The following is a 44,856-nucleotide window of genomic DNA, read 5'->3' on the forward strand; positions in this document are numbered from 1 at the left end:
GACCAGGTCGTAGTAGGCCTGGTCAGGTTCTGGGCCATCCCATGTGATTGCGAGGTTGGGTTTGCCGATTGAGCAACTGACCGACAGGGAAATGTTCGGTCCGTCACGGTACTCGGTGGTTTGCTTGCCTTCGGTCTGTTTGACTTGGGTCAGGTGACGTTCTTGCTGGAGCGCGGTCAGGATTTTGTCGCAGGAATCGGCAAGAGCTGCGGTAGATAGCACCAACATTGCCAGGCTACAGCCGATCTTCACCAAGTACTCAGTTTTCATACAGTTTTTCTCTCAATCGTTCCTTGATGCACGGGCATCCCGTGGATGTAGCTGAAGTACATAGGCTATTGGCGGATCTTCCTTTCAGCAAGGCTTGTGGCGTGATTCAAACCGAAATGGACAGGCCCCTCTGTACACATTAGCCTCAGCCTGAGCCCCAAAAGCATATGGCTTTCAGGCTGGCTGTAGCTACCCGCCGTAACGGACCATTTATCAAGGACTATGAAATGACAGATATAATCTCTACAGTTTCAACTGCTGTAACCCTCGCACTTCGCTTGAAGGACATCAGCAAAAACATAGAAAACGCAGAATTCAAAAACATTCTTGCTGACTTAAGCCTTGAACTTTCCGAAGTAAAATTAAAGTTAGCCGACCTGCTGTCGGAGAATGCGGAGCTTAAAGAAAAAATCCACACCATAACCAGTGCCACTGGCACGCTCTGCCCTAGCTGCAACAATAGAACTTACAAGCTCATATCATCCGAGCCTGATCCAGTATTCGGTGACCTGGGCGCAAACTCGCGACTCTACAAGTGCAGTTCCTGCAACTTTTCAGAAACAGTGATGAGTCAGTGATTTAAAGTAAAAGCCCGGTTTCTAGCCGGGCTTCCCTTCTACTGGACGGTTAGAAGTGCACTGAGAAATCTAAGAATATCCCTTTTTCTTTCTTCATTTAGCTGCCTGAACATTTTTACGAAACTCAGCTCAGTGTCTGTCAGCCTCTCCATTTCACAGTTACCGATTTTATTGGTTTCTGTATCGCTGTTCACCGACATGTGCCACTCCATCTACAACACGTAACGGGTGCCCGGCACCTTCATTGGTACCGTCCAAAACACCCGGCGAACAGACGATTTTCAGCATGTTCAGGCGTGCCACCAGCACAAAAAAGTCACAATTTGCATTTATGCCTGATCAGAGCAAAAAAAGGAAAATGCGGCTCCTTCCCTCTCCGCTTCGACTTTGAAGACCTACATTGACGACATTGCTGCCAGGGCACCCGTCAGCCGAACGACTGAGGCCTGGTCACCTTCGGACAGTGACCGGTAGCTTTCAAGGATCTTAGACTCGACAGCGCTCAACCCCTCTTCAGACACGCACGCCTTGACTCCTGAAAGCACGTACTGAACGTCCACTCCAGCCTTTTCAAGTGCAGCCAGGTACCTCAGATCAGGTGAATTGCTCTCCTGTTCGTACGCCTTTTGGGTACCTCTACTGACACTCCCTATCGCCCCGAAGTCGGTCTGATTCAGGCCCAAACGGTCGCGCTCTTCCTTGAGGCGCTCGCCAACCCCATCAGATATGTACATTTTTTTGCTCACCATTGTTGACTTGAGCATTTTTCTGCTCAAGAATGACCACACACCAACACGAATCAACACCAATGAACACTATGCCCGCCCCTCTTACACCCGAGCAAGCCCGCGCGGCCCTTGACCGCAAGGGCGTCAGCATTGCCGATTTCTGCCGTCAGTATGAGCTGAACAGAAATCTGGTCAGCGACTTATTGAACGGTCGCAAGAAAGGTCGTCGCGGTGAAGCACACCGGGCTGCAGTCCTGCTCGGTATCAAAGACGGCGAGATCACAAACTAGGGCCTCTGGCGCCAAGGAGAAACCAGAAAATGAAACGCCCAGTTCTAGGCACCAGAAAAGACGTGGTCAGCGCCGTGATATGCAGTTTCCCGGGCGGTCGTGCTTACGCCGCCGCGAGCATCGGTATGCCGATCAAGAAATTCGACAATCAAGCCTACGAAAACGCCGGCAGCCGCCCGCTGACTGATGAACATCTTTTCAGACTGGAGCAGCAAGCTGGTACCACCTTCCTGCCCGATTACATCGCTGGGCTGTATGGCGGTCTGTTCGTCCCCCTGACGGCACCAGAAACGCTGGACAACGTCGACCTGTACAACCGCTCGGTCAAGGCAGCGGCAAAGCGTGGCCGGGTCGATCAGGCCATTTCCGAGGCCCTGGATGACGGCATTATCGAGAAGCATGAAGCCGACGCCATCGTGAGTGCCTTGCTCAAGTACATGTCCGCCCGCTATGCCGAAGTGCTCGCGACCATCCAGCTCTACAGCAACAAGGAGGCCGTACGGTGAGCACTTACAAGCTGGTCTGCCCCCACTGCCTGGGTCCCATGCGTATTCGCACAAGCGAAGGAACTCATATTTTTTTGCGGGTGGCGTACCTGCAATGCCGGAACGAGGCCTGCGGCTGGTCAGTTCGGGCGGAATTCGAAATGACCCACGAAATGTCCCCGAGTGGCATGGCAAACCCTGCTGTGCGACTCCCTGTCGCTGACGTGGCGTTGCGCCGTGCAGCGATGAAGTCCGCCGATGATCAACCCGACCTGCTGGACCAAATGGAAATGGAGCGTGCGCTATGAACCACGAAGACCTGTCCCACGATTACCGCAGCAGTATGCAGCGAGCCGCGTTCAGCTACCTGCAACGCCATGAAGCCGAGCATTTGGTGGATACCGACCTGTTGTTTGATCGTTGCGTGTGCCATCTGACCAGAGCCCTGGAAGTACCGGTGTTCATGGCACAACAACTCGTTCACAACGCCTGGACTGAACTTCAGGTCATCAATCAGCGCAAGTGGGTGGGTGTGGATTGGGGCACCGGGCCAGGTGCCACGGTCGTGCATTTGGTCGACCTGCGAGCAGATCTGCGCTACCCAGTACCGGCGCGGCTTTTGCCTCAGAAGCTGCTCGACCAGCGTAGCGCCCTGCCTCAGCAACACCCTCAATAAGCCCTTTTTAAACAACCCGCCCTGCCCCGATTCCCGTGGGTTTGGGTGAGCTTTGCCCGAAATCCGAGGTGGACCATGGAAATCGACGTCGCCATCACCGCAAAACTGAGCCGCACGCAGGCCGAAGCGCTGCTTGAAACGCTGCGCAACCAGTACGCGATGCAGTTCAACGAGCACTGGTATGACGACCGGTTTCGCATGATCCCCGAGGGCCTACGGCACGGCTCGTTGCTGGTGGCCTTCCCTGTGATGGCCGCGCAAAAACGCCTGATTGGCGCCCTTAAACACAGTCTCGACGAAGCGAAGTAAGCCACGATGGAAATGGAACAAAGGCTGCGAGCCGACGTCATCCAACGCATTGAGCGTGATTACCAGCTCAAGCACATGGCCAACACCAACTACATGCGCAAGGGTGTTTGCCCTGCCTGCGGCCAGAAGACCCTGTACACCTTCTACGATTCGCCCTGGACGCTGATCTGCGGACGGCCGGAAAAGTGCGACCACCGTGTCCACGTGAAGGACGTCTACGACGATTTGTTCAACGACTGGAGCAAGACCGCTCCGTCGACGCCGGACAACCCCCTTGCCACGGCACGCGCCTATCTTGAGTTTGCGCGGGGCTTCAAATTTGAGCTGATCGCCGGCTGGTTCACCCAGGAAAACTACTGGGATGGCCGGCAGAACATCGGCAGCGCCACGGTGCGTTTCGCCCTGGAGAAAGGTGGGTACTGGGAACGCCTGATAGATCGGCCAGACCGATTCGGCAAGATGAAAGCGCGCTTCCGCCCAACCGGCGAAGGCTTGCCCGGTTACAAAGGCATCTGGTGGTGCCCGCCGAGCGTGGACCTGCTGGAGGTCGACGAACTCTGGATAACAGAGGGCATCTTCGACGCTATCGCGCTGCTGCATAACGAAGTGTCGGCCGTGTCGATGATGTCCAGCGCCCCCTGCCCAATCGACTCGCTCAAGGCTCTGGCCAAACTGCGCCACGACGCTGACAAACGCCTACCGCGCCTGGTGTGGGCACTCGATAACGAGCCCGTCGCCAAGGCCAACATGCGCCGCTGGGCGAAAGAGGCGCGCGACCTGGGTTTCACTTGCAAAGCAGCGGTGATCCCTCAACCCAATGGCAAAAAAGTCGACTGGAACGATCTGCACCACCGCTGGAAGTCAATCGAGGGCGATGACGAGCGCGCTGAGCGTGTTGAGCAGGACCTTGATGAAGCCAGACACCAGGGCGACCTGTTGCTGGCCGATTCGGCTGAAGAAAAGGGCTTCCTCATCTACTTGCACGACGAGCGAAAGGAGTTCCACTTCTCGTTCCGCAAACGCTTGTACTGGTTTCGGCTTGACCTTGAAAAATACGACCGGGCCATGAGCGATCTGGAGAGTTCAGAACGTCATGACGACCAGTTGCTCAGCGATGAGCAGCGCCGCTACAAAGCATTGCGCCAGGCCGGCGCGGTATCCCGCATAGCCAACTGCCATTTCCAGGCGCTGTACTACATGCGCAACGAACTGACCGACGAGGCCTGGTACTACTTCCGCGTCGAGCGCCCGGAAGGTCCGGCTATAAAAAGCACCTTCACCGCCGCACAGCTCACCTCAGCACCTGAATTCTCGAAGCGCCTGCTCAACGTCTCCAACGGCGCGATGTTCGAGGGCAGCGCCAACCAACTGAGACGGATTCTGGCGCCCCAGCTTGACTGCCTGAAAACCGTGAACACCATCGAATGGATCGGCTACAGCCGCGAGCACGGTGCCTATGTCTTCAACGACCTCGCCGTCGCCGGCGGGTCGGTACACAAGCTCAACAAGGAGGATTTTTTCGACCTCGGCAAACTGAGCGTCAAGTCGCAGAGCCAGTCTCCAGTGCTGCATATCAACACCGACCTCAACGCCTACAACGAGGGTTGGCTCGACATCTACTGGCGCTGCTTTGGCGTACAGGGCCTGGTGGTATTGGCCTGGTGGCTGGGCGCCTTGCATGCCGAGCAGATCCGCCAGATCCACAAGTCACTAATGTTCCTGGAACTCGTTGGCGAAGCCGGGTCAGGCAAAACCACCCTGGTGGAATTGCTGTGGAAACTGGTCGGCCGTACTGACTACGAAGGCTTCGACCCGTCCAAAGCGACACCGGCAAGCCGTGCGCGCAACTTCTCGCAGGTGGGCAACCTGCCGGTGGTGCTGATCGAATCGGAACGCGAGCAGAAGGAAGGCCAGCCCGTTAAGCACTTCGACTGGGATGAACTGAAAACCGCATACAACGGCCGCAGCGTCCGCTCCACAGGTGTGAAAAACAACGGCAACGACACCCGCGAACCGCCGTTCAGAGGCGCCCTGCTGATCGCGCAGAACAACCCGGTGAATGCTTCTGAACCCATCTTGCAGCGCCTTTGCCACGTTCACCTGACTCGGGAGCACCACACTCCGGAAACCAAGCAGTTCGCCGAGCAACTGGAACGTATGCCGATGGAAGCCATCAGCGGCTTCCTGGTCAAAGCGCTGCAACGCGAGGCCAATACCATGCGCCTGATGGAGGAAAACACCTCCCGCTACGAACAGGAGCTGCTGGCTCAACCCGGCATCCGCACCGTGCGTATCGCCAAGAACCACGCACAGCTGCGCAGCCTTGTGGATGCCTTGGCGGACATCGTGCCCCTCGGCGAACAGCGCAAAGCCAAGGTGCACGCCGAGGTCAATCGCATGGCCGCAGAACGGCAGCAGGCAATCAACGCTGATCACCCGACCGTGCGCGAGTTTTGGGATCTATACGAGTTCCTCAATGGCATGGACGAGAAAGGGACGCTCAACCATGCGCGTCGGGATGGGTTGATAGCCGTGAACCTCAACGAATTCGTCGAGATGGCGGCCAACAAACGCCAACAGGTACCAGCGCTCAGCGACCTGAAGCGCCTGCTCAAGACCAGCAAGTCCCCAAAATTTTTGGAGTCGAACAAACCGGTCAATTCTGCCCAGCAGACAGATGCGTTCAACGCCAGCAAGACCGTCCGGTGCTGGGTATTCCAGGCCTGACCAATCACCAGGGCGCGGCAACGCCCAGGTATCAACCCCAAGGAGAAGCACCATGCCCGAAGACCAATTGAAAAACACCCTGGACGAGCTGTTCCAGTACCAGACGGAGCGCCCTGCCATTCGCAAAGCGGGTATCGACGCATTGGTACGACTGGTGCCTGTCGCCCTGCGCGATACAGGCCAGAGCGGCGTCGTCGCCCGCTTCCTGCTGGGCTTGTACAACGGCCCAGCACATCCGTTCGACCTGACTGAGCTGCGCCGTCTGGACGTGGGCCTGTTCGACGACTTCATTGCTGTCCTGCGGCTGGACAACACCCCCGAACAAGAGGTGCACACCTACCTCCCCAACGGTGATGCCATCTGGCAGGAGCTGCGCGGGAACTGGGCATGAAATGGGCCGCGAAACGCAATCGTGACGGTGAGATCGTCCATCGCTGCTGGGTGACCGACAGCGGCTATACCGTTGCCGAGTGCCGGCTGCCAGAAGCGCGCTACCCCATCACCAGACCGGGCGGTGACCTGCCTTTCGCGTATGCGAAGAACCGGGACGAAGTGATCGGAATTATCGAGCAAGACCAGGCACGTCAGGCCTGAAAACACGATGGTCGGGAGCGGCAACTCCCGGACATCCACCCCAAGGAGAAGCACCATGCAGACACAACAACCAAGCGATGATCAAACAGAGAATTGCACGACCGACTTCAAAGAAGGCGTCACCCAAAGGGGATTCCCGCGAGTCGAATTCAGCGATTTTTACAACGAGCGTTGCAGCGTTCAGGTCAGCAGCTTGGCGGACACGCCTGCAATCTGGCTCGGGATGGATCATCCCAAAGCCCAGATTCTGAAGGACGGCAATTGGAAGCCAGTCACTCTGCCAGAAGGAGCGCAATTGAGCGGGCGCATGCATCTGTCGCACCAACAGGTGAAGAAACTGCTCCCGTACCTGATGGCCTTTGTTGAAACCGGTGATCTGCTGCGTAAGGCCACTGCCACCCGGCCAAAGCCGCAGCTCGTGGCCGAGATCAAAAAAACCAGCAAGTACGCGCATCAAGCCAACTTCATGCGCAATAGCTGCACATACACCTACCCCTTTGCATGCGCTATCGACAGCGACGGTGGCGGTGAATACGTCGTGAAAGGAGGTATCGGCGGCCAGTATCGCCTGGCCGATGTGAATCTTTATGTCATCGCTGAGGGACGAAAAATCCGCCTGAAATGAACCGGGTCTCCCGGAAATGAAAGCGGTGTCGGGGAGCGGCAACTCCCCGACACCTACCACCCCAAGGAGAAGCACCATGCAAGCACAACACCCAAGCGGCAGCAGTACAGAGGCTACCACGAACACCTTCAAAATCGGCGATGACGTGTCCTACGTCATTGGCCGCAGCACCGAGCGCAGTGTCAGTTTCAGCGTGCGCGAAGGCAAAATCGTCAAGATCGACGGCAATATTGCCGTCGTGAAATCCCGCAACGGTCGCTGCATCACGCAGCCGCTGGGCAAGCTCACCCGCAAGGGCGAACGCAATGCCCTGACCCGTGCTCTGCTGGGAGATGTGCAATGAGCCACTTCTTCTACAAGTCAGAAGCGCCGACGGTGGTTGAAACCGTGCAGGTCTGGTACCAAACCCGGGACGCGTTCGGGGCTCAACGGGCAAAGCTCAGCGATGCCTTTGGTGCCCAAGCATCCACGATGTGTTCTGGAACTCATAGCTTTGTTGGTGGACTCAGTCTTGGCGGAAGCCGGGAACTTGATCCGCACTGGTGCCGCCCGGACGAGCACGGTTACCGGAGACTTCGCTGCAACGCCATCCCCCCCAAGGGCAGCAGCAAAGAAACTCGCGACGCCATGCGCGATGAACACAAACGGCTTCAAGCTCTGTGGAATGAACACTGCCCCGACCGCATCGACGCCATCAGCACCTGGTCACAGCTGAACATCAACACCAGCAACATCTGGATGATGGGCGGGATCATGTTCGAAATCGATGGCGTTGCCTTTTTTTGCCTGGGCTTTGAAATCAACCAGACCGAACACCACGCGGCAGTTGCTGACGGCAAGCCAACCTCTGGCTGGATCGAAGGCGCCAGCGAGATTCTGCCCAGTGAGTACGAGCGGGCTCGCCAGCTGAAAGTCGATGGTCAGCAGGAGGTTGTATGACCGTCTTCCTGTTGCTGTACCTCTGCACTGATGCAACTCGAACCGACTGCCAGGTGGTGCCGACTCAACGCTGGAAGGGACCCGAAGCGTATGAACAATGCATCGACGCGTTACCAGGCCTGACCGAGTCACTGACTGCACCCAACCGGGAACGGCATCGATTCGTGTGCGAGATCCAGGGCGAAGGTGCGAAACACGCAGAACATAAGGCCCAGCCCGCGTTCATTCATCAATCGTTTCGGATGTGAGGGAAGCGCCATGAACACCGCCTTCATCCTGATGGCCCAATACGATGGCCAAGCGATTATCTCGCTGGAGCTGGTTTGCCGGGATTACTTCACGCACCTGACTCCGGACATGTTCCAGCGCAAGGTGATGAGTGGTCAGATCAAGCTGCCCATCACCCGCCTGGAACCGAGCCAGAAGTCAGCTAAGGGCATCCACCTCACCGACCTGGCCGCCTACCTCGATGTACAGCGCGCCGCCGCTGTTAAAGAGCACAGCCAGATCAACGGGTTAAAACACGCCTATTGAGCCACTTCATTGATGCGGCGCCCAGTTGGACGGGCGCCCTCAATATCTTTTCGTGCCACTCCCACCCCACGTAACGGTCCCCCTTGCCGCGCAAGTGGGTGTAGCGCCTCAACGAATTCCAATCCCTGTGCCCCGAAACACTCGCCACACGCGGGATATCCCAGTCCATTTCAAACAGGCGACTGACTCCATCGTGGCGAAGGTCATGGAAGTGCAGATCCGCGATATTCAAAAACTTGCAGGCTTTGGCCCAGGACGTGGAGATAGATTCGGGGCTGTAAGGGAATATATCGTCGCCGGCCTTTGGCATTGTCTGGAGGATCTGCCACGCCTCGTCTGGCAGGTAACACCAAACATCGTTGCCGATCTTCTGCCCGGGGTTCTTCATGTCGCGCACCAGCACTCGCTGACCGGGCTCGTCGACGTCCGACCAGCGAATACGGGTTATTTCATCCAGACGACGCGTAGAAAACAGAGCGAAGCCCACGACCTTCATCATGTTAATGACGCTTGGACGCCGAGCCTGCATATCCTGATAGTGGTTGAGAACCTTCCCCAGCTCGTCCAGCGTCGGACGACGATCACGCTCACGACTTTTCAGGTTGTAACCGAGCTTGCGTAATACCCGCCGTGCGCCGCCCATGGCCAGGGGATCAACCTCATAGCCCCAGGCATCCTTGGCAATGGAAAGCACGGCACCGAGGTGGGCCAGGTCGTTACCGGCTGTCTGCGGCTGGACGCCTCCCCCCTCGGGGCTCATCCGCCACAGAGCGAAGTCGACCAGACACTGAGTATTGATGTCCGTATCGGTCAACTGGCCCAGGTATGTCTCGCCGATGGCAGTCAGCGTCGCGCGTTTGGTCTTGCCCAGTGGCCGTGCTTTCTCTACCTCGACCAGGTAACGAGCAATCATCTCTTTGAGCGTGGCGCCCTTTCGGCTCGCCCGCTCGATCGCACCAGGCTCATCCAGCTCTGATTCACGCTTGCGGGCCCAAGCCTGGGCAGCCTGTTTTCGGGCGAAGGTCTGGCTCTCTTGGTAGACTTGCACTCCGTCGCGCTTGATGCGGATCTGAGCCGTGTAGCTCACAGTCCCATCCGCCAGTTTTCTTGCCCTGATAGTCGCCATATCGAAAGTGGTACGCGTCAGTTTTGAAGTGGTACATCGTACCACCGAGACCTAAAAAACGCCTGAAAACGCCCCAAAACACGCCGAAAACACGTTGAGTAAAATGGTTCAAAAACAGAGCTTTAGCCCAGCAGAATCAAGCCCCGCACTGTCTCGGCGCTTTAGCGTTGCACCCATGATGGATTGGACTGACCGCCACTGCAGGTTCTTCCTACGCTTGCTCTCCAAGCACACCCTGCTCTACACCGAAATGGTCACCACCGGCGCCCTGCTCCACGGTGATCACGAGCGTTTCCTGCGTCACGACGAAGCCGAGCACCCGCTGGCCCTGCAACTGGGCGGCAGCGTGCCCGCGGACCTTGCCGCCTGCGCCCGCCTGGCCCAGGAGGCCGGTTACGACGAGGTGAACCTCAACGTCGGCTGCCCCAGCGACCGGGTGCAGAACAATATGATCGGCGCCTGCCTCATGGGGCACCCCGAGCTGGTGGCCGATTGCGTGAAAGCCATGCGCGACGCCGTGTCGATTCCGGTCACGGTCAAACACCGCATCGGCATCAACGGACGGGACAGTTACGCCGAACTCTGCGATTTCGTCGGCAAGGTGCACGGGGCCGGTTGCGGCAGTTTCACCGTGCATGCGCGGATTGCGATCCTGGAAGGCCTGTCGCCCAAGGAAAACCGCGATATTCCACCGCTGCGCTATGACGTGGCCGCCCAGCTGAAGCGGGACTTCCCGACCCTGGAAATCATCCTCAACGGCGGGATCAAGACCCTGGAGCAGTGCCACGAGCATTTGCAGACCTTCGACGGGGTGATGCTGGGCCGCGAGGCGTATCACAACCCGTATCTGCTGGCGGAGGTGGATCGGCAGTTGTTCGGCAGTGACACACCAGCGATTTCACGGGCCGAGGCGCTGGCGCAGTTGCGGCCTTATGTGGCCGCGCATATCGCCGAGGGGGGCGCCATGCACCATATCACCCGGCATGTGCTGGGGCTGGGCACCGGGTTTCCGGGGGCGCGGCGGTTTCGGCAGTTATTGTCGGTGGATATTCACAAAACCAAGGATCCGCTGGCGCTGCTGGATCAGGCGGGGGAGTTGTTGGAGGGGCGGTAACGCGACCGGCGAGGGACCGCGTTATCGTTCATCGCTGGCAAGCCAGCTCCCACAAAGGGCGGAGTTCATCGCGGGTAAGCTCCGCTCCCACAAAGGGCGGCGTTCATCGCCAGCAAACCGGCTCCCACAATAGAGAACGGCGGTGTTTTCGAGAGCAGCGCAAAAAGGGCGACACCCGCCAAGGTGTCGCCCTTTTTCATGTGCTCGCGGCGTCAGGCGGTCAGGTGCGCTCCAGCGCATTCACCAGGTCGTGAAACGCTTCGCGGTTCGAATCGTTCAAGCCCATGAGGATCTTGTGCGCTTCCAGCACCTTGACCCGCACCACCTCTTCCGACTGGTCCTGCGACGGCAGGTCGGTCAGGCATTCCGGGCACGGGATCGGCCGGTTGACGATGTTGAAGACCTGGTCGAAGCCCATGGACTCCAGCAGCCGGGTGATGTCGTCGTGGGTGGTGACCACGGTCGGCAACAGCCCGACCTTCTGCCGCGACAGGATCGACAGCTTGGCCAGCAGGCCCAGCGTGGTGCTGTCAATGCTGCGGGTTTCGGTCAGATCGATCACGATGGCCGAGAAATTCAGCGCCGTGAAGATCTTTTCAATTGTTGCATCCAACGCTGAACAGAGGGTCAGGCGAACTTCACCGACAAACTTCAGAACGAAGGTGCCATCCTGCTCGGCGAACTGGATTCTACCGGTACTCATCAAATGTTCCTGCTCAACACTAACAGGGCGATATCATCCGGCATCTCCCCTAGCGTGGCCAATCCAAAGACCTGGCGCAAGCCATCCAGGCTGCCCCCGGCTGTTTTCACCAATTCAGGTAAAGCAGCCTCTTTCTCTTTGAGTGTATCTTGCTTCAAAAGGTCCAGAATGCCATCTGACACCAGCGTCAGGCTGAACGTCGGCGGCAACTCCAGAATGTGATCTTCATAGGTGGCTTCGTTGAACAAGCCCACCGGCAAACCACGGCCTTCCAGATAACTGACGCTGTCCGGGGTATAGAGCACCGGCAAGGGCAAATGCCCGCCAATGCTGTAGGTCAGCAACCCGGTCTCTTCATCGATCACGCCGCCGACCATGGTCACGTGCTTGCCCATCTTGAGGTTGATCAGGCCGCGGTTGATATGGCCCAGCACCTGCGAAGGCGTGAACTCCGGCAGGGTGCCGTTGCGCTTGGATTCGAACAGCAGGCGCGTGGTCATGAACTTCAGCAGCACGGTGACGAACGCCGAGGACGCACCATGGCCGGACACATCCGCCAGGTAGAACGCCACGCGGCGCTCATCGACCCGGAAGTAGTCGACGAAATCGCCCGACAGGTACAACGACGGAATGATCTGGTGCGCGAACTGGAAGTTGTCGATGCTCCACGGGCTGGTCGGCAGCATGTTCATCTGCACCTGGCGACCGGCGTTCTGGTCTTCCTGGAGCAGGTGCAGGCTGGCTTCGAGCTCGCGGTTGGCGGCTTCCAGCTTCTCGCGGTAGCGCTGGTTCTCCAGCAGCAGGCGCGCACGATCCAGCGCCCGGCGCACGGAGTGCTCCAGGACGGCGAGGTCCTCAAGGGGCTTGATCAGGTAGTCAGCAGCGCCCAGGCGCAACGCTTCGACGGCGTCATTCATGACGCCCGCGCCGGACACCACGATCACCGGCGTCTGCGGCGAAAGGTCGGTCACCTGACGAATCAGCTCAAGGCCGCCCATCTGGGGCATGCGCAGGTCGCAGATCACCAGGTCGGGCTTGGACTGTTCGAATACCTCAAGCCCCTGCAAGCCATTGCCGGCCTGCAGGACGCTGAATCCGCTGTCTTCCAAGTAGGCCGCAAGGCTTGCACGCACTACTTCGTCGTCATCAATTATCAGCAGCGTGGCACTGGTTTTCTGCATGTGGGCAAACGGCGCCAGAATTAGGTTGGCGTAGACAGCAAGGCGACATGCCCGACTCGTACTACTGGATTCGCTTTCTAGCCTCTCTGTCTCGAACGGTCGGACGATCACGTCCGGTGCATCGGTATCAGAGGTGCCCTTCTAAGGCGCAGACGGTACTCCCATCCGACGGGCGTTTCAAGCTCATGCCGATGGTCGCTTGACGTCTTTACACCTCAAATCACCGGGAGTTATAAGAACAGTGCAAACCACAACGGAATTGAAGGACTGCGCCCATGAGCCGAACCGATCAAGACTACAGTGAAAAGCGTGACTACATCCGTATGCGCGTCGACGCCGATGTCACGCTGATCCACGCGGGGCTGGAGATCAGCGCGACCTGCCTGGACCTGTCGGGCAGCGGCATGCAGGTCGCCGCACCCCGTGCCTTCAAGGCCGGAGACCAGTTGCTGGTGCGCATCGATTCCGACCACCCGGCCCTCAGGGGGCTGGAGGCCGAGACCGAAGTGGTCTGGGCCCGCGACGACAACGGTGGACAGCGGCTGGGGTTGCAGATACTCAAGATGACCTGAGGTCACCGCCACCTGTAGGAGCCGGCTTGCTGGCGATGCAGGCGCTGCGGTATGGCAGGCAGACCGCGTTATCGTTCATCGTCGGAACGCCGCCCGCAGCAAGCTGGCTCCTACAGGTTTGTAGGTGTTCAGGCATAAAAAAGGCGACCTCTTGAGGTCGCCTTTTTCATTAGCCCGGAAAAAACTAAAAATCGTCTTCGACCTTGCCGCCCTTGATCTTGAACTCACGGTTCTGCAGGTAGGCGTTGCGGATGAAGATGTATTTGTCGCCGGTGATCAGCTTCTCGCTCGACAGCAGGCTGGTGCGGGTATCGATGATGTCCGCGCCGAACGCAATGTTGCGCGCCGGAATGTCGTTCATGTAGCGATACGGTTGGGTGTAGGTGTCGATGTACTTGGACGGCGCGTCACGCAAGGTGCTCGGGCCGAAGAACGGGATAACCACGTACGGACCGCTGCCCACGCCCCAGTGTGCCAGGGTCTGGCCGAAGTCTTCGTCGTTGCGCTGCAGCCCCATTTTGGTGCCGACATCGAAGAAACCGGCGACACCGAAGATGGTGTTGAAGAATATCCGCGAGGTGTCCACACCGGCCGCCTGGGGCTTGAGCTGAAGCACGTCGTTGGCCAGGTTTTTCACATCACCGATGTTGAGGAACATGTTGTGGATGCCGTCCACCAGGAACTGCGGCGTCACTGTCTGGTAGCCCTGGGCCAGGGGTTTCAGCGCGTAGGTATCCAGCACGTCGTTGAACTTGAAGATGGGACGGTTGACGCTCTCCCACGGATCTTCGTCTGCCGCCTGTGCGGCAAATGGCACCAGCGCAACACTGGCACACAGAGACAGTTGAGCTAGACGTTCGATCCAGCACATAAAAAGAACTCCTTGGATAAGACGGGGTTGGGTACCGCGCCCTCGAAAAGCGGGCAGTATAAAGCGGATAACCTCGATTAGGCAGTACGCTCGGCACAAGTCCTGCGAAGAATTACCGATTAGGCGAGAGGGGCTCCCCGTCATCCAACTGTCATGGCAGTGTCTTAGCCTGCGGAGTCATTTCAGGGACGTTACCATGCCATTGACCGCTGCCGTACCGCTGCCCGCGCCCACCGCCCTGCTCTTCGGCCTGAGCGGTTGCCTGGTGGATTTCGGCGCCCGCGCCCGCCCTCACCTGGACCCGGACGAGCACAACCACGCGACACCGGGTGCGCTGGAAATACTGCAAGGATTGCAGCAACGTGGCGTGCCTTGCGCCTGGCTGGATGAATTACCCCACGCGGTCAGCCAACCGCTCGCCGCAACCCTGCCGAGCTGGGTCAAAGCCTCGCTCCCCCCCGCCAACGGCGCCCAATGGCCGGCCCCCAATGCCTGCTGGCACGCGCTGATGACGCTTGGCGTGCAGCAACTGGAGGGCTGCGTGCTGGTCAGCGGCGAACCGCGCCTGCTGCAATCGGGCCTGAATGCCGGGTTGTGGACCATCGGCCTGGCCTCCTGCGGCCCCTTGTGCGGCCTCTCGCCCGTGGAGTGGCAGGCGCTGCCGCAAAAGGAGCGGGAAAGGAAACGCGCCAAGGCCACCGTGGAGCTGTTCAGCCTAGGCGTGCACTCGGTGATCGATCACCTGGGCGAACTGGCGACCTGCCTGGACGACATCGCCCTGCGCCGGCTCAAGGGCGAGAAGCCCTGACGCGGCGATCTTGATCGAGGTCATGCAGGCCGCGCAGGAGTGGATTACTCTGACAGTCAGGCACAGACTTTTATCGCCGGATGGCGGTCTATGTGTCAGAGACTATCCAAAGAGGGAGTACCACAATGCCTGCCCGCGAACTGCAAGACCAACTCAATACCCTGCGCGAGCAACTGGAGCAGAGTCCACCCCTGTCACTGGAAGAGCGTGAACACCTGCAAGTGCTGATGCAGCAGATCGAGGCCCAGATCAAGCTGGAAACTTCGACCGCCAGCCTGGCGGACGGCGTCAACCTCGCCGTGGAGCGCTTCGAACTCGAACACCCCGCCATCGCCGTGACCTTGCGCAATATCGTGCAGACCCTGGGCAATATCGGAATCTGAACAGGCCTACGCACCGACCCGCCCCTATCCAACACAGCAGAGGCTGTTTTCAAGGGGCGGGCTTCACAGGTCTGAACTCCCGGGCACCTGCTGCGCACGGTCCAGCGCTTCCTGGGTAATCCGCACTTCCCCGGCTTTTCGTTCACGATCGATCACTTCGAGCGCCTGCTCATAGACCGTATCGTTCATTTCCCGGCCAACGGGAATGTCCGCCTCGGCGATCCCCAAGGCACTCGCCCCCTGCTGCACCGTCGTGGTCCAGCTAGCGATTTCCTGCGGCGAAGCTTGCGGCTGCCGTGCCAGCGCTTCCAGCGCCTCACGCAATTCTTCCAGGGTTTGCAACTGCTCCTGTGCAACGGCCGCATGGCGCTGCGTCTCGGGCAGGGTCTTCAGGTAATCCCTCCAGACCGGTCGCTCAAGCAGCAGCTCGACCTGTTTGCCGGGCACGGCCTCGGCCGCCAGGACTCGATCACCCGCTTCCCGGGTCATATCCCGGGTGACATTGCTGGCCCCCCGATACAGCATGGACAAAGGTTGCCAAGGGAGTGCCAGGCGCTCAGCAAGATCGACACGGTAGGCCAGGTAGATCTCGACTTCATCGACATGGGGCCAGCGTTCATCCGCGGCCTCGGCAGCCGCACGCCCTGCCGCCTCGATTTCGGTCTCGCCCAGGCCACGCTCACCCGCCGCCGCGATGGCCTGCGCCCTGGCGTCCCCAATGTGGGCGGCCCTGACAATCTCTTGCCTGGCGGCTTCGACTTTGGAGATATCGTTCAGTCGCGCCAGCCGCGAGCGCCCCCGGGCCAAGGCCAGGTACGCCGCCTCCCTGGCATTGCCCGCCAGTTGATCCGCCTCGTGGAGCAATACCTCGCCGCCCAACCGGGTGAACACCTCGGTAAAACCATCGGCACAGGTTTCCAGGTCGGTCGTCCAGTCGAACAGGGCCTGACGCAGCCCGGTGTCGGCAGCCGCCGCCTCGATCATTCGCCAGACGCGTCGGATCAACTGCCCGCGGTATTCGACGCGATAGTCCGCCGAGTAACGCAGCGCGGCAATCGACTCCAGGAAGGTTTCGCTCCCCGGCTCATCAGCCACCAGGCTCCACAGCGCCCTTTTGCTCTCCTGCTCCGTAATCGAAAAGCTGCTGTCCAGCCAGTTTTCCACGACAGGCGTCAGCGTCGGCACCCCCTGTTCCGGGACTTGCGTGTCCTCCGGCAGGGCGAAACGTATCGACGGGCGATCAATGAACTGGGAAATCATATAGCGCGTCGTACTATCGAACGGATTACCGTAAAGCAATACCGTTCTCATCCTGAGACTGCTCAGGCTATAAAAGCTCCAGGGGATGGTGGTCAATTGGTTGCATTGCAAATCCAGCACCATCAGATCGAGCAGTTCCAGTACCCCGGTCGGCCAGGCGGACAATCCGGTACGCTGCAGCTGGAGCCCTTGCAGTTGGGGCATGCCCCTGGCATCGAACAGCCCCAGAGGGTTGCCATCCAGGTTCAGTTGCCTCAGGTGCGCCATACTGCGCAATTGCTGCCCCAGTAACGGGGTCCAGGCGATCCGGTTGCCGTTGAGCTGCAACCTGCGCAGCTCAGCCATCGCGCCAATGCTTGAGGGCAACCGCGTAAGCCTGCCCCCCGTGATATGCAACTCACGCAACTTGGGAAAATGCTTGAGAAAGGCCTCGAAGTCTCGGCGCTCCCGACGTCCGACCAGGGTCAACTTCAATGAGATCACATGCTCGAAACTGCCCTCTTCCAGTTCAGGCAACTTCAGCAGGTGCTCCCTTGAAAGGTCCAGCTCATACCCCAGCGGTTGGCCATTGGCATCGAGCACGGGCTGCGACTCCCGGCGCCAGCACTTTCTGATCCGGTTCACGACACGTGACTTGGAAGCCCTGTTGACCAGCCAATTACCGACACCACCACTGCCATGCTCATACTCACTGTCGATGCGCCAGTATTCGAGCATCAGTTTCAGCTTCTGGTACTGGTCCTGCTGCTTCTTCAGGGCCTTCAGGAATGCCTTGTCATCCTGCCCTTCAAGCGACAGGAACTGTCGAACCGTCTCCAGGTCCTTACCGGGATAAAGCTTGTCCACCAGCAGCCGCAAATGGCTCGGCGACACGGCCTCCTTGCTCCCCCCGCCACCGAGCGGATAACCGAATCGGCCATCGCTCAAACGCATGGGCGACTTGAATCCGGGCTTGATCGCTTGCATGTTCAGCAACGCGCGAACGCGCGCACGCGACAGCATCAGGCGGTTCACCACCGCCTGCTTGAACAGCTCCGGGCGGGTTGTACGCGAGAAGCCGAGTGCCCGGAGCTGGTTATCCGGCAGAGCACGCAATAGCGTCACCTGGAGGTTGCCCGGCAGGTCCTGCCCTTCGATCTCATAGCCCCCCGACTTGCGCACCAACGCCAGGGGAGCTTCGGATGAGGTCGCCCCCACACTGTCGACCAGGCGTCGCCCGCCCGGTGCCAGTTCGGAAGGCTCATACAGCTCGATGCGCAGGTTTTTCGACCAGCCCGGCAGATTTTCCAGTGAATGCAGGAACAACCGGTCGGCATCCAGGCTGACCGACGATTCGAGGAAAAGCCCTTCATAGGCCCGCGCGATACGTACCTGTTGCAAATACCAGCGACGTTCTTCCGCCAGCCGCAACGGCACCCTCCCCGCTTTCAGCGACTCAACCTCATACCCGCTGGCCGCACTGGCCAACTCATCGGCAATCGCCGTCGGCAAGCTGGGAAAGTCTTGCTTGATCAAGGCAACAAAGGCATTTCGGGAACGGGTACGAAATTCGTAATAGGCCTCGAACAGCGCACTGCGCTGGTTCCGCGCCTCGGCGGCAAGCCGCTTGTTCAGCGCCGCCAGTTGTTCCGCGTGGGTCAACCGCGCCTCACCCGCCTGGCGCCCGAGCAATGCATCGACCTCGTTCTGGTCAAGCCCCTGCAACACCACGTCGAGCAGTTCGGCGTCATGTATCTGGGCTTCGGTGACGATCACCACCGGCAACTGCGCGTTATCCACCGGGCCGTATTCCTTCAACACTCGCCCTTCGCCATTGACGAACCGCAAGACCTTGGTGGGCGGCCACAAGGCCTCCAGCAACTGCTCCTGGATACGCCAATCGACAACACCACCATTGGTCGTGCCGGTCTCGATAAACCGCTGGATATCCGCATCGACCCGGAAGCGCTCCAGCGTATCGCTCAGCAGCGCGGGTCGGCTCATCTGGTCCAGGTACACCGGACGCAACTGATCGGCCTCCACGCCACTGATGGTCATGATGCGAGTCGCCTGCTCCGGGGAAAAGCCTGCCAGGTCGGGCCCCAGGCGCTTGAACAGCTTGAGCGCATCCCACTGCAACGGCGCCTCCAACTCATGCATCCAGGCGCCTGAGCCGTTATGGCTGAACAACGGCGCATAGGTCGTCCGGGTTGGATGCTCGGCGCGGTATTCATGGCTGACGCGACTGGGGCTGAGTTTGTAATAGCCCCCGTCCAGATCCAGGTAGGTACTGCCATTGCGCGCGTGCAGTCCTGACTCGTCAGGCTTGAGCCCCTCGGGCAGGGCCGGCCGATGTCGATAGGGCGCCAGGTCGGCTTTCCATAACCGGATGCCGCCGTCCGGCAGCTTGACCCGCTTGAGTGTGTCAATAAAAGCCGCCGCTTCGGCGTCGCGCGCCAGGACCTGCATGAAGGCCCCAAGCTCCAGGTTCAGCACCACGCCGAGAAAGACCAGCACGGCCTGCTTCTGGTCGCCGTGTTCCCACTCCTCGATCCCCTCGTAGAGTTGGACAAGCATCTGGGCAGCGGCCACCGCCAGCATCGCCTCGCCAAGTCCCGGCAGGAAAAACAGCAGGTTGACGCCCCAATCCAGAAAGGAATGCCAGCGAGCGCTACGGGTCTTCTTGTCCTCCGCATCCGTCGACACCGCCAGCATCCGGGCATCATCGAGCATCTTGTCGGTGTGCTGCACATAGAGCTCGACGAAGGGATCTCCCGTTATTCGGGCGAGCTGGAGTTGCAAGCGCGCCCGTTCATCGGGCACACGCCGGCGCGTCTCGGCATTCAAGGGATTCAGGCGTTCATTCAGCGCGGTGAAAAACACCGGTTGAGTGCGCAAATGGAGGTAGCGCCGAAATACGTGCTGATACCCCTGATTGCGCAGCCTGCGCCTGAGCTCATCCTCGAATGCCGCCAGGGACGAATACTGCTTGAGCGCCTGCTCGGAATCACCGGACAGGTACACCAGACAAGGACAAGGCTCACGGGTGGTCGGGACGTCGAAACGGATCAGCAGTACGCCCTTGAGCAAGGCACCTCGATAGCCGCTTTCGGGAATACGCACATCGAGCATCTTGATCTCATGAAACTGCACGGCATGCAGGCTCCAGAGAGGGCTGGCGTTTCCGCCGACCCACTGCTTGAGCATCCGGTAAGCCGAGTCGTCGATATGCCCTTTCATCACGGCAATATCGGCCTGGAGCGCCAATTCGGAAATCTCGTGGGCGATGAACAATCGACGAAACTCATCATCGCGTTGTCCGGAAGCCGTCTTGCGCAACAGAAAGGACTCAATATGTTCTTTATATTTCCCGCCCAGATCCAGATCACGGCATAACCGGGCAAACGCCCGTGGCGTCAATGCCTTGAGCAAGACACCTTGACTCTTGCGAAGTATCTGCGAGCCTCGATCGAAGCCAAAGTAATTCGTTTCACTTTCCTCGAAATTCTGCAAGGCGGCCTGTAACAACGTCTGTTGCGTGAGTCTTTGCTGATAGGGTGTGGAGAGTGTTTCTGCCGCCAGTATATGAACATGCCTGAGCTGGTCCTGAAACACATCCAAGCCCGTGCCGAACTCCTCGTCCAGGGCCTGTTGCAGGCGCGGTGCGGCAAACGCCTCCGGGCTCTGCAAGCCCTGTAGATAAACGTTCAGGTCGGCCTTGCTGGCCTGATGGCGACGCATGTTGTCCGCGTAGGAACTACGGGTTTCGAAGGGCGCAGCCTTCAGCCAATCCGGCAGTCGACTTGCCACCAGCGCATAATATTCTTCCCCCTCGAGAGCCACTGCAACATCCGATGTTTCAAGCGCAAAAACAGCCATTTCCAAAAACCTTGAATAACCTCAATCCCCTTATACTATTCCTCACTCAGCCGATAAAAAGTTCAAATAACCAATCACTTCTTCTATCTTTCCATCTATATTACCCACCCATGATATATCTATTAACGCCCTTCAACAGCTTATCCAGTGAACGGCTTTTCGATTGATCGCATCCTCGTTATAAAATCGCAAACACGCTTGTACCGCCACGATCAGGCGCCCACTAAAAAGCCCCGACTCTCACGAGCCGGGGCTTTTGGGTTACCACTTGCTTCAGGCTATCAGAGCCCTGATTGACCGCTCAACGCCAGGTCCATCAGCTCACGGTTGGCCACCGCATACATGGCGTAGTCAGTGCCGCTGGCGGCACGGATTTCCACCAGCATCGCACGCCAGCGCTCGGCCATGCTCGCGTTGCGCTCAAGCCACAGGGCCACGCGGGCTTCCATGTCTTGTGGCGCGTCGACCAGTTTCAGCACCGAGATGGTGATCGCGCGCTGCTGCCAGTCCACATCGTCACGGAAGGCTTCGCGGGCCTGGGCCTGCCAGTTGTTGGCCACGCGCAGGTCGCTGATTTGCTGGGAGTACCAGGTCAGGTCCAGCGCACTGCCCACCGCGAAGTAGGCCTTGGCCACTTCGGCGGCGTCGTGACCGGTGACGTCGGCGGCTTCGATGATCGGCAACAGGGTGTACAGGTGCGTGGTACCCGCCACCATGCGCGCCAGCAACTCCGGCACACCGGCCTTGACGTAGGCCTGGTAACGAGCCTGCCAGACTTCACGGGTCGGACCTTCCAGCAGTTCGTCGAGCTTGAGGCCCAACGCCGCCAGGTGCGGACCGAAGTGCGCCACGTCACGGGCAGCATCCTGCTCGTTGCGGCGGCTGCGCAGGAACCAGCGCGTGGCGCGACGGCCCAGGCGCATCAGTTCGTCCATCAGCGCCAACTGGGTCTCGGCCGAAACCTTGTAGTCCAGGGCTTCGATCTGACGGAACCAGTGCGGGAGGTGGAAGATGTCACGCACGATCACATAGGCGCCGGCCACGTTCGCCGGGCTCATGCCGGTGGACTCCTTCAGGCGCTGCACGAAGGTGATGCCCATGTGGTTGACCAGGTCGTTGGCGATCTGGGTGCTGACGATCTCGCGCTTGAGGCGGTGACGGCGCATGGCTTCGGCGAACTTGCTCACCAGCATCGGTGGGAACGCGGTTTCCATGTCACGGGTCAGGTACTCGTCGTCCGGTACCTTGGATTCGAGCAATGCCGCCTTGAGGTCGATCTTGCTGTAGGAGATCAACACCGACAGCTCGGCACGGCTCAGGCCCTGGCCCGCCGCGACGCGTTCGGCCAGTTGCTCTTCCGACGGCAGGAACTCAATGGCACGGTCCAGCTTGCCACGGCCTTCCAGGTCGCTCATCAGGCGCTTGTACTCGGCGATCCGGTCGACTGCGCGACGGGCCGCCAGGGACAGTGCCTGGGTCTGCTTGTAGTTGTTGCCCAGGACCAGGCCGCCGACTTCGTCGGTCATGCTGCCGAGCAGCTGGTTACGCTGCTTCTCGGTCATATCGCCGGCCTGCACCACTTCGTTGAGCAGGATCTTGATATTCACTTCGTGGTCGGAGCAGTCCACGCCACCGGCGTTGTCGATGAAGTCGGTGTTGGAACCGCCGCCATGCAGGCCGAACTCGACGCGACCGAGCTGGGTCATGCCCAGGTTGCCGCCCTCGCCCACCACCTTGCAGCGCAGTTCGTTACCGTTCACCCGCAGGGCGTCGTTGGCCTTGTCGCCGACATCGGCGTGGCTTTCGCTGCTGGCCTTGACGTAGGTACCGATACCGCCGTTCCACAACAGGTCCACCGGTGCCTTGAGCAAGGCATTGAGCAGTTCGGTCGGGGTCAGTTTGTCGGCCTCGATGTCGAAGCGCTCTTTCATCTGCGGGGAGATCGCGATGCTCTTCGCGCTGCGCGAGAAGATACCGCCGCCCTCGGACATGATGCTCGCGTCGTAATCCGACCAGGCCGAACGCGGCAGGTCGAACAGGCGCTGGCGCTCGGCGAAGCTGCTCGCCGGCTCAGGGTTCGGGTCGATGAAGATGTGCAGGTGGTTGAACGCCGCGACCAGCTTGAGCTTGTCGGACATCAACAGGCCGTTGCCGAACACGTCGCCGGCCATGTCGCCGATGCCCACCACGGTGATGCTGTCTTCCTGGACGTTGATGCCACGCTCGCGGAAGTGACGTTGCACGCCGACCCACGCGCCCTTGGCGGTGATGCCCATCTTCTTGTGGTCGTAACCGGCCGAGCCGCCGGAGGCGAAGGCGTCGCCGAGCCAGAAGCCGTAGTCGATGGCAATGCCGTTGGCGATGTCGGAGAAGGTCGCGGTGCCCTTGTCCGCCGCCACCACCAGGTAGGGGTCATCGTCGTCATGACGCACGACGTTGGCTGGCGGCACCAGGGCGCCGTCCTTCAGGTTGTCGGTGATGTCCAACAGGCCCGAGATGAAGATGCGATAGCAGGCGATGCCTTCGGCCGCGATCTCGTCACGGCTGCCGCCCAGTGGCAGGCGACGCGGCAGGAAGCCGCCCTTCGCACCCACCGGCACGATCACCGAGTTCTTCACTTGCTGGGCTTTTACCAGGCCCAGGACTTCGGTGCGGAAGTCTTCCTCGCGGTCCGACCAGCGCAGGCCGCCACGGGCGACGTTGCCGAAACGCAGGTGCACGCCCTCGACCCGTGGCGAGTAGACGAAGATTTCGAACTTCGGTACCGGCTTGGGCAACTCGGGAATCGCGTGCGGGTTGAACTTGAAGCTGAAGTACGACTTGTTCTGGCCGTTGGCGTCGGTCTGGTAGAAGTTGGTCCGCAGGGTCGCCTTGATCAGGTCAAGGTAGCGACGCAGGATGCGGTCTTCGTTCAGGACCTGGACGTCGTCCAGGGCGGTCAGGATCGCTTGCTCCAGGCGCAGCTGCTTGTCGTCGAGGTCTTCGACGCTCAGCTTGCGGGCCAGGTAGAAACGGGTCTTGAACAACCGGGTCAACTCGCGGGCGATGTCGGTGTGGTTGTTCAGGGTGCTGGCGATGTAACCCAGGTCGAAGCCCAGGCGGATCTGCTTCAGGTAACGGGCGTAGGCACGCAGCAGCGCCACGTCGCGCCATGGCAGGCCGGCGGTCAGCACCAGGCGGTTGAACGCATCGTTCTCGGCATCGCCACGGACGATGTGGACGAACGCGTCCTGCAGGGTGTCGTTGAGCTGCTGGATATCCAGGTCCAGGCCTTCGGCGGCGGTGAAGGCGAAGTCATGGATCCAGAACTCGCGACCGTTGTGGTGACGCAGGTGATACGGGAACTCGCCCAGCACGCGCAGGCCGAGGTTTTCCAGGATCGGCAGGACGTCGGACAGCGCCAGCGGCGTGTCGGCGTGATACAGCTTGCAGTGCAGCTCGCGCTGGCCGGACACCTGGCCCAGCGGCTGGTAGAAGCTCATCACCAGCGGATTGCTGTCGCTCAGGCTCAGCAGGTGCTGCATGTCGACCACGGCCGAGTGCGCGGCGAAGCGCTCGCGGTAGCCGGCCGGGAAGCCTTTCGGGAAGTCCGCCAGCACGTTGGTGCCCTGGGCCTCGCCGAAGCCTTCGACCACCAGGCTCTTGTAGTCGTCCTGCCAGCTGCGGCAGGCCTGGATCACTTCGTTTTCCAGTTGCAGCGGGTCGATATCGAGGCGGTTCTTCGGGTCGACCCGCAGGATCAGTTGCACACGGGCCAGCACGGATTCGGAGAAGAAGGTCCAGAACTCGCAGTCGGTGGCCTTCAGGCGCTCCATCAGCACTTGCTGGATCTTCTGCCGCACTTCGGTGGAGTAGATGTCACGCGGCACGTAGGCCAGGCAGTAGCAGAAGCGGCCGTACGGGTCCTTGCGCAGGAACACGCGGATCTTGTTGCGTTCCTGGATCTGCACGATCGACATCACGGTGTTGAACAGCTCGTCCACCGGGGTCTGGAACAGATCGTCGCGGGGCAGTACTTCGAGGACCTGGGCCAGTTCCTTGCCCAGGTGGGCCTTGGCCTGGAAGCCCGAACGGCGCTCGATCTCGGTGACCTTGCGGCTGATGTAAGGGATCACCCGCACGCTTTCGCCGTACACCGAAGAGGTGTAGAGGCCCATGAAGCGGCATTCCTTGATGACCTTGCCGTCGGCGTCGATCTGGCGGATCGAGACATAGTCCGGGTAGGCATTGCGGTGCACGCGGCTCGGCAGTGCGGCCTTGGCGAACGACAGCGGCGTCGGTTCGCGCAGGTAGTTGACGGCGTAGTCTTCGATGCGGGTGTCGTCGGGGGTCAGGCCGGCGCGCAGCAATTTGGTCAGGCCGAGGAAGGATTGGGCGTCATATTCGATATGGCCGCCGTCCTTCTCGTCACGGACCACGAACTCTTCGTAGCCGAGGAAGGTGAAATGGTTGTTCACCAGCCACTGCAGGAAGGTCTTGATCTCGGCCTTTTCTTCCGGGTCGATGGCGAACTGGCTGGCATCGATACCGGCCAGCAGGTCCTGGACCTTGGCCTTCATCGGTTCGAAGTCGGCGACGGCAATCCGCACTTCCGTCAGGACCTGCTCCAGCTCCTTGGACAGCACGCTCAGTTCGGCGGCGTTGGCGCTGCGATCGATTTCCAGGTACATCAGGGATTCTTTCTCGACCCCCTCGCCCTGGGTGCCCTTGGGCAGGATTTCCAGCAACTCGCCCTTGCTGCCGCGGCGCACGCTCAGCACGGTGGTTTGCAGGGTGTGGATACTGTAACCGCGGCGGTTCAGTTCAGTGCGGACCGAGTCGACCAGGAACGGCAGGTCGGGGTGCAGGACCTCGACGGCGGTGTGGGTCGACTGCCAGCCATGGCGTTCATAATCCGGGTTGTAGGCGCGCACCTGTGGCTGGGTGTGGTCGAAACGCTCCAGCAGACGCCAGGCCGAAAGGGTGCAGCCGGCCAGATCGGAGAGCCGGCGCTGGGTCAGCTCGTCCAGGGAAATGATGCCGAAGAACTGTTCAGCGAACAGCGCCACTTGTGGCAGTGCCTGTTCGTTGATGTGCTGCGCCAGTGCCGCCTGCAGTTGGTGCTGGAAGTCGGCTTTGCTGGCTGCGGTGAAGAACGCCATCTGTGGTACTCCGCTTGGGCTTGTTATATAGAGAAAAGCGTCGCGTTTTCTTCCCCGAAAAGGGGGACCTGCATCACTCTGCAGGGTGAAGCTGGGCAGTACAGAGTGACAGGTTGATGAAGCTGGCCGCGACCCAGGGGTCACATTCACGTTCAAGATAGTCGCACAGGACGACAACGGCCGGATGCACAGGCTGTATTTTCGAGGGCGACTCTCCGTTGCGCAGCTTAACGAGTGCGCGAATGCCGCTGCTTGCAACGCTGCGACATATTCGGACATAGCTAGGTAGCGCAACAGAAAATACGGAAAAAACAGCTATTATCCTGCCCCCCCGGGAAGGCAGCAGCCTCTCGCTCCCAGCCGGGTGGACGACCACCCGGCTGCCACGCCCCTCTATGGGTTATTCACCAACGCACAGCCGTAGTCCTGGATTTCGCCGGCGGAGCCGAAGTTGAAATCGCCGACGCTCACACGGTTCGCCAGCAACAGCAGGTCGCCGCCGGGCGCCACCACCAATGCCAGGCCATAGCGGGACATGCTGTCGCCTTGCTGCCGAACATACTGACCCAACAGCTTGAACGGGTTTTCCTGCACCAAGTCCTTGCCGTCCAGGCGTTTGGCCAGGTACTCATGCCCGTTCAACTTCACGCCCAGTGGCTGCCAGGCCTGGGTCACCTGTGCGGCGTGTTCCGCCAACAGCTTGTGCACCTCGGGACGCAAGCAGGCGAGATGGATATGCAGCTGCCCCTGGGAACGGCCATACCGGGAGTTGATGGCCAACGACAGGAACTCATCGCTGATCGGCTTGCCCGCCTCGGCGGACAGACGCTCCCGTTGCTGCCAGGCATTGGCGAAAAACGCGTACGAATTACCCTCGAGCAGCAGTGGACTCTCGATCCCCGTCACCCTGTCCGTCGGGATGGTCAGGTCATGCAGGGGGCCCTGGCGATCCTTGAGCAGGGCATAATGCTGCTCCAGGTCCACCACCAGGCAAGGCGCGGGATCCTGTTTATCCTGCTGATGAGGCACGCATTGCTGGCTAACGATCTGCCAGAGCGCGCTGCCATTGCCGCGCCCCCAGACCAGCCAGGACGCCCCCGACAGCACCACGGCGAGCAATAGCAGCGCCAGGACTTTCAACCATTTGGCCATACAACTTTCCTGTAAGAAGAAATAAAAACTGTCACAACATAAACCAAGGTTCCCGCTACTTTTATGTCTGACGGGCGCAGAATGTGTTTCAACTTGAATCAACGCGGCTCGAAGACTCAAACCGCGCCGCGCATGCACAATAGCCGCCAGGCTGGCAGAATCACACCGGCCTTACTCCAACAGGACCTCACTTCATGCAACTGACCACCGCCCACCTCATCGCCAACCCCTGCGACGACGAAGAAGACAACATGGCCATGCTCTGTTGCCATAGCGACAAGGGCGAGATGTTCCTGATGAGCCGCTACCCCGACGAGGACGAGCTGGAAATCACCCTCGACGGCGAACCCTCCACCCTGGACGGCGTGAAAGCCACCCTGAGCGCCACCCGCCTGCTGATCGAAATCGCCGCGACCGACGCCGACGCACTCAATGGCAGTGACCATCTGGAGATCCTTCACGGCACCGCTGCGGGCGATCTCGCGGAAGTCGAGCAAACCCTGCAGAACATTCTCAAGGGCATCGGCACCTACGTCAGCGAACTCGGCTGACAGCCCCCCCCGCAAGGACCGTGTTCAGCCGACTCATCGCAGCGGTCCTGCGACCTATCACTTTTCTCGCGGTTCTTTATTGACAACAGCGTGTGAATTTTCCTTAAAAATCACAAAAATCCCCAACCCTGTTAGTCGCGGCCGCTCCCGATGCATTAAAGTAACGCCCCCAGCCGTGACATTAATTCGAATGCCGTCGGCCACCCTCTCCAGGAACCACTCATCGATGGAACATCGTGAAGCGCTGCTGGCGCTGCGAACCTTTCTCTCAGCGCAGATCCTCGGCCAGGAAAAGCTGGTCGAACGCCTGTTGATCGCACTGCTGGCCGACGGTCACATGCTGGTCGAAGGCGCCCCGGGCCTGGCCAAGACCAAGGCCATCAAGGAGTTGGCCGAAGGTATCGAAGCACAGTTCCATCGCATCCAGTTCACCCCCGACCTGCTGCCCGCCGATATCACCGGCACCGAGATCTATCGCCCGGAAACCGGCAGCTTCGTGTTCCAGCAAGGGCCGATCTTCCACAACCTGGTGCTGGCGGACGAAATCAACCGCGCCCCGGCCAAGGTCCAGTCGGCCCTGCTCGAAGCCATGGCCGAGCGCCAGGTCAGTGTCGGGCGCAGCACCTATGACCTGTCGCCGTTGTTCCTGGTGATGGCGACCCAGAACCCCATCGAGCAGGAAGGCACCTACCCGTTGCCCGAAGCCCAGCTCGACCGTTTCCTGATGCACGTCAAGATCGGTTTTCCCGATGCCACGGTCGAACGACGCATCCTGCAGCAGGCCCGGGGCGAAGCCCTGCACGGGGAAGCCAAGCCCGAGCGCCGGGTCAGCCAGCAGGCGATCTTCGCCGCCCGCAAGGAAATCCTCGGGCTGTACATGGCCGATGCGGTGGAGGAGTACCTGGTGCAACTGGTAATGGCGACCCGCACGCCGGCCAAGTTCGACCCGGAGATGGCCGAGTGGATCGCCTACGGCGCCAGCCCTCGCGGCTCCATCGCCCTGGATCGTTGTGCCCGCGCCCATGCCTGGATGGCCGGTCGCGACTTCGTCAGCCCCGAGGATATCCAGGCCGTGCTGTTCGACGTGCTGCGCCACCGCATCATCCTGTCGTTCGAGGCCGAAGCCGCCGGGATCGACCAGGATCGGGTGGTGCAACGCATCCTCGATGTCGTCGCCGTCGCCTGACCCGGACAATGATCGCGCCCCTGCCCGCCGAACCCGGCATCCGCACTACCCTCGCCGAACTGATCGAGATGCGCCATCGCGTGCGCGAGGTGCAGCTGTTCTCGACGCCGAGCCAGCGCAGCCCGCTGATCGGCCTGCATCACTCGAAACTGCGCGGGCGCGGGGTGGACTTCGACCAGGTGCGGGTCTACCAGGCCGGCGACGATGTGCGCAGCATCGACTGGCGCGTCACCGCGCGGACCCAGGAACCCCACACCAAGCTGTTCCACGAAGAACGCGAACGACCGATCTTCATCCTGGTGGAACAGAGCCGCCAGTTGTTCTTCGGCTCCGGGCTGACCTTCAAGTCGGTGCTCGCCGCCCAGGCCGCGAGCCTGATCGGCTGGGCCGCCCTGGGCCACAACGACCGGGTCGGCGGACTGGTCTATGGCGACAACGAGCACTACGAAATCAAACCCCGGCGCAGCAAGCAAAGCCTGTTGCAACTGCTCAACCGCCTGGTGCGGGTCAACCACTCGCTGCACACCGAAGCCGCCGCCGAACCCAATGCCCTGGGCCTGGCGCTGATCCGCGCGCGCAAGGTGCTGCGCCCCGGCAGCCTGGTGATCGTGATCTGTGACGAACGGGCCCTGACCGATGCCGCCGAACAACAGCTCAGCCTGCTCTCGCGCCATTGCGACCTGCTGATGCTGCCGGTGTCCGATCCCCTCGACCATGCCCTCCCCGCCGCCGGCCTGCTGCGCTTCGCCGAACGCGACGCGCAACTGGAACTCGACACCCTCAACCTGGAGCTGCGCCAGGCCTACCGCGCCCGGGGCGACGCGCGGATTGCCCGCTGGGAGCTGCTGGCGCAGAAACTGCGGGTGCTGCTGATGCCCTTGAGCACCCAGAGCGAGATGGTCGAGCAGTTGCGCGCCTACCTCAATCCCCAGCGGCCAGGGAAACAGCCATGAGCAGCCTGGACCAACTGCAACCGCTGATCACCCCGCCGGCCCAGGGCTTCTGGCCGCCGGCACCCGGCTGGTGGCTGCTGCTGGTGCTGATTCCGCTGCTGGCTTGCGGGTTGTGGTACCTGCGTCGTTTCCTGCCGGCCAAGCGCCCGGTTGCCCGTGCCGAACAACCCCTGGACCCGGTCCGCCTGGCCGCCCTGGCGGAACTCGCGCAGTTGCCCAAACCCTATGACGGCGCACCGGCCGGGGCCTGGCTGCAGCAACTCAACGGCCTGCTCAAGCGCCTGTGCCGCAACCATTACCCCTACAGCCAGAGCCACACCCTCAATGGCCGCCAATGGCTGGCCTTCCTCGACAACCGCTGTCCGGCCGCCGGCCTGACCCGCTGGATGGTGCTGGTGGAAGGCGCCTACAAGCCCGAATGCAAGCTCGACGACAAGGCCATCGCCGGGTTGAGCCAGGCGATCGACACCTGGATTCGCAAACATGTTTGAGTTCGCCTGGCCCTGGCTCTTTGCCCTGCTGCCGCTGCCCTGGCTGATGCGCGTCCTGTTGCCGGTGGCCGACAGCGGCGAAGCGGCACTGAAGGTCAGCTTTCTCGGCGATCTGGAGAGCCTGGCCCGGCGCCGAGCCCGGGTCAGCATGCCGAGCTGGCGCCAACAGTTGCCCTTCATCCTGCTCTGGCTGCTGCTGTTGTCCGCCGCCGCGCGTCCGCAATGGCTGGGCGAACCCTTGCCGGTGGCCGCCAGCGGTCGCGACCTGCTGGTGGCGGTGGACCTGTCCGGCTCCATGGAATACCCCGACATGCGCTGGCAGGACGAGGACATCAGTCGCCTGGGCCTGGTCCAGCACCTGCTGGGCGATTTTCTCGAACATCGCGAGGGCGATCGGGTGGGCCTGATCCTGTTCGGCAGCAAAGCCTATGTACAGGCACCGCTGACCTTCGACCGGCGCACCGTGCGCATCTGGCTGGATGAAGCGAAAATCGGCATCGCCGGCAAGAACACCGCCATCGGCGACGCCATCGGCCTGGCCATCAAGCGCCTGCGTGAGCGTCCGGCGCAAAGCCGGGTGCTGATCCTGGTCACCGACGGCGCCAACAACGCCGGCGAAATCGATCCGATCACCGCCGCGCGCCTGGCCGCCGAAGAAAGCGTGAAGATCTACACCATCGGCATGGGTGCCGATCCGCAACAAACAGGAACCCTGAGCATGCTCGGCCTGAACCCGAGCATGGACCTCGACGAACCGGCGCTGAAGGAAATCTCCAGCATCACTGGCGGTCGCTATTTCCGTGCCCGCGACGGCCAGGAGCTGCAAGCCATCAAGGAAACCCTCGACCAGCTTGAGCCTGTGGCGCAACAGCCGACCCAGGCCCGCCCCGCCCGGGCGCTGTATCACTGGCCACTGAGCCTGGCCCTGCTGATGAGCGTGCTGCTGGTGATCCGCGGGCGCTGGCCGGAGAACCCGTTGCAACGCTGGCTGGCACGCCGGCAGTTCCTGCCGCAGCGCCCGGAATGGCGCCAGCGCCTGGAACGCCTGCGCTTGCGGAGACGGCGATGATCGAAATCCTCTGGCCGTACTGGTTCCGCCCCACCTGGCTGCTGGTCATGCCGCTGCTGGGCTGGCTGCTGTGGCAACTCTGGCACCGACAGAAACGCACCGGCCGCTGGCAGATGATCCTGCCGACGGCCTTCCAGCGGATCCTGCTCAGCGGCGGCAACGGCAACCACAGCAAGCTGCCCTGGATCGCCCTCGGCCTGGCCTGGAGCCTGGCCGTGCTGGCCCTGCTCGGGCCGAGCTGGCAACGAGTCGAACAGTCCTCGCAGAAGCCTTCGGACCCGTTGGTGGTGCTGCTCGAACTGACGCCGGACATGCTCGCCACCGATAGCCCGCCGAACCGCCTGGAGCAGGCCCGGCGCAAGCTGTTCGACCTGTTGCGCGCCCGCAGCGATGCCCAGACGGCGATCATCGTCTACGCCGGCAGCGCCCACACGCTGGTGCCGCTGTCCGATGACCTGGGCACCAGTCGCAACCTGCTGGACGCCATCAAGCCCTCGATCATGCCCGAGGAAGGCCATCGCGCCGACCTGGCGGTGAAAAGGGCCCTGACCCTGCTCGACCGCGGCGCCCTGGGCCAGGGCCGCTTGCTGCTGATCGGCTCGTCCCTCAGCGAACAGGAACGCCAAGGCATCCGCCAGGCCCTGGACGGCAAGCCCCACAGCCTGCTGATCCTGGGGATCGGCACCCGCGATGGCGCACCGGTGCCCCAGGAGCACGGCGGCTTTCTCAAGGACGCCCAGGGTGCGATCCTGGTGCCGCGTCTCGACAGCCAGAGCCTGAAGGACTTCGCCGGCGAGATGGGCGGCCGCTACCGCCAGGGCCGCCTGGACGACAGCGACCTGCGCGGCCTCGGCCTGCTGGACAGCCCCCGGCAATTGCGCAAGGACGGCCAGACCGTGCAGCTCGATAGCTGGGCCGACCAGGGTTACTGGCTGCTGCTGCCGCTCCTGCTGCTCGCGGCCTGTGCCGGGCGCCGTGGCTGGCTGTTCTGCCTGCCGCTGTTTTTTCTGTTTCCGCCACCGAGCCAGGCTTTTGAACTGACCGATCTGTGGCTGCGTCCGGACCAGCAGGGCCAGCAATTGCTGGAGCAAAAGCGCCCGCTCGAAGCCGCCCAGCATTTCGACGACCCGCAATGGCAGGGCCTGGCCCTCTATGAAGCGGGCAACTACAGCGCCGCGGCGAAGAAATTCGCCGAGGGCGACGACGCCAACGCCCATTACAACCGTGGCAACGCCCTGGCCCGCAGCGGCGAGCTGGAGGCGGCACTGGACGCCTACGAACAGGCCCTGGAGCGTCAGCCGGACTTGCGACCGGCCTTGCAGAACCGGACACTGGTGGAAGAGCTGCTGCGGGAAAAACAGGCCAAGCCGCCGGTCGAACCGAACAAGGCGAGCGACACCACCCAGACCGAAAAGCCACAAACCGGCAGCGAACAAGGTGCCACGCAAGCGCCCCAGGCCGGCACGAACGCGTCCAGCACCGCAACGACCGAGCCCGCTCCCCCGGAACAGTCTCCACCCACCGGCAATCAACCGCCCACGACCCAGGCCGCGCAGGCGGGCAATCAACCGGGCGGCAATGACGTACCGGGCAGCGAACTGGGCGACGAACAGACCACCCACCCGCCCCTGCGGGCCGCCGCCGATGTCATCGACGGTGAACGCCACCAGGCGCTGGAACAATGGCTGCGACAGATCCCCGACGATCCGGGAGAATTGTTGCGGCGCAAATTCTGGTACGAACAACAGCTCCATCAGGACAAGACCCGATGACCCTGCGTTTCTCCCTGCTTCTCACGCTGCTGCTCTGCGTCAACCTGTCGGCCCATGCCGAGGGCTTGCTGGCCAGCGTCGACCGCACGCGCCTGAACTCCGGCGAGTCGGTGGAGCTGACCCTCGAGTCGAAGGATGTCACCCAGTTCGGCAAACCCGACCTGACCCCGCTGGAGGCACAGTTCGAAGTGCGCGGCACCCGCCAGGTCAACCAGTTGACCAGCCTCGGCGGCGAGAACCAGGCCACCACGCGCTGGATCATCACCCTGACCCCGAAGGAAAACGGCAGCGTGGTGATTCCGGAACTGCACCTGGGCGAACTCAGCAGCGAGTCGATCACCCTGCAGGTGGTGCAAGGCCAGGACCAGGCCGCGGCGAATGACCTGGCGCCGGTGTTCATCGAGACCAACCTCGACCAGGACAACGTCTACGTCCAGGCCCAGGCGGTGCTGACCCTGCGCATCTATCACTCGGTGTCGCTGTATGACGACAGCAGCCTCACGCCCTTGCAGCTCCCCGACGCCCGCATCGAGCAACTGGGCGAGTCGCGCACCTACGAAAAACTGATCAATGGCGTACGCCATGGCGTCATCGAATGGCGTTATGCGATCTACCCGCAGCACAGCGGCGAACTGATGATCCCCGCGCTGGTGTTCAGCGCCACCCTGGTGGACGCCCAGCCGACCCAGGGCCAGGTGCCCCAGGGCGCCAAGCCCGGCAAGTTGATGCGCCTCAGCTCCACGCCGCAGCTGCTGCAGGTCAAGCCCCAGCCCGCTACCTGGCCGGTCGACGCGCCCTGGCTACCGGCCCGCAGCCTGAGCCTCGGCGAAAGCTGGAACCCGGAACCGGATCACAGCCAGGTCGGCGACTCCCTGACCCGCAGCCTGACCGTCAAGGCCGAAGGGCTCTCCAGCGCGCAACTGCCGCCGCTGCCGACCAGCACCGTCAATGGCCTGCGGCGCTACCCGGACCAAGCGCAACTGAGCAACCAGAACAGCGAGCGCGGCCTCATCGGCACCCGTGCGGAACGCGAGGTGCTGGTCCCGACCCACAGCGGCAACTTCGACCTGCCCGCGGTGGACGTGCTCTGGTGGAACACCCACGAGGACCACCTGGAACACAGCAGCCTGCCGGCGCGTACCCTGCAAGTGGCGAACAACCCGAGCCTGGCGGTGGACACGCCGGTCAGCAGCGCCACCAACAACACGCCGCCCCCGCCGCCGCTGCTGTGGGCCTGGAAGCTCAGTACGCTGATCCTCGCCTGCACCACCTGGATCGGTTTCGGCCTGTGGTGGCGGGCCCGCTCGCAACCGGCGGTGCACCGCGCCGCCCAGACCGGCCCAAGCCCACGCACGCTGCTCGACGACCTCAAGCGCAGCTGCCTGGCCAACGATCCCCAGGCCACCCGCCAGGCCCTGGACGCCTGGGCCCGGCAGCAACCGGAAACCCTGGCCGACATGGCGGCGCGCTTCGTCACCCTGTCCGATGCACTGGACGGCCTCAATGGCGCGCTCTACAGCGAAACCGGCCAGTATTGGCAGGGTGAGGAACTGTGGCGGGCGATCCGCGCGATCCCGGTCGCCGAGCGGGTCCAGGAGCCGGTGGCCGACAGCAGCCTGCCACCGCTCTACCCCAAATAATCGACACGTTGGAGTTTGCCTTGCGCCTGTTTCACACCTCCGACTGGCATCTGGGCCAGAACCTTCATGGCCAGGAGCGCGATTTCGAACACGCCTGTTTTCTCACCTGGCTGCTGGCCCAGCTCCGCCAACAGCAGCCCGATGGGCTGCTGATCGCCGGCGATATCTTCGACACCGTCAACCCGCCGGTCAAAGCCCAGGAACGTCTCTACGACTTCATCGTCAGTGCCCACGAGCAGCAGCCGACGCTGAGCATCGTGATGATCGCCGGCAACCACGACTCCGGCTCGCGCATCGAACTGCCCGCCGCGCTGATGCGCCGCCTGCGCACCCACGCCCTGGGCCGGGTACTGTGGCTCGACGACGGCCAGCTGGATAGCGAACGCCTGCTGTTGCCCTTGCCCGATGTGAACGGCAAAATCGCCGCCTGGTGCCTGGCCCTGCCCTTCCTGCGCCCGGCCGAAGTCACCGGCACGCAACTGGGTGACGACTACCTGCGGGGCATCGGTGAAGTGCATCGGCGCCTGATCGCCGCGGCCAACGCCAAGCGCCAGCCGGGCCAGGCCCTGGTCGCCATCAGCCATGCACACATGGCCGGCGGCTCGGTGTCCGAAGACTCGGAGCGCAGCCTGATCATCGGCACTGCCGAAGCGCTGCCCGCCAGCCTGTTCGACGCCAGCGTCAGCTATGTCGCTCTCGGCCACCTGCACAAGCCGCAGAAGGTCAACGGCGAGGAACGCATCCGCTACAGCGGCTCGCCGATTCCGCTGTCGTTTTCCGAAATCGCCTATCAACACCAGATCCTCGATATCGTCCTGGACGGCGAAAGCCTGGTCAGCGTCGACAGCCGCCCGATCCCCCGCGCCGTGAACCTGCAACGCCTGGGCCCGGCGCCCTTTGCCGAGATTCTCGAACAACTGGCGGCGCTGCCCGACGTCGACCTGCTGGCCGACCTGCAACGCCAACCCTGGCTGGAGGTCCGGGTGCGCCTGGATGAGCCGCAACCGGACCTGCGCCAGCAAGTGGAAAGCGCCCTGCAAGGCAAGGCCGTGCGCCTGGTGCGCATCGCCGCCGAATATGCCGGTGCCGGCACGGCTGAAGACGAGACGGACAACGACCGACTGATCAACCTCGACCAGCTCAGCCCACAGGAGCTGTTCAGCCGTGCCTGGCAGGACAACTATGGCAACCCGGTGGACGAACCGACCCTCAATGACTTCGCCCTGCTGTTGCAGGAAGTCCAACTGGAGGGCGAACAGCCATGAAGATCCTGGCCATCCGCCTGAAAAACCTGGCTTCGCTCGCCGGCCCCTTCGAGCTCGACTTCACCGCCGAGCCCCTGGCCAGCGCCGGCCTGTTCGCCATTACCGGCCCCACCGGCGCGGGTAAAAGCACCCTGCTCGATGCCTTGTGCCTGGCGCTGTTCGGCGCCGTACCCAGGCTGAACAACGCCTCGCGCGATGCCAAGGTGCCAGACGCCGACGGCGAGATCGGTACCGGCGACCCGCGCACCCTGCTACGCCGTGGCACCGGCACCGGCTTTGCCGAAGTGGATTTCGTCGGCATCGACGGCCGCCGCTACCGCGCCCGCTGGGAGGCCAACCGCGCCCGGGACAAGGCCGGCGGCAAGTTGCAGGCCAGCCGCCAGAGCCTGCGCGACCTCGACAGCGATCAACTGCTGGCCAGCCAGAAAGGCGAATACAAGACCCTGCTGGAAAGCCGCCTGGGCCTGAACTTCGAACAGTTCACCCGCGCGGTGCTGCTGGCCCAGAGCGAGTTCAGCGCCTTTCTCAAGGCCGACGACAACGAGCGCAGCGAACTGCTGGAAAAGCTCACCGACACCGCCCTCTACACCCGCCTCGGTCGTCGCGCCTTCGACAAGACCAAGCAGGCCCGCGAAGCCCAGAAGCTGTTGCTGGACCAGGCCGGTGGCGTCGCGCCCATGGAGGCAGAAGCACGGGTCGAACTGGATCGGCAATTCGCCGAAGCCCAGCAGCAGCTCAAGACCCGGCAAGCCCAACTCAGGCAGCTGGAGTTGCAACACACCTGGCTCAAGGAGTTGCTGCAATGGCAGGCCCAGCACCAGGCTGCCGTCGAACAACTGCAAGGCGCCGAACAGGACTGGCAGGCCCGCGATGCCGAGCGCCAGCAGCTGGCTCGCCTGGAACAGCTGGCGCCGCAGCGGCATCAGTTCGCCCGTCAGCGCCAGTTGAACGACCAACTGGCGCCTCTGGCCGAACAGATCCAGCAGCATATCGACCAGCAGGCCGACTTGCAGGCTCGTCAGCAGCAGCTTGAACAAAGCCGGTCGGATGCCCACGCCCGCTTGAACGAGGCCCTGGCCCGGCAAAGCGCCAGCGCTCCGTTGCTGCGCCAGGCCTTCGATGAACAGGCCACACTGACCCACCTGGGCAAGGACCTGGGCGACAGTCAGCGACTGCAACAGGCCGCCGAACAGGCCAGCGCCGAAGGCCGCTTGCAGCTCAACAGCCTGCTCGATCAGCAACAGCAGGTCGCCACGCGCCTGGAGCGAATCGCCGAGCAGTTGCAGCACAGTACCGCCCTCGCCCCCTTGAGCGATGCCTGGCACGCCTATCGCGATCGCTTGCAACAGCTGATGCTGATCGGCAATCGGCTGAACCAGGGCCAGCGCGAGCTGGCACAGCTGCAAGCACGGGTCGCACAAACCGACCAGCAACTGACCGAGCAACGCGGCGCCCTCGAAATACTGTACAGCGAAGCCGGGGCGGAACCGGCCGCTGTCGGCGAACAGATCCAGATTCTCGGCAGTCTGCTGCAGGACAACCGCAAGCAACTGCGCGCGTTCGAGGAACTGCAACGGCTGTGGAGCCGCCAATGCGAGCTGGACCAACGCACGCTGCAGTTGCAGGAGCGACAACACGGCGCCCAGCAGCAACGCGACGCACTCAACCGCGAAGGCCTGCAGGCACGGGACGAACTCAAGGTCGCCGAGCAGACCCTGACGATTACCCGGCAGTTGCTCGAACGCCAGCGCCTGGCCCGCAGCGCCAGCGTCGAAGAGCTGCGCGGGCAGTTGCAGGACGACCAGCCCTGCCCGGTGTGTGGCAGCCATGAGCATCCCTACCACCAACCCGAGGCCCTGTTGCAGAGCCTGGGTCGCCACGACGAGAGCGAAGAAGCCGCGGCGCGTCAGGTCGTCGAATCGCTGACGGAGAAACTCAACCAGCTTCGGGAAAAGGTCGGCGGGCTGATCGCCCAGCAGAAAGAACTGCTCGCCCAACAGGAACAGTTGGCCCAGCAGCACCTGGAACTGGCACCTAGCCTGGAAGCCCATCCGCTGCACAGCGCCCTGCTGGAGCAGGATGCCGGCCGACGCGAGGCCTGGCTCAATCAGCAATTGAACCAACTGCAGCAGAACATCGGCCAGGACGAGCAACGGCAAACCGCCCTGCTCACCCTGCAACAGGAGGCCGCGCGGCTCCAGCAGCAACTGCACACGGCCGTCGAGGCCAGTCAGGCCGCGCACCAGCAGTTACTTGATCAGCAACGCCAGATGGGCACGGATCAAGAGCGTCTGGAACAGGAACTGGACACCTTCGCCGGCCTGTTGCCAAGCGAGACCCTGCAAGGCCTGCGCAATGATCCGGCGGCGACCTTCATGCAGCTCGATCAGCAGGTAGCACAACGCCTCGGCCAGTTGGAACAGCAGCGCGAGGAGCAACAGGAACAACGCGAGCGCCAGGACAGGATCGAACCGGAACAGGTCCGCCAGCAGACCCGCGAGCAGCAATGCGCGGAACTGAAACAACGTTGCGCCGTACTCCTCGAGCAGCAACAAGCCAGCCAGCACAAACTGGTCGGCTTGATTGGCCAACACGCCAGCGTCGAAGCCTGGCAGCAGCAGATGGATCAGGCGGTGGAACAGGCGCGGCAGGCCGATGCGTCGGCCAACCAGCAGCTGCAGGCCCTCGACAGCCAACTGATCCAGCTCGGCGCCGACCTCAAGGCCCGCCAGGAGCGCCGGCAGGTCCTGGAACAGGAAAGCCTGGAACTGGCGCAGCAGGTCGCGGACTGGCGAGCCCGTCACCCGGAACTGGATGACGCCGGCCTGGAGCAACTGCTGGCCTGCGACGATGAACACCTCAGCCAGTTGCGCCAGTCATTACAACGCAGCGAAAAAGCCGTCGAGCAAGCCCGGGTGTTGTTGCAGGAGCGGGAGAAACACCTTCGGCACCATCAGGCCCAACACAATGGCAACCTCGACGCGCCGGCGCTGGACGCCGCCCTGGCCGACCTGCAGACCCAGTTGGCGGCCAGCGAACAGCACTGTGCCGAGCTGCGTGCGCAACAGACCGAAGACCAGCGGCGCCAGGACGCCAACCAGGAACTGCAGCAACGGATCGCCGACGCCAACCGCGAATATCAGCGCTGGGCACGCCTGGACGCGCTGATCGGCTCAGCCACCGGCGACCGCTTCCGCAAGTTGGCCCAGGCCTACAACCTCGACCTGCTGGTGCATCATGCCAACGCGCAGTTGCGCCAACTGGTACGACGCTATCGCCTCAAGCGCGGCGGCAGCATGCTCGGGCTGTTGGTGCTGGACACCGAGATGGGCGACGAACTGCGTTCGGTGCATTCGCTGTCCGGCGGCGAAACCTTTCTGGTCTCGCTGGCCCTGGCGTTGGGCCTGGCGTCAATGGCCTCAAGCACGCTGAAGATCGAATCGCTGTTTATCGACGAAGGCTTCGGTAGCCTCGATCCCGAATCCCTGCAACTGGCGATGGATGCGCTGGACGGCCTGCAAGCCCAGGGCCGCAAGGTCGCGGTGATTTCCCACGTACAGGAGATGCACGAGCGGATACCGGTGCAGATCCAGGTACGCCGTCAGGGCAACGGGCTGAGCAGCCTGGAGGTGACATGAAACCGGCCACGCTGTATTCGTTCCGCCGCTGCCCCTACGCCATGCGCGCACGCATGGCGCTACGCTATTCAGGCGTGGCGGTGCAGATCGAGGAAGTCAGTCTGAAGAACAAGCCGGCGCAGATGCTCGCGTTGTCGAGCAAGGGCACGGTACCGGTACTGGTCTGCAACGATGGGCGGGTGATCGACCAGAGCCTGGAGATCATGCAGTGGGCGCTGGCCCAGCATGATCCGCAAGATTGGCTGCTCAGCAGTGATCCGGCGGCGGCAGAGGCCACGGCGCTGCTGATCGAGGAGAACGACACGGTTTTCAAACGGTGGCTGGACCGCTACAAGTACGCGGTGCGCTACCCGGAGTTTCCCATGGAGCACTATCGGGAACAGGGCGGGCAATTCCTCTTGAAACTGGACGGTCTGCTTGCGCGTAACGGCCATCTGTTGGCCGAACACCTGAGCCTGGCGGACATTGCAGTCGCACCGTTCGTGCGCCAATTTGCCCATGTGGATCAGGTGTGGTTTGCGCAAGCGCCGTACAAACGTCTACAGACTTGGCTGGAGCAGTTCCTGACTTCGGAACTGTTCAATGCGGTCATGGCCAAGTCCTGATGTGAGCGTGCTCACTTAAAAGCATTCAATCTGAAACGCACAACATGACTGAGCCAGGACGCATACCTTGTGGGAGTGGTGTGGGAGCGGTGCGTGCCTACGAAGCTTTTGGTGGCCTCAAAGGCCTCTTCGCGGCGGTCCAACTCCCACAAGGTATGCATCCTGGCCTAAGTGCTCAGTGCTGGGCCTTGTGATCCAGAGCGGCGTAGAAGTTGGCGCTCTGTTGCAGGTACTTCTGGGTGTAGCTCTGGGCGTGGCTTTTCTGGCTGCTGATTTCCACGCTGGCGCTGGCTGGCAGGGCCACGGTAGCGGAAACAGCGGAAGCGGCGATCACGGAGAAAAGATTGAAGTTCATGGCGGTAACCCTCGAATGTCAGTTGGCTTGCTTGCCCTTTCAGGCCGTGAGTCAAAAGTACATCCGAGGGCGGACATCGTTGAAATTCATTGGAGCAGTAGCGGATATCAGCGTCATTAATAGAAGCGCAAGTCCCTGATTCATCAGAGGATGCGGTCTATTGTCGCAGCTCGAACACCCCGGGCGACCCGGCCGATCGATGCCGCGAACGCCTTATTCCTCCTCGTCGCGGGCGCTGAAGGCGCTCATGCAGACCAGCCGATGCTCGCTGGAATCGTCGCTCAGGATCCAGCTTTGCAGGGTCTGGTCGAAGGTCGCGGCCTCGATCTGGGCGCGGGTGAAACTCCAGCGCTTCTGGGCCCGACCGTCCATGCATTCGATCAGCAGACGGCTGTCGTCGAGGGTGAAATCGAAGGCGTGCAGGCCGTCGATTTCGAGCATGTCGCAGGTTTCAAGGGCACTGAGCAGGGTGTCGGTTGCAGCGGTCATGGCGTTCTATCGTGTTTGGGAAAGCGCTCATGATAGGCGATATTGCCCTGGGGCCGGGTGATCGTTTATCACGATCACCCGGCCATCCGCCCCTCAATGGGAAAACAACGACCCGCCCACCTTGCCCGCCAGTCTCTCCGGTTTGATCAGGAACCGCGCCAGCGCCGGCAACAACCACAGCGCGCCGAACATGTTCCAGAGCAGCATGAAGGTCAGCATCAGGCCCATGTCGGCCTGGAACTTGATCGCCGAGAAGATCCAGGTGCAGACCCCGATCGCCAGGCACAGGCCGGTGAACAGCACCGCCTTGCCGGTGGATTTCAGCGTCTGGTAATAGGCCTCCTGCAACGGCAGGCCGGCACGCAGGAAGCTTTCCAGGCGACTGTAGATGTAGATCCCGTAGTCCACGCCGATCCCGACCCCCAGCGCCACCACCGGCAAGGTCGCGACCTTCACACCGATGCCCATGAACGCCATCAGCGCATTACCCAGCACCGAGGTCAGCACCAGCGGCAGGATGATGCACAAGGTCGCCGCCCAGGAGCGGAAGGTGATCATGCACATGGTCGCCACGCAGATGTACACCAGGATCAGGATGGTCAGTTCCGATTCCTTGATCACCTCGTTGGTGGCCGCCTCGATCCCGGCGTTACCGGCGGCGAGCAGGAACTCCAGGCCGTCCTTGTTGTTCTCCTTGGCGAAGTCCTGCACCGCATGGACCGCACGGTCGAGGGTCGCGGCCTTGTGGTCGTTGAGGAACACCAGCACCGGCGCCAGGGAGCAATTGGTGTTGTACAGGCCATCGGCCCGGGCGATGGAGTTGTTCAGCACATCGGGGTTGCGCGACAGGGTTTCCCATTTCAGGTTGCCCTCGTTCATGCCCTTGATCATCTGCTTGGACACGGTCACCAGGGAGATCGCCGACTGCACGCCCTCGGTGTTCTGCATCTTCCACATCAGTTCGTCGATGGGCGCCATGGCTGCATAGCGCGAACAGCCTTCGGGCGGCGTCTTGACCATCACCACCAGCACGTCGGAACTGGTGGAGTAATTGTTGATGATGAAACTGTTGTCCTTGTTGTAGCGCGAGTCGGGACGCAGCTCAGGCGCGCCCTGGTCGAGGTCGCCGATCTTCAGGTTCTGCCCGTACCAGAGGCCGCCCCCCAGGGCCAGCAGGGCCAGCACGATGGACACCGGGGCCACCCTGGGGCTGGCGAAATTCGCCAGCAGGCGCCAGAACGAGTGCTCGCGGGTCGCATCCTTCTTGCTGCGCCCGACCGCCTTCTTGCTGATGCCCACATAGGAGATGGCCACCGGCAGCAGGATCAGGTTGGTGAACACGATCACCGCCACGCCGATGGACGCGCCGATGGCCAGTTCGCGAATCACGCCGATGTCGATGATCAGCAGGGTGATGAACCCCACGGCGTCGGCGAGGATCGCGATCATCCCCGGCAGGAACAGTTGCCGGAAAGTGCGCCGGGCCGCCGTCAGGGCATTCTCGGCGTCGCAGGACTGCAAAGCGATGCCGTTGATCTTCTGCACGCCATGGGAAATGCCGATGGCAAAGATCAGGAACGGCACCAGCATCGAATACGGGTCCAGGCCGAAGCCGAACGCGTGCATCAGCCCCAGTTGCCAGACCACCGCCACCAGGGTCGTGCTCAACACCGCGATGGTGCTGCGGATGCACCAGGTGAACCCGTACAACAGCACCAGGGTGATGATGAAGGCCACGCCGAAGAACAGCACCACCATGACCAGGCCATCGATCAGGTCACCGACCTTCTTCGCGAAACCGACGATGTGCACCTTCACATTGGGGTTCTGCGCTTCGAACTTGTCGCGGATCTTCTCTTCGAGCTGGTGGGAGAATTTCTGGTAGTCCAGCGCCAGCAACTTGCCCTGGTCCTGCGGGTCCGGGTAGGACTCCAGCAACGGGATATCGACGATGCTCGACTTGAAGTCGTTGGCCACCAGGCGACCGACCTGGCCGGACTTGAGCACGTTGTTGCGCAGCTTGTCGAGGCTCTCGGCCGAGCCGTTGTAGCTTTGCGGGATCACCTCGCCGCCGGCAAAACCCTCTTCCGTCACTTCGGTCCAGCGCACGCTGGGGCTCCACAGGGACTTGAGGCCGGAGCGGTCGACGCCGGGGATGTAGAACACCTCGTCGTTGACCTGGCGCAGGGTCTCCATGTACTCCTTCGTGAAGATATCGCCGTCCCTGGCCTCCACCGAAACCCGCACCATGTTGCCCAGGTTGGCGAGGTCGTTGCGGTGCTCCATCATCTTTTCAATGAAAGGATGCTTGAGCGGAATCATTTTCTCGAAGCTGGTGGACGGGCGGATCAGCGTGGCCTGCCAGAACAGGAAGGCGCTGACCAGCAGGCAGATGACGATCACCGCCGGGCGGTTGTTGAAGATCAGGCGCTCGAGAAACGTCGCCTTGTCTGGATGATGACTTTGATGACTGCTCATGAAGATTCCCGCCTTTCTTGTTATTGGCCCAGCTCAGCGCCCGCTGGCGTGGTGGTGTGGGCGCCGCCCTGGCCGACGAGGATCAGGTTGCCGTTGCCGGCCGCCGTCACCGCCGACAGGGAAATCCGATCGGGACGGTTGAACACACTGAAGGTCGCGCCATCGTCGGTGCTGCGGATCACGCTGCCGCCGTTGCCGACGATCACCAGCGAGCCGTCGGCCAGCAAGGTCGCGCCGGACAGGCCGAACTCCAGGTTGCCACGGGTGGCCTTGAGTTCGACTGGCGCCCAGTTGCTGCCGAAGTCGGTGGAGCGGTAGAGATTGCCGCGCAAACCATAGGCCAGCAGCGTGGAGGATTGAGCGGTGCCGATCACGCCGAACAGCGAGCCCTGGTAAGGGCCGTCGACGTGTTCCCAGGTCTGGCCCCAGTCGGCGGAGCGGAACATGCTGCCCTGCTCGCCGACCACGAACAGCCCGGCATCCTTGACCGCGGCGATGGCGTTGAGGTGGAACTGATCGGGGTTGTCGAGGCGGTCGCTGACGTTCTCCCAGTGCTGGCCGCCGTCGCGGGTTTCCAGCAAGGCCCCGTAGGCACCCACGGCAAAGCCGCTGCTGGCGTCCTTGAACCAGACGTCGAGCAACGGTGCTTCACGCTTGAGGTCCTGGAACTGGCGGGTCCAGGTGGCGCCGCCGTCAACGCTGGCGAGGATCTGCGCATCGTGGCCGACGGCCCAGCCGTGCCGCTCATCGACGAAATAGACCGCCGTGAGCATCTGCCGGGTCGGTACCCGGGCCTGGGTCCAGTGGCCGCCCTGGTCGTCGGAAAAGAGGATGTGTCCGCGATCGCCGACGGCCACCAGCCGGTTGCCGGCATGGACCACGTCGAGCAGCAGGCTCTTGCTGGCCTTGGACGATTCGATGGAGTAGACCGTGTCGGCGGTGCCGGACGCCGCCGCGTATGCGCTGGCCGGTAGTGCCGCCAGTCCCGACAGCGAAAGCGCCGTCACCAGCAATGCCGCGCCGCGCCAGGTCGGCGGACAGCAAGAACCCGTAGGCTTCACAGGCTCATTCATAGACCTTTCTCCCATTATTATTGTCAGGTCGTCCAACCTTTCAGGGCGCCTTCGAGGGCGTTTTCATGACTGCCCGGTCGTCTGGAACCGGCAATCTAGAGCCCCTTTGAAGCTGGAGTCATCCTATCGGGCTTTGGAATCGTCTGACAATCGACGCCACGTTATCTTTTGTTAACCCGGGGCGTCGGGAGGGTGCATGAATGATGGGGCATCAGGTGAGGTGATGAACAAAGGCCACGAGCGTGGCCTTTGGCGGGAATCTACAGAGCAGCACCGATCTTGCAGGCTGGATGCGGTCAACTGTAGATACCGTCTTGACCCTCATCGCGCAAGCGCGATGTTTGGGTCAAACGGTATGCCTGATTTG

41 protein-coding genes (1 of these 41 running past the window's edge) are annotated in these 44,856 nt (G+C 61.8%); 28 read left to right on the forward strand and 13 right to left on the reverse strand.

What is annotated here, in order from left to right; genetic code table 11:
• Positions 1-270 carry the 5' portion of a hypothetical protein gene (locus tag UCMB321_RS10040; RefSeq protein WP_040065989.1) on the reverse strand. Its footprint begins 189 nt before the window's first position, so the window shows 270 of its 459 coding nt (coding positions 1-270); the start codon lies at positions 268-270; the stop codon falls past the left edge of the window.
• A 227-nt stretch (positions 271-497) separates the two neighbouring features.
• On the opposite strand from UCMB321_RS10040, the gene UCMB321_RS10045 reads away from it, so the two are divergent.
• Entirely contained in the window at positions 498-848 is a 351-nt protein-coding gene (locus UCMB321_RS10045; protein WP_040065991.1) for a hypothetical protein, read from the forward strand.
• 395 nt (positions 849-1,243) lie between these two features.
• On the opposite strand, the gene UCMB321_RS10050 is transcribed toward UCMB321_RS10045, so the two are convergent.
• Positions 1,244-1,612, reverse strand: coding sequence for a helix-turn-helix domain-containing protein (locus UCMB321_RS10050; RefSeq protein WP_245220767.1), 369 nt, complete (start codon positions 1,610-1,612; stop codon positions 1,244-1,246).
• A 53-nt stretch (positions 1,613-1,665) separates the two neighbouring features.
• Between UCMB321_RS10050 and UCMB321_RS10055 the strand changes: the two genes are divergently transcribed.
• The 13 genes from UCMB321_RS10055 (at position 1,666) to UCMB321_RS10120 (ending at position 8,755) form a co-directional block, all read left to right on the forward strand.
• Positions 1,666-1,866, forward strand: coding sequence for a DNA-binding protein (locus UCMB321_RS10055; protein WP_040066097.1), 201 nt, complete (start codon positions 1,666-1,668; stop codon positions 1,864-1,866).
• A gap of 29 nt (positions 1,867-1,895) precedes the next feature.
• On the forward strand, positions 1,896-2,372 hold the full coding sequence (locus UCMB321_RS10060; RefSeq protein WP_084614874.1) for a YmfL family putative regulatory protein: 477 nt from the start codon (positions 1,896-1,898) through the stop codon (positions 2,370-2,372).
• The gene (locus UCMB321_RS10065) at positions 2,369-2,659 is read left to right on the forward strand and encodes an Ogr/Delta-like zinc finger protein (RefSeq protein ID WP_040065995.1); all 291 of its coding nucleotides are present in this window, start codon (positions 2,369-2,371) and stop codon (positions 2,657-2,659) included. The genes UCMB321_RS10060 and UCMB321_RS10065 overlap by 4 nt, the downstream gene beginning before the upstream one ends.
• On the forward strand, positions 2,656-3,027 hold the full coding sequence (locus UCMB321_RS10070) for a hypothetical protein (RefSeq protein ID WP_040066002.1): 372 nt from the start codon (positions 2,656-2,658) through the stop codon (positions 3,025-3,027). Before UCMB321_RS10065 ends, UCMB321_RS10070 begins: the two co-directional genes overlap by 4 nt.
• Before the next feature lie 75 nt (positions 3,028-3,102).
• Positions 3,103-3,336 (forward strand): hypothetical protein, encoded by a 234-nt coding sequence (locus UCMB321_RS10075; protein ID WP_040066004.1) that lies wholly within the window; start codon positions 3,103-3,105, stop codon positions 3,334-3,336.
• Between the two features lie 12 nt (positions 3,337-3,348).
• Positions 3,349-6,063, forward strand: a complete 2,715-nt coding sequence (locus UCMB321_RS10080) for a toprim domain-containing protein (protein ID WP_040066006.1) — start codon at positions 3,349-3,351, stop codon at positions 6,061-6,063.
• Between the two features lie 52 nt (positions 6,064-6,115).
• Positions 6,116-6,454, forward strand: coding sequence for a DUF7673 family protein (locus tag UCMB321_RS10085; RefSeq protein WP_040066008.1), 339 nt, complete (start codon positions 6,116-6,118; stop codon positions 6,452-6,454).
• Complete coding sequence (locus UCMB321_RS10090) at positions 6,451-6,657, forward strand: hypothetical protein (protein WP_040066011.1); 207 nt, start codon at positions 6,451-6,453, stop codon at positions 6,655-6,657. The genes UCMB321_RS10085 and UCMB321_RS10090 overlap by 4 nt, the downstream gene beginning before the upstream one ends.
• A 55-nt stretch (positions 6,658-6,712) precedes the next feature.
• Positions 6,713-7,282: a hypothetical protein gene (locus UCMB321_RS29970; RefSeq protein WP_084614878.1), complete on the forward strand. Its 570-nt coding sequence runs from the start codon at positions 6,713-6,715 to the stop codon at positions 7,280-7,282.
• A 76-nt stretch (positions 7,283-7,358) separates the two neighbouring features.
• On the forward strand, positions 7,359-7,625 hold the full coding sequence (locus tag UCMB321_RS10105) for a hypothetical protein (RefSeq protein ID WP_040066013.1): 267 nt from the start codon (positions 7,359-7,361) through the stop codon (positions 7,623-7,625).
• Positions 7,622-8,221, forward strand: a complete 600-nt coding sequence (locus UCMB321_RS10110; RefSeq protein WP_040066015.1) for a hypothetical protein — start codon at positions 7,622-7,624, stop codon at positions 8,219-8,221. Before UCMB321_RS10105 ends, UCMB321_RS10110 begins: the two co-directional genes overlap by 4 nt.
• On the forward strand, positions 8,218-8,469 hold the full coding sequence (locus UCMB321_RS10115) for a hypothetical protein (RefSeq protein ID WP_040066017.1): 252 nt from the start codon (positions 8,218-8,220) through the stop codon (positions 8,467-8,469). The genes UCMB321_RS10110 and UCMB321_RS10115 overlap by 4 nt, the downstream gene beginning before the upstream one ends.
• A gap of 10 nt (positions 8,470-8,479) precedes the next feature.
• The gene (locus UCMB321_RS10120; RefSeq protein ID WP_040066020.1) at positions 8,480-8,755 is read left to right on the forward strand and encodes a pyocin activator PrtN family protein; all 276 of its coding nucleotides are present in this window, start codon (positions 8,480-8,482) and stop codon (positions 8,753-8,755) included.
• On the opposite strand, the gene UCMB321_RS10125 is transcribed toward UCMB321_RS10120, so the two are convergent.
• A complete protein-coding gene (locus UCMB321_RS10125; RefSeq protein WP_040066023.1) occupies positions 8,730-9,881 on the reverse strand; it encodes a site-specific integrase in 1,152 nt (383 codons plus the stop codon). The two genes, UCMB321_RS10120 and UCMB321_RS10125, sit on opposite strands and share 26 nt — an antisense overlap.
• Positions 9,882-9,984: 103 nt before the next feature.
• Between UCMB321_RS10125 and dusA the strand changes: the two genes are divergently transcribed.
• Positions 9,985-10,995: a tRNA dihydrouridine(20/20a) synthase DusA gene (dusA, locus tag UCMB321_RS10130; RefSeq protein ID WP_040066025.1), complete on the forward strand. Its 1,011-nt coding sequence runs from the start codon at positions 9,985-9,987 to the stop codon at positions 10,993-10,995.
• 220 nt (positions 10,996-11,215) lie between these two features.
• Here the strand turns inward: dusA and rssC are convergent, their stop codons facing one another.
• A complete protein-coding gene (gene rssC, locus UCMB321_RS10135; protein WP_040066027.1) occupies positions 11,216-11,698 on the reverse strand; it encodes an anti-sigma factor antagonist RssC in 483 nt (160 codons plus the stop codon).
• Positions 11,698-12,879, reverse strand: coding sequence for a two-component system response regulator RssB (gene rssB / locus UCMB321_RS10140; RefSeq protein ID WP_040066028.1), 1,182 nt, complete (start codon positions 12,877-12,879; stop codon positions 11,698-11,700). The genes rssC and rssB overlap by 1 nt, the downstream gene beginning before the upstream one ends.
• A 275-nt stretch (positions 12,880-13,154) precedes the next feature.
• Between rssB and UCMB321_RS10145 the strand changes: the two genes are divergently transcribed.
• Positions 13,155-13,451 (forward strand): PilZ domain-containing protein, encoded by a 297-nt coding sequence (locus UCMB321_RS10145; RefSeq protein ID WP_040066031.1) that lies wholly within the window; start codon positions 13,155-13,157, stop codon positions 13,449-13,451.
• A gap of 184 nt (positions 13,452-13,635) precedes the next feature.
• On the opposite strand, the gene UCMB321_RS10150 is transcribed toward UCMB321_RS10145, so the two are convergent.
• Entirely contained in the window at positions 13,636-14,322 is a 687-nt protein-coding gene (locus UCMB321_RS10150) for an MlaA family lipoprotein (RefSeq protein ID WP_040066034.1), read from the reverse strand.
• A 196-nt stretch (positions 14,323-14,518) separates the two neighbouring features.
• Between UCMB321_RS10150 and pcrP the strand changes: the two genes are divergently transcribed.
• Together pcrP and UCMB321_RS10160 are read left to right on the forward strand one after the other, a co-directional pair.
• Complete coding sequence (gene pcrP / locus UCMB321_RS10155; RefSeq protein WP_040066037.1) at positions 14,519-15,130, forward strand: HAD superfamily inactivated hydrolase PcrP; 612 nt, start codon at positions 14,519-14,521, stop codon at positions 15,128-15,130.
• A gap of 125 nt (positions 15,131-15,255) precedes the next feature.
• Entirely contained in the window at positions 15,256-15,513 is a 258-nt protein-coding gene (locus UCMB321_RS10160; protein WP_040066040.1) for a DUF4404 family protein, read from the forward strand.
• Positions 15,514-15,576: 63 nt separating this feature from the next.
• Here UCMB321_RS10160 and UCMB321_RS10165 read toward each other — a convergent pair whose 3' ends face one another.
• The 3 genes from UCMB321_RS10165 to UCMB321_RS10175 all read right to left on the reverse strand — a co-directional run bounded on the left by UCMB321_RS10165 (position 15,577) and on the right by UCMB321_RS10175 (position 26,924).
• A complete protein-coding gene (locus UCMB321_RS10165) occupies positions 15,577-20,562 on the reverse strand; it encodes a dermonecrotic toxin domain-containing protein (protein WP_167337435.1) in 4,986 nt (1,661 codons plus the stop codon).
• Positions 20,563-20,912: 350 nt separating this feature from the next.
• Entirely contained in the window at positions 20,913-25,772 is a 4,860-nt protein-coding gene (locus UCMB321_RS10170; protein WP_040066043.1) for an NAD-glutamate dehydrogenase, read from the reverse strand.
• A 393-nt stretch (positions 25,773-26,165) separates the two neighbouring features.
• Complete coding sequence (locus tag UCMB321_RS10175; RefSeq protein ID WP_040066046.1) at positions 26,166-26,924, reverse strand: CDP-diacylglycerol diphosphatase; 759 nt, start codon at positions 26,922-26,924, stop codon at positions 26,166-26,168.
• Between the two features lie 194 nt (positions 26,925-27,118).
• Between UCMB321_RS10175 and UCMB321_RS10180 the strand changes: the two genes are divergently transcribed.
• The 10 genes from UCMB321_RS10180 to UCMB321_RS10225 all read left to right on the forward strand — a co-directional run bounded on the left by UCMB321_RS10180 (position 27,119) and on the right by UCMB321_RS10225 (position 40,094).
• Entirely contained in the window at positions 27,119-27,475 is a 357-nt protein-coding gene (locus tag UCMB321_RS10180; RefSeq protein ID WP_040066048.1) for a hypothetical protein, read from the forward strand.
• Positions 27,476-27,701: 226 nt separating this feature from the next.
• Positions 27,702-28,661: an AAA family ATPase gene (locus UCMB321_RS10185; RefSeq protein ID WP_040066051.1), complete on the forward strand. Its 960-nt coding sequence runs from the start codon at positions 27,702-27,704 to the stop codon at positions 28,659-28,661.
• An 8-nt stretch (positions 28,662-28,669) separates the two neighbouring features.
• The gene (locus tag UCMB321_RS10190; RefSeq protein WP_040066053.1) at positions 28,670-29,614 is read left to right on the forward strand and encodes a DUF58 domain-containing protein; all 945 of its coding nucleotides are present in this window, start codon (positions 28,670-28,672) and stop codon (positions 29,612-29,614) included.
• Entirely contained in the window at positions 29,611-30,105 is a 495-nt protein-coding gene (locus tag UCMB321_RS10195; protein ID WP_040066055.1) for a DUF4381 domain-containing protein, read from the forward strand. The genes UCMB321_RS10190 and UCMB321_RS10195 overlap by 4 nt, the downstream gene beginning before the upstream one ends.
• Complete coding sequence (locus UCMB321_RS10200; RefSeq protein ID WP_040066058.1) at positions 30,098-31,174, forward strand: vWA domain-containing protein; 1,077 nt, start codon at positions 30,098-30,100, stop codon at positions 31,172-31,174. The genes UCMB321_RS10195 and UCMB321_RS10200 overlap by 8 nt, the downstream gene beginning before the upstream one ends.
• Entirely contained in the window at positions 31,171-32,946 is a 1,776-nt protein-coding gene (locus UCMB321_RS10205; RefSeq protein ID WP_040066060.1) for a tetratricopeptide repeat protein, read from the forward strand. Before UCMB321_RS10200 ends, UCMB321_RS10205 begins: the two co-directional genes overlap by 4 nt.
• On the forward strand, positions 32,943-34,586 hold the full coding sequence (locus UCMB321_RS10210) for a BatD family protein (RefSeq protein WP_040066061.1): 1,644 nt from the start codon (positions 32,943-32,945) through the stop codon (positions 34,584-34,586). Before UCMB321_RS10205 ends, UCMB321_RS10210 begins: the two co-directional genes overlap by 4 nt.
• A gap of 20 nt (positions 34,587-34,606) precedes the next feature.
• Positions 34,607-35,851: an exonuclease SbcCD subunit D C-terminal domain-containing protein gene (locus UCMB321_RS10215; protein ID WP_040066063.1), complete on the forward strand. Its 1,245-nt coding sequence runs from the start codon at positions 34,607-34,609 to the stop codon at positions 35,849-35,851.
• A complete protein-coding gene (locus UCMB321_RS10220) occupies positions 35,848-39,489 on the forward strand; it encodes an AAA family ATPase (protein ID WP_040066066.1) in 3,642 nt (1,213 codons plus the stop codon). Before UCMB321_RS10215 ends, UCMB321_RS10220 begins: the two co-directional genes overlap by 4 nt.
• Complete coding sequence (locus UCMB321_RS10225; protein ID WP_040066069.1) at positions 39,486-40,094, forward strand: glutathione S-transferase; 609 nt, start codon at positions 39,486-39,488, stop codon at positions 40,092-40,094. Before UCMB321_RS10220 ends, UCMB321_RS10225 begins: the two co-directional genes overlap by 4 nt.
• A 175-nt stretch (positions 40,095-40,269) precedes the next feature.
• On the opposite strand, the gene UCMB321_RS10230 is transcribed toward UCMB321_RS10225, so the two are convergent.
• The 4 genes from UCMB321_RS10230 to UCMB321_RS10245 form a co-directional block, all read right to left on the reverse strand.
• Positions 40,270-40,449, reverse strand: coding sequence for a hypothetical protein (locus UCMB321_RS10230; protein WP_040066071.1), 180 nt, complete (start codon positions 40,447-40,449; stop codon positions 40,270-40,272).
• A gap of 213 nt (positions 40,450-40,662) precedes the next feature.
• Positions 40,663-40,938, reverse strand: coding sequence for a DUF5629 family protein (locus tag UCMB321_RS10235; protein WP_040066073.1), 276 nt, complete (start codon positions 40,936-40,938; stop codon positions 40,663-40,665).
• 93 nt (positions 40,939-41,031) lie between these two features.
• Positions 41,032-43,416 (reverse strand): efflux RND transporter permease subunit, encoded by a 2,385-nt coding sequence (locus tag UCMB321_RS10240; protein ID WP_040066076.1) that lies wholly within the window; start codon positions 43,414-43,416, stop codon positions 41,032-41,034.
• A gap of 20 nt (positions 43,417-43,436) precedes the next feature.
• Entirely contained in the window at positions 43,437-44,489 is a 1,053-nt protein-coding gene (locus tag UCMB321_RS10245; RefSeq protein ID WP_040066078.1) for a WD40/YVTN/BNR-like repeat-containing protein, read from the reverse strand.
• Positions 44,490-44,856 lie beyond the last annotated feature (367 nt).

The organism is Pseudomonas batumici (genome assembly GCF_000820515.1).
In the GTDB taxonomy this organism is placed as follows: domain Bacteria; phylum Pseudomonadota; class Gammaproteobacteria; order Pseudomonadales; family Pseudomonadaceae; genus Aquipseudomonas; species Aquipseudomonas batumici.

Coding starts and splice junctions, on each gene's coding strand:
- UCMB321_RS10195 (WP_040066055.1), top strand. CDS start 29,611: ATGAGCAGCCTGGACCAACTGCAACCGCTGATCACCCCGCCGGCCCAG.
- UCMB321_RS10080 (WP_040066006.1), top strand. CDS start 3,349: ATGGAACAAAGGCTGCGAGCCGACGTCATCCAACGCATTGAGCGTGAT.
- UCMB321_RS10085 (WP_040066008.1), top strand. CDS start 6,116: ATGCCCGAAGACCAATTGAAAAACACCCTGGACGAGCTGTTCCAGTAC.
- UCMB321_RS10210 (WP_040066061.1), top strand. CDS start 32,943: ATGACCCTGCGTTTCTCCCTGCTTCTCACGCTGCTGCTCTGCGTCAAC.
- UCMB321_RS10070 (WP_040066002.1), top strand. CDS start 2,656: ATGAACCACGAAGACCTGTCCCACGATTACCGCAGCAGTATGCAGCGA.
- UCMB321_RS10235 (WP_040066073.1), bottom strand. CDS start 40,938: ATGACCGCTGCAACCGACACCCTGCTCAGTGCCCTTGAAACCTGCGAC.
- UCMB321_RS10090 (WP_040066011.1), top strand. CDS start 6,451: ATGAAATGGGCCGCGAAACGCAATCGTGACGGTGAGATCGTCCATCGC.
- UCMB321_RS10175 (WP_040066046.1), bottom strand. CDS start 26,924: ATGGCCAAATGGTTGAAAGTCCTGGCGCTGCTATTGCTCGCCGTGGTG.
- UCMB321_RS10120 (WP_040066020.1), top strand. CDS start 8,480: ATGAACACCGCCTTCATCCTGATGGCCCAATACGATGGCCAAGCGATT.
- UCMB321_RS10220 (WP_040066066.1), top strand. CDS start 35,848: ATGAAGATCCTGGCCATCCGCCTGAAAAACCTGGCTTCGCTCGCCGGC.
- dusA (WP_040066025.1), top strand. CDS start 9,985: ATGGTTCAAAAACAGAGCTTTAGCCCAGCAGAATCAAGCCCCGCACTG.
- UCMB321_RS10125 (WP_040066023.1), bottom strand. CDS start 9,881: ATGGCGACTATCAGGGCAAGAAAACTGGCGGATGGGACTGTGAGCTAC.
- UCMB321_RS10075 (WP_040066004.1), top strand. CDS start 3,103: ATGGAAATCGACGTCGCCATCACCGCAAAACTGAGCCGCACGCAGGCC.
- pcrP (WP_040066037.1), top strand. CDS start 14,519: ATGCCATTGACCGCTGCCGTACCGCTGCCCGCGCCCACCGCCCTGCTC.
- UCMB321_RS10230 (WP_040066071.1), bottom strand. CDS start 40,449: ATGAACTTCAATCTTTTCTCCGTGATCGCCGCTTCCGCTGTTTCCGCT.
- rssC (WP_040066027.1), bottom strand. CDS start 11,698: ATGAGTACCGGTAGAATCCAGTTCGCCGAGCAGGATGGCACCTTCGTT.
- UCMB321_RS10170 (WP_040066043.1), bottom strand. CDS start 25,772: ATGGCGTTCTTCACCGCAGCCAGCAAAGCCGACTTCCAGCACCAACTG.
- UCMB321_RS10160 (WP_040066040.1), top strand. CDS start 15,256: ATGCCTGCCCGCGAACTGCAAGACCAACTCAATACCCTGCGCGAGCAA.
- UCMB321_RS10190 (WP_040066053.1), top strand. CDS start 28,670: ATGATCGCGCCCCTGCCCGCCGAACCCGGCATCCGCACTACCCTCGCC.
- UCMB321_RS10045 (WP_040065991.1), top strand. CDS start 498: ATGACAGATATAATCTCTACAGTTTCAACTGCTGTAACCCTCGCACTT.
- UCMB321_RS10110 (WP_040066015.1), top strand. CDS start 7,622: ATGAGCCACTTCTTCTACAAGTCAGAAGCGCCGACGGTGGTTGAAACC.
- UCMB321_RS10240 (WP_040066076.1), bottom strand. CDS start 43,416: ATGAGCAGTCATCAAAGTCATCATCCAGACAAGGCGACGTTTCTCGAG.
- UCMB321_RS10055 (WP_040066097.1), top strand. CDS start 1,666: ATGCCCGCCCCTCTTACACCCGAGCAAGCCCGCGCGGCCCTTGACCGC.
- UCMB321_RS10205 (WP_040066060.1), top strand. CDS start 31,171: ATGATCGAAATCCTCTGGCCGTACTGGTTCCGCCCCACCTGGCTGCTG.
- rssB (WP_040066028.1), bottom strand. CDS start 12,879: ATGCAGAAAACCAGTGCCACGCTGCTGATAATTGATGACGACGAAGTA.
- UCMB321_RS10115 (WP_040066017.1), top strand. CDS start 8,218: ATGACCGTCTTCCTGTTGCTGTACCTCTGCACTGATGCAACTCGAACC.
- UCMB321_RS10200 (WP_040066058.1), top strand. CDS start 30,098: ATGTTTGAGTTCGCCTGGCCCTGGCTCTTTGCCCTGCTGCCGCTGCCC.
- UCMB321_RS10060 (WP_084614874.1), top strand. CDS start 1,896: ATGAAACGCCCAGTTCTAGGCACCAGAAAAGACGTGGTCAGCGCCGTG.
- UCMB321_RS10150 (WP_040066034.1), bottom strand. CDS start 14,322: ATGTGCTGGATCGAACGTCTAGCTCAACTGTCTCTGTGTGCCAGTGTT.
- UCMB321_RS10225 (WP_040066069.1), top strand. CDS start 39,486: ATGAAACCGGCCACGCTGTATTCGTTCCGCCGCTGCCCCTACGCCATG.
- UCMB321_RS10180 (WP_040066048.1), top strand. CDS start 27,119: ATGCAACTGACCACCGCCCACCTCATCGCCAACCCCTGCGACGACGAA.
- UCMB321_RS29970 (WP_084614878.1), top strand. CDS start 6,713: ATGCAGACACAACAACCAAGCGATGATCAAACAGAGAATTGCACGACC.
- UCMB321_RS10050 (WP_245220767.1), bottom strand. CDS start 1,612: ATGCTCAAGTCAACAATGGTGAGCAAAAAAATGTACATATCTGATGGG.
- UCMB321_RS10185 (WP_040066051.1), top strand. CDS start 27,702: ATGGAACATCGTGAAGCGCTGCTGGCGCTGCGAACCTTTCTCTCAGCG.
- UCMB321_RS10245 (WP_040066078.1), bottom strand. CDS start 44,489: ATGAATGAGCCTGTGAAGCCTACGGGTTCTTGCTGTCCGCCGACCTGG.
- UCMB321_RS10105 (WP_040066013.1), top strand. CDS start 7,359: ATGCAAGCACAACACCCAAGCGGCAGCAGTACAGAGGCTACCACGAAC.
- UCMB321_RS10145 (WP_040066031.1), top strand. CDS start 13,155: ATGAGCCGAACCGATCAAGACTACAGTGAAAAGCGTGACTACATCCGT.